This window comes from Caballeronia jiangsuensis, from assembly GCF_046030135.1.
GTDB classification, from domain to species: domain Bacteria; phylum Pseudomonadota; class Gammaproteobacteria; order Burkholderiales; family Burkholderiaceae; genus Caballeronia; species Caballeronia jiangsuensis.
Genome location: NZ_JAQQDB010000048.1, coordinates 1 through 56,297, shown reverse-complemented (window position 1 = coordinate 56,297; position 56,297 = coordinate 1). Strand labels below are relative to the sequence as shown.

Sequence of the window (56,297 nt, the reverse complement as noted above, 5' to 3'; positions counted from 1 at the left end):
GCGATCGATCTCTACGCGCTCGGTAATCAGGATCTCGGCGCGCCGGAATGTCGCGCGTCCGCGTACAGCTACGTGGTGGAGTCGGCGCTGATGCAGTGCTGCGAATTCGGCCCGAAGTTTCCCGACACCACGGTCAAGCTCAACTACGATGTCGGCACGCAGAACCCCGGCGCGTGCGACATCATCAAGCCGTCCGGCCAGCTGCCGGCCGACGAGGTGGTCGAATCGATTCAACTGAGTCTGCTGGACGTTCGCGGATTGCTGCGACCGGTGCCCAAGGATCCGCTCAACCGCTACTGGGATACGCTGCCGTCGAACTACGACAAGGTCTGCCGCGGCAAATGGCGTCATCAGGAGTTGTGTATCCAGCGCGATGCCGAGATGCGTCTGAAGAACCTCATCGGCACGATGGCGCCCGGCTGCGTGCCTGACGCCGCGCTGTTCGGCGATCCTGACGGCGTGCTGGAGCGGCTCATGCGCTGGGCGCTCAACCTGAGCAAGTTCAACCTCTATACGACGCTCGAGGTGCAGCAGCACCAGTTCATGATCAAAACGGTCGATGGCACGAGCATTTCGACACTCGTCGCGGACTACAACGACGCGCATTCGTCGGATCCCCATTTCGATCATATCTGCGACCTGCTCGACAAGCGCGCCGCGACGTGCGATCCGGTCACGATCAAGATTCCGCCGCACTTCGAAACGAGCCTGAATTCGGTCGCCGACGACGTGCCCGACGACGGCTCATCGCGCGACTAGCGCGGCCCGATATCTTGACTCGCGGAGAACATGATGGCACCCGACGATCTGGAAGTACCCGGGAAGGCGCTGCGCGAGCAGACGCTGCAACTGCTCGAAAACCAGGGGCGCACGCGGCTGCACAAGGCGTTGCGCACGAACGCGGCGGCCAATGGCCTCGCGGCGCTCTCGCTCATCCATTTCGATCAACGGCTTCAGAGCATCGAGGAAGACGTTAGGCAGATGCGCGACCGGATCGCGCCGCCGTACCCGCAGGAACAGTCGACTTTTCGGCACGCACCCGACGCGCCCGCGCCCGAGGCTCCGATGAGACGGCTCGACATCGGCGGGGCGCCGCCGGTGAAGGCGCCTGTGAGTTTCGCCGCGATCGCCTGCGCCACCGACCTGGTGCGGCAACTGGAGCCAACCATCGACGAGCTGGCGCTCAAGGGCTCATTCGACGAGCGCTACAGCGAACCCGTTTTCGCGGCGAGTCTCGCGAGCATCTGGCTGCTGTGCGCGCTGCCGGCCGACATGGGCGCCGTCGAATATTCGAGGCATGTCGAGGACGTACAGCGGCTGCGCATCGCGCTCGCGCTCATCGTCGACGACGCAGCGTCGATCCCGATTCCCGAGCCGCTCGCGTTCGGCGACGCGATAACGCAGGAGCATCTGGACGCGCTCGGCACCGCCTGCATGACGCTGCTCGCCCGCTATGCCGCCGCGCGAACCGGCGCACAGGTTGCGCCGGAGATGAGCGAGGCGGACGACGCGGAAGCGGAGCTGGGGGCGCTGGACGCGCTGGAGGGTGCGGACGACACGGAGCCCACGCCCGATGAGCCCGCCCGGCGCATGGCGTCGGCCCGGGCCGCGGCGCCACGGCCTGCCGCGAAGAAAGTCGCGGTGAAGAAGACCGCGGCCAAAAAGGCCGCACACGGATCATCCGGGTCTTAACCGAGGAGCAGGAACATGAGCTTCCAAACGACTGAGACCATCCAGCGGCTTTGGGAAACCTTCTTGCGCGATCAGCTGGCGAGCCTTCCGCCCGACCAGCGCCGCAACTACGAGCAGCAGTTCGAGGAACGCTTCGGCGAACTGCTGCAGAAGGCCGCGAACGGCACGGGCCGCGATGGCTTCCTCGACATGATCGGCTTCGGTGACAAGGGGCCTGTCGAGTTCGACAACGTCTCGTATCCGTACATCCAGCCGGATTTCGACGATGCCGTCGTGCCGAGCCAGCTGCACGCCGCCGCCGAGCTGTACTACATCTATCAGCACGAGCGCATGAAGATTTTCCAGGTCGTCGACGTGCTGCTGCACCTCTTTCGGCTCGGCAAGATGCGCATCCAGCGCGGCCCCGGCGCGCACGGCCTCTATTTGCTGCAGAAGTGGACGCCGCTGCGCTACTCGTTCAACGACCGCATGATCGCGTATCGCCGTGCGTTCAACTACGGCACCGCGCAGGCGCCGGCGGGCGCGGTGGTCAACCGCAATTTCCACCGGCAGCTCGTCGGCTTCATGGTGGCGCTCGGGCAGTACTTCCGCGACCTGCTGATCGGCGAGGTCATCCGCGGCGGGCAACTGATCGAACAAAGACCGTTCGGCAGCGTCGCGACGGTGCAGCGCATCGGTCTCGATCTGCGCTATGCGCTGGACCGTTCGACGTACGGCAATATCTTCGCGCTCGCGATGGAAACCGGCCACTACCTGAAGACCGTGCTGCAGCTGCTCGATGCGCCCGACATCAAGAAGGCTTTCGACGCCAACACGAAGTGGGACGTCGTCGAGATCGTGTCGAACCGGCATCTGGGCGGTGTCGCGGAGCCGTCGCAGCGCGCAAAAATGGCGGAGAGCGGAAGGCGCATCCTGCAGTTCATCGCCGATAACGACTTCAAGACGGCCGTCGATCCGATCCTGTTCCAGAGCGTCGTGCGTCCGATGGGCGCGCATGCGGAAGCGTGGCTCGCCGCGTACCGCATGACACCCGAAGGACGAGGCTTCCCCGGCGTCACGCCCGCGCTGAAGAGCGTGCTCGGCGTGCCGCAGCCGGCGAGCGTCTGAGCGCGGCGTCGGGCCTGACACAGGTTGACATGCCATGCAATCCGACGATCTGTTCGTGCAAGTGCATCGCCGCAAGCTGTGCTGCGTGCTCGACCCCGCGCTGGTGCTCGGCACGCGCCTCGGATTCGAGTTCGCGCTGCGCGTGGCGGCGGTGCTCGAGCCGTGGCTCACGCGCAGCTTCTGGCAGGTCATCGACGCAAGCGAACTGCTGATGCCGCAGCTCGTTGGCGCGGACAGCGCGAACGACCCCCGCGAATTCGACGCCTGGGACGCAAACGACGATCTGACGCGGCCGCTGCCCGCCGCGCTGGAGGCGTGGATCGGATTGCGCGAGCGCACCGATGCGGGCTCGTGGCCGTTTCGTTGGGTCGGCGACAACCTCGCGGAATCGCAATTGCAGGCAAGCGCCGACGCAGGTGTGGTGACGCGCTACGAGACGCTCGCCGAATCGCTCGGCGCGCGCGTCGAGCGATTCGGCGATGCGCCGGGCGGCTGGGACCAGACCGACGCGAGCCTCGATGCGCTCGCGTTGTCGGCCGCGCTGGACAGTGCCGTCGTGCTGATGGCGGCGGCGGGCGGCGCGCCGCCCCGGCCGGTGCAGGCGCTCGCGCGCATCGGACGGCCGGCGCAGCTGCTCGATCCGATGCCCGCATCGCATGCGGCGTCGCTGTTCGGCGCGGAGCGCGAGTTGTTGCGCAGCGCCCTCGCGGCGGCGGGGCTCGCGGGCCTCGTGCAGGACTTGCCGCCGCTCGCCGCGCTGCATGTGAATGTCGCTCGGCCGAACGACGGCGCGGGCGGCAATCCTTGGGATCGCGCTCAGGCGTGGTGGTACTTCCTTTGAGCGTTTGCGGAGCGGGAACATGGATGCGCCACTGACTCTGTTCGTCGACGAGATGCTCTCCGACACGCTCGAGACCCGGCTGCGCGAGCAGGACTTCGATCCTGCGCGCGAAATCAACGAATGCGGGCAGGCGTGGATCGACCGGAGTCAGATCAAGGCCTGCAGGGCGTATGACCAGGCGCGGAAGGACCGCGCTCCCGGCAAGACCCTGGGCCGTCTGCGCGGCCGATGCTGGGAGCGGAAGTTCGTGCGCGACCTGTGCGTGGGGCGCTACGTCGCCGATGCCAGCGGACAATTGGTTCGCCGGCAGGTTCCGGCGGGCACCCGTGCCTTGCCCGGCATCGACGTGCGCAATCAGGTGCGCGTGCAGCGGTACGACCGGCGCAGCTCGGTCGCCGACGTGATTCTGAATCCGCACGGGCGCGCCATCGCCTATGAGTACAAGTCGGTCTATGCCCCGCACTACGTCAACGGAGGTCAGCTCAACCGCGACCTGTTGCGCGAGCTCATAGCGGGCCATGTGAGGCAGGTCCGGCGGCAAATCAGACTTACGCGGGCGCGTGGCGCCGTGAACTATCTGCCGCGCAGCGTGCGTCTCGTCTATCGCCTCGACGGACTCGGCCGGGTGCCGCCTGCCGTGCGCGCGCAGATGCGCGCGTTCATCATCCGCACCGCGGAGGCCGCGAACATTCCCGCACAGATGCTGTCCTTCAGCGGAGACGGACCATGAACCAGTTGCCCGTCCGCCAGGACGGCGTGCGCGGCCCGCGCATCAACGACGGCGAACTCGTCGCGGTATCGGTCGCGGGGCAGATCGCGCATCCGGTGGGCCGCGAGTCTCCGTATCGTATCGGCTACGACGGCGTGCCGCGCGTGCTGCCCGGCACCGGCGGCATTGCGCTGAACAAGCGCATCGGTGATCTGTGCGTGGGACTCGCGGGCGATCATATCGAGCCGGGCGTCGCGCTGCACAACAACAGCCGCGAAGTGATCGGCCCGCGCGATGGACCGAACAACGCGCTTCTGACCTATGCGTGCGTCGGCAATGTCGCGAAGGTGACGAGCGGGCCATGCACCGGCAAGACCGGCATGGTGACAGGCAAGCACGGCGGTGTGAATCACGTGCTGATCGATTTTCCGGCCGATGTGCTGATGACGCTACAGATCGGCGATCGCATGCAGATCGTCTCACATGGGCTCGGCATGCGCCTGACCGATCATCCGCACGTCGACGTGCTCAACTGCTCTCCGCGCCTGCTGCGGCGATGGGGCGTCGTCGAGCAGGATGGCCGGCTGCTCGTGCCCGTCACGCATCTCGTACCGGCGCGAATCATGGGTTCGGGTCTCGGCAAGAACACGGCGTGGCGCGGCGATTACGACATCCAGCTCGCCGATGCCCGGTTGCGCGCGCGTTATCGTCTGGGCAGCCTGCGCTTCGGCGACATGGTCGCGATCATCGATTCCGATACGCGTCGCGGTCCGCTCTATCGGGGCGCGTACGTGACCATCGGCGTCATCGTGCATGGCGACAGCACCGTGGCGGGCCATGGTCCCGGCGTCACCGCACTCTTGACCGGCCCGGCCAGCGCGCTGCGGCCGTTCAGGCAGGCGCAGGCCAATCTGGCGAATATCTTCGGCATCCGCCGCGCGGTGCCGCCGCAAGAGCGCCGCACGTTGTCCGAGCGGGACCGCCGGAAGCGGTGCGTGCTGCGTGATCCGCCACCGCGCCTCGCATTCGACGCAGGGCGCGCATCGATGGACGAATGACACGCCCGGCGCGAGGAACGATCGATGGAGACCAAGACCCGGCCCCACGCGTGCACGAAACGCGGCGATGACTAAGGCAATCGTTGTCAGTTCTAGGTGGCCCGCAGGGTACGCGAGCAGCATGCGATGAGCGACGGCGTGGATACGGTTGGCGCCATCGTGAAAAGTCGTCAGCATCTTGGCCTCTTCAGCATCTTGGCCTCGTCCGCCTCGGTCGGCAGCCAGAAAAACCCTCCAGCGCGGCGCGCACGATCATGCATTCGACCGCGCCGGGCTTTCCCGCCAGGACGAACGTCGCGTCGCGTCGGTTAGTCGAAATCTGTGCTTCAAGGTCGAGTGCTTCCATGGCGAGTTCATCTTGTTGCGCGGTCAAGCGATTTTGGCGTGGCGTCGCACGATTTGGGAAACGTGCCGCTCGATGCGTAGGACACCGTCGTGCTTCCAAGGTCGGTCACCAGTCGATGCGATGCTTCTCGTCGGTTTCCCGATGGCGTCGGTCGTCATCGACATGGAGGTAAAGGCTTGTCGTGGTCAATGATGCGTGTCCAAGGTTGTCGCGCACGAGTCGCAAATCGACCTGCTGATCCGCCATATGGGAGCCCGCGCTGTGCCGCAGCCAGTGAGCGGAGGCCTTTTCCAGCAGGTCAGCGTATGCGGCAGAGGACCGGTCGTGCTCGCGAAGTCTCGCCTCTGCGCCTGCAAGCACAGCTTTGACGATCGCGTGCAGGGCGGCGCTAGACAAAGGCGAACAGGTTTCGGTGCCGTGGTTGGCTGCGGTGGCGCCGATCGGCAAGACGAGCGGCGTGTCTTCATTCGGGAAGGGAAGCGCGCTTAAGCCAAGATGTTGCCGATCCCGGCGGCTCATGCGTCACTTCAGGAACAGTTGAAGTCGCTGCGCACAGCGGCGCGGCCCTCTACGCGACGCGTGCCCAACGCCGAAGCCAGGCCACCGGCCAGGCGAGCGGCCCGCAAGACAGCAGCAGGCAAAACGGTGAGGGCGAAAAGTCGCCCGTAGATAATGACCGGATGGCGCCGGCGAGTGGCACAGTCGCTCATGCAGCGCCGCGAACTCGATATGGTTGTGTGTCGCCTCGAATCGGTGGTGCTGACCGCAGGCTATACGTCACGGAGCTTTATAGCGATGAGATTCTGGTTGTCGCGCCGAACAATCATCCATTGCACCGGCACAGTCACGTCACATGGCGCGACGCGGCCGCCTGGCCGTGGATCATGCCGTCAATGGACTCGCCCATGCGAACTGCTCTCGAAGTCGAATTCGCGACTGCGGGCGTCGCTGCGCCGCACGTGTTGATGGAGTCGACGTCGCATCTGACCGACTGCGCCGTGGCGCGGCGCGTGCCGTGCCTGTTCGTCTCGACTCGCTTGCGGCGCGGCGAAACGGATTTGAACGGCGAACTGCGGCAACTACCGCTGAAGGTGTCGACCGCGGTGCAGCGCATCGGTGCGTTGACGGCTGAGCCTCAAAGTACGGCGGTGTCCATGGTGCTGGCCGCGCTGCAGGCGGCCAGCGGGGATCCGGTGTCCGCACAGGAGAAATGACAGGCTCGTAGCGCAACCCGCCGCGACCATAGTGGATGTCGCCAAGGGGCGCCGGCGGCGAGTTGCCGGTGTCGGCCGTTCTCTGTTGTTCGTCGGCCCGGCGACAAAGTTCATCCAGGCGTTCGCTACGCTCATCTAACGGCTGACGGTTGTACTTCATCCAGAGGCGTTTGGCATACCGAGTTTCGAACGACCGAGGTGGGTCGAGTGCGGGAGCAGGCGCGGTGGTCGCATCCACTGGCGGCGCTCGTACTGCGAACTTCGGCAACCGGCCACTTTCGGTCATTCGCTCGCCGTCTAGAAAAGCGCCAGCCAAGGTGTTGACGCGCGCAAGCAAATGGGCACCGCAGTCGGACAGCGTTTGCTAGCCACGTAGCGTCGCGGCCCCCGGTTTGGCATCGCGATTCTCATCGCCTCGCCGCTCGTCATCATTGCCATGGTGGTTGTCGACGAACGGCGAACCGGTGTCGCTGTCGCCCGAGCGCAACGCGGTCCGCGCTTCTTCGGCCAATTTTTCATAGTGTTTTCGGAAACGACTCAGATCTTTTTCCTCGAGTTCTTCGAGATCGAGCAGCGCGTTATGCGCACCTTCCATTGCGCGGATCGGCTCGTCGAGCTTGATCTGCATCGCGGCCGTGTCACGGTTCTGCGTGTTCTGGATCAGGAAGACCATCAGGAACGTGACGATCGTGGTCCACGTGTCGCTTAGAACTCGATGCGCTCTTTCGTTGAAGAATCAGCGACGCTCGGGGATGCTCCCGTCCGACGAGAGACGCCGTTCCAGCATGTCGATATCGTCGCGCAGCAACTGAATCACTGCGGCGGTGCTCGGCTCCCGCAACTGTCTTTCGTTTTCCATTTGCACAGCGTGCAGGGCCATATCGGCGATCTGCTCCGCGACCTGCTCGAGCGAGCGCGGACCGGAAGGCGAATACCACCACGCACTCCAGTTGCACATACCGATGATCGAGAAGGCCGCCACCTTCGCATCCAGCGCGCGAAACTGCCCTTGCTCGATGCCGAATTCGATTGCGTGCTGAAACTGCTCGAGCACCGCTCGGCGCGCCAGCTCCGCCAGTTCGCGTTGCTTTGGCGGCAGGTTGCCTTCGTTTCTCTCCACGACCCGAAACTGTAGCGGATGCGTGAGGATCAATTGCGCATGACGCAATACCAGATGCCGCAGCATGCCTGCCGGATGCTGCATGTGTTCGGGCACCGCCTCTGACGCCAGTTGTCCCGCCGCACGCGTAACCGTCTCCGTGAGCACTTCGAGAATCGCTTCCTTACTCTTGAAATAGTAGTAGAGCGCGGGCCGGCTCACGCCGATCGCATCGGCGATGTCGTTGAAGCTCGTGCCGTCGAAGCCTCGTTCGATGAAAAGGCGCGTCGCCACTTCAAGGATGTTTTCGCGCAAGGCGTCGCTCTTGGTCTGGGTTCGGGTCATACGGCGTTTTTCGACGAATCTGTCAGAAAGAACATCACGATACCTCATTCGGCCGTCGCGCCGTGAGCCTGCCGCTCTTGATGGCAAAGGCACGCGTGGCAAACCGCGCCGCTCCATGAATTGACGAATACGTAAAAACCATAATCAAAAATCGACGACAACGTAAAATAATTCGACTAAGATGTAAAAAAAGGAGATGACCTCGATGAATCGATCTGAACAAGTACGCGTTGGCGGCGCGACCGCAGGATTTCTCAACACCGACTGGAATCCGCGTGATCTGCCGGCGGGCGCCAGCACGCGCAATGTCGTGCTGCGCACGCAGGACGGTGCCGCGACGAGTGGCTCGCTGTATTCGAGCGGTGCAGCAGATACGGTCGTCTGCATCATGCATCCGCGCGAATTCATGGCCTGCCATTACCTGATCCCGGATATCGTCGGCGCGGGCTACGCAGCGTGGACGCAAGCGCCGCGCTCGGTGGGCAACGACATGTGCCTCGAACATGAGTTCGCACTTTACGACGTCGCGGCCGGCATGCGCTTTCTGCGCGAAGCGGGCTTCAGGCGCGTCGTGCTGCTCGGCAATTCGGGGGGCAGCGGGCTCTACGCGCTCTATGTGCAGCAGTCGAATCTGGAGCCGGTGCAGCGCATCGAACGCACGCCGGGCGGACGGCCAACGAAGCTCGCGTCGCTCGACATGCCGCCCGTGGATGGCGTGATATTCGTCGCCCCGCATCCGGGACAGGGCGCGTTGCTGCAAGGCTGCATCGATCCTTCGGTCACGGACGAGAACGATGCGCTCAGCGTCGACGATGCGCTCGATCCGTTCGCGAGGTCCAACGGGTTCGACGCGCCGCCTCGTCCCTCCCACTACGACGCAGCCTTCGTTACACGCTATCGCGCGGCGCAAATCGCGCGCGTGGAACGGCTCGACGCCATCGCGCGCAATCTGATCGACGAGCGCCTCGACGCCCGCGCGCGCGTCAAGTCCGCCGGGGAGGCAGCCGATGCCCGCTCGCGCCGCGTGGCCGCGCATACGCCGCTGATGACCATCTGGCGCACCGATGCCGATCTGCGCTGCTTCGACCTGTCGCTCGATCCGTCGGATCGCCGCTACGGGTCGCTGTGGGGCGCGGACCCGTTCGCATCGAACTACGGCTCGGTCGGCTTTGCCCGATGCTGCTCGCCAGAAGCGTGGCTGTCGACGTGGTCGGGTGTGTCGTCGAACGCGCTGCTGTCGAAGACAGCGCCCGCGATCACGCAACCCTCGCTCGTCGTCGAATACACCGGCGATCAGGCGTGCTTCCCGAGTGTCGTTGCGGACATCTACGCGAGCCTCGGTTCGTCGGCGAAATCGCATCGCCGGGTACGTGGCGATCACCACGGCCGGGCGCTTGCCGAAGGCGAGGAGGCGGGCCGCTATATCGCCGGGCGCATCGTGCGCGACTGGCTGCGCGAAACCTTTCCCCAATGAGATCCGCTTGATCAGATACGGAGTACCGATATGAAGATGAGCGACATGCCCGCCGAAGATCAGGCCCTGCGCCTGCGCGGCGTAGATCACACGGCGCGTCCGACCTGGAGGCTCAAGGAGACCGTCGAGTTTTATCGCGACGTGCTCGGCCTGCCTTTGATCCATACGATTTCCGCGCGTGGATGGGGGCCCGCCACGCACCCGGATTTCCTGCACTTCTTTTTCGATAGCGGCAACGGCAGCACGATCGCGTTTTTCTACTACCTCGGAAGTCGCGAACCCGACACGCTGGATGGAAGGGCGACGCATCCGCCGCGCCCCGACGATCATGTCTTCGATGCCACGCACACGGCCTGGCTGGTCGACACGCAAGAGGAACTGCAAGCGTGGAAGTCACGGCTCGCGTCACGCGGGGTGGAGGTGTCGGTGGAGACGGCCCACGAGGTGATCGAGTCGATCTACTTTCGCGACCCGAACGGCTATTTCATCGAGATCACGCGCAAGCTGCGCGCTTTGGAGCCGCTCGATTCGCACGACGCCGCCGCGACCCTCGAAGCGGCAATCGAACTGGAGACGCGCGAGCGAGGCCTGACTTGCATCGATGACGTCTGGGCGCGCAAGGCGGCACGCATCGGCGAGCGTCGCGAGACCGACACCGGGCACTTGCAGATCTTCGTGCTGAATGTGCCGGAGTTCGCGTCGCTCATCGAAGCGGCGCGCAAGCTGGCTGGCTGCCGTGTCGAAGAGCGGGGCGATTACACGGAAATCAGCGCCGCCGAGCCGGTCTCGTTCGAGCGCCGCGCCCTGGGGCTGAAGCCCGCCGTCTGGTACGGGCTCTTCACCGGCGGACTGAACGGACGCATCGAGCGCTATGACCGCGATGTCGTGCGCATCGCGCCGCGCGGATGAAACGGTACATGGACATGCAGGAGACAGAACACATGAGAGGCATTTTTCACCCGATCGAAGGCGTGATCTATGGTCCGCGCGAGCTTGCGCAAAGCTATTTCGCATCGGGCGCATGGATCGACACGACCCTCGGCGACGCGCTGCGCGCCACGGCCGCGCGTGTGCCCGAGCGGCCCGCCTACATCTCGGACGAAGCGACCATCACGTTCGCGGAACTCGACGAGCGCAGCGAGCGGCTCGCCGCGGCACTGCTCGAAACCGGCCTGCGCCCCGGGGATCGCGCGATCTTCCAGATGGGCACGACGGTCGACACGGCCGTCGCGCTGATGGGCGCATACAAGGCGGGCATCGTGCCCGTGTGCGCGGTGCCGCAGTATCGTGAAGTCGAAATCGGCCAGCTTGCGGCGCAGTCGGAACCGCGCGGCTACTTCGTGCAGGCGGATTTCTCTGCATTCGATCTCGTCGGCTTCGCGCGGCAGATGTTCGGGCGGATCGCATCGCTGGAACATCTCATCGTTGCGCGCGCCAGGGAGACGGAGGTCGGCGCGCGCCATCGCACGATCGACGCGCTCATCGACGCGATGCCGCTATCCCGCGCGCGCGCCGTGCTCGGCGACATCCGCATCGGCAGCGAGGACGTGCTGAGCTTCCAGCTTTCCGGCGGCACGACCGGCGTGCCGAAGATCATTCCGCGTTTTCATGCCGAGTACATCGGTCACGCGCTTGCCTGGATGCGTCACATCGGCATGAGCGAGGCGAGCCGCATGATCTGGTCGCTGCCGTTGCTGCACAACGCAGGTCAGTTGTATGCGTTCGTCTCGACGGTGGCGGCCGGCACGACGACCGTGCTGATGCCGCGCGTGGACATCGCCCGGATGCTGGAGCTGATCGAAACGCATCGCGTGACACACGGGCTTTCCATCGGCCCCGTCGCGCCGCAGATGATCGCGTATCGGGAGACGGCGCGGCACGATCTGTCGTCGTTGCAACTGTTCGGCACGTTGAGCCGCGCCGATTCGCTAGAAGCGCATCTCGGCGTGCCGTGCTTCAACCTGTACGGCACGACGGAAGGGCTGCTGATGGGTGCGGGACCGGCACATGCCGCTCAGTTGCGGCATTTCACACAAGGCCTGTCGGGTTGCCCGGCGGACGAGATCCGCGTGCTCGTGCCCGGCACGGACGAACCCGCGACGGAGGGCGAGGCAGGCGAGTTGTGCTTTCGCGGACCATCGAGTCTACGCGGCTACTTCCGCGCGCCCGAGGCGACCGCGCAGACGCTGACGCCCGACGGCTTCGTGCGCACCGGCGACATGGTGACGCAAAGGCTGATCGACGGCGTGCGCTGCTTCGCATTCGAAGGGCGGCTGCGCGACAACATCAATCGCGGCGGCGAGAAGATCGGCTGTGAGGAAGTCGAGGCGTACGTGAGCCACCATCCGGCGGTCGCGGATGCGAAGCTTGTCGCCATGCCCGATGCGCTGTACGGCGAGAAGGCCTGCGTCTATCTGATCCTGCGCGCGGGCCATATTGCGCCGACGGTGCGGCAGCTTGCCGATTTCCTCGTCGCTCAGGGGCTTGCCAAGTTCAAGTGTCCCGAACGCATCGAGATCGTCGACGAGTTTCCGGTGACGCGCGTGGGCAAGGTCGACAAGACGGCCCTGCGCCGCGACGTCGCCGCGCGGATGGCGCAAGAGCAGCCCGCACACGCCTCGGATGCCGCTGCGCCGGGCATCGCGAAGGAGGGCGCATGACCGGCACCGAATACGTCGCGCTCACGCGGCCGTTCGTCGTGCGCCGTCGCGTTCGCTGGGGCGAGTGCGATCCGGCGGGCGTCGTCTACACCGCTTCGTTTTCCGATTACGTCATCTCGTTCGCGGAGCTCTTCTACGGCTTTCTACTCGATGGCGCGCCGCAGGCGGTGAAGAACCATCACGGTTTCGGCACACCCACGCGCGCGCTCGAATTCGACTTTCGCCGCTCGCTCAGACCCGACGAGACCTTCGACGCGACGGTGGAAGTCGAATCGATCCGCACTCGCACGTTCACGCTTGTTATCACCGCGCGCATGACCGATGGCGAGATCGCCTTCATTGCGCGCCTCACACCGGTATGCATTCGCCGCGACGCGCGCGAATCGATCGAGATGCCCGTCGTGTTGCGCGACGCGCTGGAACAGTATCGGGCGCGCTGCGCCGAACACCCTGACGCAGGAGAAACCGAATGACGCAGGCAACATCCCGCACGTATCGGATCGGCCAGATCGTGCCGAGCTCGAATACGACGATGGAGACCGAGGTTCCCGCGATGCTGCGCGCGCGCGAAAGCATCTTGCCGGAGCGCTTCACGTTCCACTCGAGCCGCATGCGCATGCATCGCGTGGTCAAGGAAGAGCTGGAGGCGATGAATCGCGAGGGTCTGCGCTGCGCGGCCGAACTCGCCGATGCGCGCGTCGATGTGATGAGCACCGCGTGCCTCGTCGCCATCATGGCGATGGGGCCGGGCTATCACCGGCAGGTCGAGCAGGACCTGCGGCGCATCGCACGCGAGAACCACTGCGAGGCGCCCGTGATGACGTCGGCGGGTGCGCTCGTCGCCGGTCTCAAGACAATGGGCGCGCGCAAGATCGCGCTCATGGCGCCGTACATGAAGCCGCTGACGGCCGCCGTCGTCGCCTATATCGAGGAAGAAGGCATCGAAGTACTAGATGCACTGTCGTTCGAGATTCCAGACAACCTCGAAGTCGGTCGCCGCGATCCGCTGCAACTGCTCGACGATGTCCGACGGCTCCATATCGCGAATGCCGATGCGGTCGTGCTGTCCGCCTGCGTGCAGATGCCGTCGCTCGCCGCGATCCAGATCGCGCAGGACCGGCTCGGCGTGCCGGTCACGTCCACCGCCGTCTGCACGGTGCGGCAGATGCTCGATCATCTCGGCCTCGCGCCGATCGTTCCGGATGCCGGGGCGCTGCTTGGCGAGTCCGCGCGTCATTTCACGGAAATGCTGAGGAAAACATCATGAAGATCGCGGTGATTGGCGGCGGCCCCGCCGGGCTGTATTTCTCGATGCTGATGAAGCAGCGTCATCCCGGCGACGAAATCGTCGTTCACGAACGCAACGAGGCGGGCGCGACTTACGGCTGGGGCGTGGTGTTCTCCGACGTCGCGCTGAGCTTTCTGAAGGAAGCCGACGAAGCGTTCTTTCGCAGGTTCACGGCGCATCACGAGCGCTGCGACTATATGGAGATCGTGCATCGCGGCGTGCCGGTGCGTCTGTCGAATAACCATTTTTCGCGCACATCGCGCATCGATTTGCTGAACGTGTTGCAGCAGGCGTGCCGCGATACGGGCGTGGACGTGCGCTACGGCAGTTGCATGAACGATCCGGCCGCACTGGAAGATTACGACGTCGTCGTCGCCGCGGACGGCGTGAACAGCGAAGTGCGCGCGCGGCTTGCCGAACATTTCCAGCCGAGCTTCGACGAGCGGCGCAACAAGTTCGCGTGGTACGGCACGACGCGTCTGTTTCATCCGGTGTCGCTGATCTTCCGCGACACGCCGCATGGCGTGTTCATCGCGCATGCCTACCAGTACAGCAAGACGCATTCGACTTTTCTCGTCGAGGTCGATCCGCAGACGTGGCGGCGTTGCGGGCTGGATACGGCCACCGAGGATGAGAGTCGCGCGTTCTGCGAGCAAGTCTTCGCGGAGGATCTGCAAGGCGAGGCGCTGTTGACGAACCGCTCGCAATGGTTTCAGGCCAAAGTAGTCAGCAATGGGCGCTGGTCGCACGGCAATGTGGTACTGCTCGGCGACGCACTGCGCAGCGTGCATTTCTCGCTCGGCTCGGGCACGCGCATGGCGATGCAGGACGCCATCGCGCTGTGCGAAGCGCTGTCGGTTCATCGCGATGACGTTCCCGCTGCCTTCGCTGCTTTCGAGGCGAGCCGGAAGGACGCGTCGAATCGCTTTCAGGACGCGGCGCGCAAGAGTCTCGACTGGTACGAGTCCGTCGATACCCGCATGAACCTCGATCCCGTCAGCTTCGCCTACGACTACATGCGACGCACCGGGCGGGTCAGTCACGAAGACCTTCGCGAGCGCGATCCCGCGTTCATCGAGCAGGTGGAAGCCATCGCCGCCGGCAAAGCGCAAACCGCGCACGTCTGAGCATCACGTCAAGGAGACTTCATGGACGCCAACGAATTGCGGCGTGAGCCGGTGAACGTGCGCGACATCATTGACGAGGCGCGCGTGTCGCGCTTCCAGATCATGATCGGACTGCTGTGCTTTCTGATCGTGGCGCTGGATGGATTCGATATCGCCATCATCGGCTTTATCGCGCCGCATGTGCGCAGCGACTGGAACCTGTCGGTGATGGCGCTCGGACCGCTTTTCAGCGCCGGTCTGCTCGGTCTGATGCTGGGCGCCTTCCTGAGCGGGCCGTTGGCGGACCGCATCGGGCGGCGCGGCGTGCTGATCCTGTCGGTCGCGTGGTTTGGCGCGGCGTGCCTTGCATCGGCAGCGGCGCCGGATATCGTGTGGCTCGTGGCGCTGCGCTTCCTGACCGGCTTCGGACTGGGCGGCGCGATGCCGAATGCAATCACGCTCACATCGGAATTCAGTCCGGAGCGGCGGCGCGGTACCTTGCTGACCTTGATGTTCTGCGGCTTCTCGCTGGGCTCCGCGCTGGGCGGCGTGGTCACGGCGTATCTGGTCGCGAAGTTCGGCTGGCGAGGCGTGCTGATCATCGGCGGGCTGCTTCCGTTGATGCTGGTGCCGGTCTTGTGGCTCGCGTTGCCCGAATCGGTTCGCTTCCTCGCGCTCGGCAAGGGAAACGAAATGCATATCGCAGCGATCCTGAAACGCGTGGCGCCCGATCGCGCGGCAGCCGAGCAACGCTACTTCGCATCCGACGAGCGGGCCAGTGCTTCGCCCGTCAGGCGCCTCTTCGATCCCGATTATCGGCGCGGCACGCTGCTATTGTGGCTCGCGTTCTTCATGAGCCTGCTGCTCCTCTACATGCTGATCAACTGGCTCCCGATTCTCGGAGCGCGTTCGGGCCTGTCCCTCAAACAGGCGTCGGTTTTCGCGGGCCTGCTGCAAGGCGGAGGCGTGCTTGGGGCGATCGTACTGGGCGTCATGATCGACCGGTTCGACGCCTACAAGGTCGTGAGCGCGGCTTATCTCATCGGCGCTGCGGCGGTCGCATCGCTCGCGGTTGCGGGCTCGGCCTGGTGGCTTGCCGCGTGCATCTTCCTGACGGGCTTTTGCGTGAGCGGCTCGCAGGTTTGCGCGAATGTCATCGCATCGGGTTTCTATCCGACATCGAGCCGGGCGACGGGCGTGGCCTGGGCGCTCGGCGTCGGGCGGATCGGTGCGATCGCGGGATCGTTTGGTGGCGCGTTGATGCTGTCAGCGGGCTGGTCCAACGCAGCGCTCTATCTCATCCTGGCAGTCCCCGCGACACTGTCCGCCGCGGGTATCTTCTTCGCCGGCGCCCGTCGAGCGCGGATAAGGGCGGCTTCGTCTGGCGCGGACGCTGCACTGGACATGCCCGGTACCGAGATGGGCTCATAGCCGATCCGCCGCTTCGGTCGGCATTGCCGCGGCATTGCCTTTCAGGCGGCGCCGGCCGAGAAGCAGATTCCTGCAGGCAATTTGCGCAAGGTCTTTCCGAAAGACGGGCGCAGGGAACGCACGCGGCACGATGGTTGCGTCATCGTCGTGCAAGCTTCGATCCGGCGGCGACATTGCCGCATTACAGGGAGAAGGTCATGGATGATCAGAAAGAGCAAGACCGCATTCGTCGTCGTGCCTATGAGATATGGGAGCGGGAAGGCTCCCCTGAGGGGCGCGCGGAGGAGTTCTGGGAGCAGGCGATAGCGTCGATCAGCGCAGAGGACGCGCAAGGCGTAACTCCGAGCAATGCCGCCGCGGACGAGCCCGTACAACAGGAAAGGACCAGCGAGTAGATCACTCGTCGTAAGAATCGGACTTCCGCTGCTTACATGGCGCGCAGAGTGCGTCTGCTCGTCTAATGCTCGAGCCTGGTACAACCTCGAACGATCGACTCGTATGCATCCGACTATGACGCCCGCGCGCAAGCCGCTCGACCGGGAACTGGAAATTGCGCTGCGCCGCGTCTTCGGTTTTCCGAATCTGCGAGCAGGCCAGGAAGACGTCATTCGCAGCGTGATGGACGGGCACGATACCTTGGCGGTCATGCCTACCGGCGCGGGCAAGTCGCTCTGTTACCAACTGCCAGCGCTGCAATTCGAAGGCATGACGATCATCGTATCGCCGCTTATATCGCTCATGCGCGATCAGGCAACGAAGTTGACCGAAGCCGGCATTGCAAATGCGGTGCTCAACAGCGCGCTCTCGGCGAGCGAATTGCACGATGCAATGGATGCTCTCTCCAGACACGCCTTGCGCATGCTTTTCGTTACACCGGAACGTCTGGTCGATACGGAGTTTCTCGCGGATCTCAAGGGATTGGATGTGCCCGAGATCGCGCTGGTAGTCGTCGACGAGGCGCACTGCATCTCCCAGTGGGGGCACGATTTTCGTCCCGCGTATGTCGAACTGATTCAGGCGATAAAGTTATTGGGCCGCCCGCCGGTACTCGCACTCACCGCAACGGCGACGCCTGCGGTCATGACCGATATCATGCGCGAGCTTCAGATGCGGCAGGCCAATGTCATTCATACGGGCGTCTATCGCGACAATCTGCGTTTCGCCGTCGAACAAATGACGAACCCCGAGGATAGGCGCAAGCGCGCCGTAGAGTTGGCGTGCAGCGAGAAGGGCAGCGGCATCGTCTATTGTGCGACCGTCGCGGAATGCGAGGCGCTTCATGCGGCCCTGATCGAAGCGGGCGTGGAAGCCGAGCGCTATCACGGCAAGCTCGCGGCAAGCGTGCGATCGGCGTCACAGGATGCTTTCATGGAGGACCGCGCGCGTGTAATGGTCGCAACCAATGCGTTCGGCATGGGCATCGACAAGCCCGATATCCGCTTCGTCATCCATGCGCAGATGCCGGGCAGTCTCGATGCGTACTATCAGGAAGCAGGTCGGAGTGGACGCGACGGCGAGCCGGCCTGCTGCACGTTGCTGTTCGAACTGAAGGACAAGCAGGTGCAGCAGTTTTTTCTGAGCGGCCGCTATCCCAGTGCGCAGACCATCGAACGCGTTGCGCGGACCGTGCGTGAACTCGCGAACGAAACGAGCAGCAAGACGCTGGAGAAGCCGCTCGAGCGCCTGCGTCACGCGTTGCCTGACGTGGGCGCGAACAAGTTGCGCGTTGCGGCAACTTTGCTTCACGATATCGGCATGACGCGCCGCACGCGCCACGGTGGCATGAAGCTGACCGATGAGGACGGCAGCCAGGCCGAGGCGAAACTCGGCGATGCATCGCACGCCTATGCAGCGCGCGCCGAGCGAGACCGGGACGTGCTGGAACGCATGATCAGCTATGCGCAAAGCGCTCAGTGCCGCTGGCGCATTCTGCTCGACTACTTCGCGCACAACACGGACTCCGCATCGGACGTTCGCTACGCCCCGCCAAATGATGAACTCGGCGATAAGACATGTGGTGTATGCGATAACTGCCTGCATCCACCGGAAGTGATGGAGAGCCCACGCGAGCTTGTCGAACACGCCCGAAAGGAAGAAGAGACAAAGCCCAAGCGGACGATGCCGACATTCGAGCGAGGCGAACGGGTCGTCGTGCGTCGCTATGGCGAAGGTATCGTCGAAATGGTCAGCGGCGAAAGCGTGGCTGTGCGTTTTCCTCACGACGAGACGCGCACGTTCATCGCGCGCTATTTGAAACGAAGTCGCACCGCGTCGTCATGAGGCCCGCCTAGGGTATCTCACGTTCGGACTCGCTTGCCGCTGCGGAATGCGCGATCAGAATGATCCCGGACGTGTCCTCGTCCGCACGAAGGGTGAATCGCAGAACTTCTCAAAACTCTTCCATCTGCGGATCGGGGCCGCGTGTCGGGACTGCGGGCGCGGCGAGCCTGATTGCGCGGCCGGTGCGCGCGGACTCGTAGATCGCCTCGATGATGCGCTGATCCTGTAAGCCTTCTTCGCCCGGTGTGTGCGGCACGATGTCATCTTTCACGCACACCGACATGTGATCGATCTCGCGCGCAAACTGATTCTGCGGATCGATCTGCACTTCGGTGGTCGCGCTCTTGCCGTCCAGCAATGTGCCGTGCCGCATGCGCAATCCGTTGTAGCCGAACGCCGGATCCATCTCCACCCAGCCCTGCGCGCCCTGCAGCCTGAAGAAACGCGACTCGTGACTTGCATAGCTCGAGATGCACGTCGCCGTCAGTCCGCTTGGAAATCGCAGGATGAAGTGCACGGACGCCTCCACTTCGACAAAGCGTGGATCGGACTCCGGCCGATACACCGTCGCGATGACTTCCTGCGGCTCCTCGCCGGAAAGAAAGCGCACTGCATTCAGGCAGTAAAGCCCGATATCGGGCAATGCACCGCCGCCCGCCAGCGCTTTGTTCAATCGCCATTGCGACGGATCGCCGACGTTCTGTGAATTGCCCGCGATGAACTCGCGCAGCGGCCCAAGTTGCCTGTCCTTCACCATCTTCGCGATCATGCGATCCATCGGCTCGTATTGGCTGCGATATGCGATCATGAGTTTGCGGTTCGCGCGCTTCATCGCGTCGACCATTGCCTGGCAATCGGCGACGCTGTTCGCCATGGGCTTTTCGCAGAGCACGTGCTTGCCTATCTTCGCGGCGCGCAACGTGAATTCCTTGTGCATGCCGTTGGGTAAGACGATGTAGACGACCTGCACGCGCGGGTTGTCGGCGAGGCGCTCGAAACTCGGATAGTCGTGGACGTCAGCCTCCGGCACGCCGTACTGGTGCGCGACGCGCAGCGCCTTCGTGCGATCGCCCGAAACCAGCGCGGAGACCTTCGAGTATTTGCACTGCGCGAGCGCGGGCAGGATCTGATTGAGCGACAGTCGACCGAGTCCGACGATCGCATAACCGATGCGATCGTCGGGCGGCAGGTTGGCGTCCGGCGTCTCTTCCTTCTGCTCGGTGTTCGGATCCTGAATCAGCGGGAGCTTGACTTGATTGGCGTCGGCGCCCGTCGGACCGGCAGCCCACGCGCTGCCGGCCGAAGCGGCGGTGAGCGCAACCGCGATGCCCGCGCTTCCGCGTAACAAGAACGAGCGCCGCCCGGTTTCTGGCGGAGTGGAAGTCGATTCGGATTCAGCGAGCGTAGGGTCGTTGCGGACAGGCATCGGAGGCTCCAGGGATAGGCGTGATGCGGCAGGGCCGTCCGGTGGAAATCGGCCGTCGCGGTGTTGCGACAGTGTCAGCATTGACCGTGCCGTCGGCTCGTCGACTGCGGGTGAGGCGAGTTTTTTTGGGGAACCGAACTCTTCCGTTTCGTCCTCGACGGCGTGTGCGTGCGCGCTTCGAGTCCGGATCGTCGCTCGGCGCTGCTCGATCGCATGGGGCAATCGCAATGCGGCGGGCTGAAAGCGAAGGAGAGAGCCGCTCGCGTCGCGATCGAGCGAGTACGCGATTGCGCGAGCGACTATCTGCGAGCACTGGCTGCGTGGATGCGCGGCGGCGGACCGCTGCCAACGGCCGAACGTTTTCTCGGGCCGCTGAACGATACGTCCGCGGCTATCCGGTCCGACATCGCGGCCGCTATTTCCGGCATCGACGCAGATTTACGTCAGTTGCAGTCGTTGTCGACGCTGTCGTTCGCACTGGAACAGGTCGGGGGAAATCTGGACAGCATCGCCGGGCACTTTGCCGATCGCGTAAGCCGTTTGGAAGACAACGGCACAGCTCCTGCTCTGCTGATCAGTCACCCACGGCAAACAACATGACCAAGAACAGCGAAGCGAACAAGCGGATGCCCGCGCCCGATGACCGACAGGCGCTTCTCAACGAACTGCGCCGTTGCAAGATGGCGCGCTCGCCGCACGCATACGTCAGGGGCAATACAGAACGATTTTACGAGTGGGTGATCGAGGCGAACGGAGACTCGCTGCCTCACGGCCCGGCGATCTGGATTTGCGGCGACTGCCACACCGGCAATCTCGGGCCGATCGCCAATGCGAAAGGCAAAGTGGAGATCCAGATTCGCGACCTCGATCAGACGGTGATCGGCAATCCCGTGCATGACGTCGTCCGCCTGGGATTGTCGCTGGCGACGGCTGCGCGCGGGTCCTCATTGTCCGGCCTGAACGTCGTGCGAATGATCGAGGCGTTGGCTGCCGGATATGAATCGGCGTTCGCAGGTGAGGTCATTGACATCAAACGTCCTGAACCCGTTCACGTAACGATGAAGGAAGCCGTGCGCCGGTCGTGGCAGCATCTCGCGCGTGAGCGCATCGACGATCTGCATCCCGCGATTCCCCTGGGAAAGCGATTCTGGCCTCTTGCCAGAGACGAGCGAAAGGCGATCGAAGCGCTTTTCGCCGACGAAGACATTGCGAGTCTGCCGACCAGCCTGAAGGGTCGCAAAGACTCGGGCGAGGTTGTCGTGCTGGACGCGGCGTATTGGGTGAAGGGTTGCAGTTCCCTCGGCCGTCTGCGCTATGCGGTCCTGCTCGATGTCGATGGTGGCGTCGTGGAAGGCGACGACCTGTGTCTGATGGACATCAAGGAAGGCGTGAAGCCCGCGGCGCCCCGTTATGACGATGTGGCGATGCCGCGCGACAACGCGTTGCGTGTCCTTGAAGGTGCCCGAAACCTCTCGCCGTATCTCGGTGAGCGAATGCGCGCAGCGCGCCTGCTCGATCGCGGCGTCGTTATCCGCGAGTTGTTGCCGCAGGACATGAAGCTCGAGATCGAGGAACTCGGCAAGGATGACGCGATGCACGTCGCGCACTATCTCGCGGCTGTCGTAGGTAAGGCGCATGCGCGGCAGATGGACGACGCAACGAAGCGGGAGTGGCGAGCGGAACTCGGTCGCAATCGATCGAAGACCATCGACGCGCCGCTATGGCTTTGGAACAGCATCGTCCAATTGGTGAGCAACCATGAAGCGGGGTACCTCGAGCATTGTCGGCGTTACGCGACCGGAACTTGACTGTACGATCTAATCCGATTGCTCGATGCGGTCGCGCTCGCTGTGCGTGCTCGGAGGCATGCCTGGCTTTTCTGGTTGGGCAACAGACTCGCGATCTTCGCGCGACATGGAAGACGACCAAATGACCGTAGGGCGTTCGCTGCGTTCGATAAGCGTGATGCGCGCAAAAGGCTTCATGCCGCTCTGGACCGCCGGAGCGGTGTCGACCTCGATGATGTGGCTCGAAATGCTGGCCGCCGCGCTGTTCACCTTCAAGGCGACGAACTCCGCCGTGGACGTTGCGGTGGTCTCTGCCTGCCGAAGTCTGCCGCTTCTTCTAAGCGGAGCGATCATGGGCGTGGTCGCCGAGGCAGTGGACCGGAAGAAGATCGTGCTTTTCGGATTGCTACTGGCGAGCGCTTCGTCGACGACGGTCGCGGTCTTGTCGTTCCTCGGCGCGCTGTCTACGTGGCAACTTTGCGCTGCCGCGTTCGTGAGCGGTGTCGTCTATGCCACCGAGATGCCTGCACGACGGCGCATGATCGCCGAGACGGCAGGTACCGCGAAGGCGTCTCGCGCGGTCGCCATCGACAGCATGACCAACTATGCGACGCGATGCATCGGTCCGTTGCTGGGAGGCTGGATCTACGGAGCGCTCGGCGTCGCTACATCGTACTTTCTTTCTGCGGCGGCTTCTCTTTGCGCCGCCGCGCTCATTTACCGACTCGATACCGTGCAAGTGTCGACCGGGCGGCTTTCCTTGTCCCGGATTTGCGGAGATCTCATCGAAGCAGGGCGTTATGCGCGCGACAGCAGAACGATCATGGCGCTTCTTACCGTGACGGTTATCACGAACTTGTGCGGTTACAGCTACAACGTTCTGCTGACGCCTCTCGGAAGAGAGACCTTCAACCTGTCGGCCTTGATGATTGGCGTGCTGTCCTCTGCGGAACCGGCGGGTTCCTTTGTCGCCGGCGCGGTGATAGGAAGCGCTCGGATGCGCCGGCACTCTCTTCGCTGGTTGCTGTCGGGATCGATCCTCCTCTTTCTGGCGATAGCGGTTGCCGGATTCGCGAGCTCATACCAATGCCCGGTTGCCTTGTTGCTGCTTGTGCTCTTCATCGGCGGACTCGGGAGCGCCGCGTACAACATTCATCAGACGACCATCGTGATCGAGTCCGTGCCCGGTGCCATGCGCAGCCGTGTCTTCGGCCTCGTGACTGTGGGAATCGGATGTTGGCCAATCGGAACGCTGCTGGCCGGCGCACTTGCAGCGGCGATCGGACCGACCGGAGCGCTGATGCTGTTGGGCTTGACTGGCATCGCTGGTAACGGCCTATTGGCACTCCGTGCAGCGCAGGCTGGATGGCTTCGGTAGCTCGGCTTTCGGCGACGCAAGCGCTTGCGCGACGCTCTTTATCCTCGAATCGAGAGCCGGGCGCCGCGCGATTCGCTCATCGGTGTGCAAGCATGTACTGACGCTTCGGCACGAACGCACGAACGCGACGCGGCTAAAGACCTCGGACTTTGACGACTCCGATGCGGTACGGCGCTACGAAGGTGGGCCAATCCACATGCTGCGCCAGCGGCAGACCTTCAATAACTACCACCTTCGCTCGTGCCCTGTGAAAGAGAGCAATGCACGGCGCCGGGAAATTGTTTCGAGAAGGGTAGAGCAGGCCGTCGAAGATCGGTCCTTCCTTCGGTATCAGTCAACCCGTGGGTCCGCCCGGAGATACGCTGCATGTAACGTCGGCTGGCAAGTAGCGTCTCGACGTAGGCGCCGCGCTGCTGCGGATGCAATTCGTCGACAGGACGCGATAAAAAAACGGCGGCACCATCAAGTGCCGCCTATTCATAAGAGCGCCGAGCGCCGTCGGATGACTTACCGCACCTTGCCCGCCTTCCACGCCGACAGCAGTTGCTCATACTTCACTGTTTCGCCCTTCGGCTTTTCGTTGGCGAGCGCCTTCCACGGCGCGTGTTGGTCCGACAGCCACTTGGACGGATCGCTTTGCGCATTCAGCTCCGGCGCGCAAACCTTCATGCCGGCCCGCTGCAAACGGGACAACACCTGGTCCATTTCCTTCGCGAGGTTATCCATTGCAGCCTGAGGCGTCTTTTCGCCGGCGACGGCGGTGCCGACGTTCTTCCACCAGAGTTGCGCCATCTTCGGATAGTCGGGCACGTTGTTGCCGGTCGGCGTCCACGCGACGCGCGCCGGGCTGCGATAGAACTCGATCAAGCCGCCGTACTTGTCCGCGTTTTTCGTGAAGTAGTCGCTATGAATGTCAGAATCGCGAATGAACGTGAGGCCGACAATCGACTTCTTGAGCGACACGCTCTTCGACGTCACGAACTGCGCGTACAGCCACGCGGCGGCGCGCTGATTCGGCGGCGTCGACTTGAAGAACGTCCACGAGCCGACGTCCTGATAGCCGTTTTGCATGCCGTCCTTCCAGTAAGCGCCGTGCGGGGAGGGCGCCATGCGCCACTTCGGCGTGCCGTCCGCATTCGTGACGTTGCCAGGCTTGAGCATCGACGCCGTGAACGCGGTGTACCAGAACACCTGTTGCGCGATCCGGCCTTGCGCGGGCACAGGGCCCGCTTCGCTGAAGGTCATGCCCGACGCTTCTGGCGGCGCGTATTTCTTCAGCCAGTTGATGTATTTGGTCGTCGCATAGACTGCTGCCGGGCTGTTAGTGCCACCGCCGCGCGACACCGACGCGCCTACCGCATGACAGCCGTCAGGCGTCACGCGAATGCCCCATTCGTCGACGGGCATGCCATTCGGAATGCCCTTGTCGGCTTCGCCCGCCATGGAAAGCCATGCGTCCGTGAAGCGCCAGCCGAGCGACGGGTCTTTCTTGCCGTAATCCATATGACCGTAGACTTTTTCTCCGTCGATGGTTTTCACGTCGTTCGTAAAGAACTCGGCGATGTCTTCATACGCGGACCAGTTGACCGGCACGCCGAGATCGTAGCCATATTTCGCCTTGAACTTGTCCTGCAAGTCCTTGCGTGCGAACCAGTCCGCGCGGAACCAGTAAAGGTTCGCGAACTGCTGATCGGGAAGCTGATAAAGCTTTTTGTCCGGCGCGGTCGTAAAACTCGTGCCGATAAAGTCTTTCAGGTCAAGACCGGGGTTCGTATATTCCTTGCCTTCGCCTGTCATGTAATCGGAGAGCGGAACGATCACGCCATAGCGATAGTGCGTGCCGATCAGGTCCGAGTCCGAGATCCAGCCGTCGTAAATGCTTTGCCCGGATTGCATCGAGGTCTGCAATTTCTCGACGACGTCCCCTTCCTGAATGATGTCGTGCTTCACCTGAATGCCGGTGATTTCACTGAACGCGGTGGCAAGCGTTTTGGATTCGTAGGTATGCGTATCGATCGTTTCCGATACTACGTGAACCTCCTTGACGCCTTGCGATTTGAGTTTCGCCGCGGTGTCGATGAACCATTTCATCTCGTCCATCTGTTGCTGCTTCGAAAGCGTGCTTGGTTGAAACTCGCTATCCACCCATTTCTGCGCCTCAGGCGTGCCCGCCAGAGCCTGGTTCGCGAAGGCACCAGACACGATGCTTGCCACTGCCAGCGCGACGATCCGTCTCCTCTGATGCATGGTCTTCTCCTGTGTCTTCCGTGCCCCTTCGATCTTGCCGGCACCCGCTGGGGGCATCAGCGGAACCGGAAGTTGTCAGTCTTCATTGCATGTGTCGGCTTTCTAGCCCTTCCACATGATCGCGAGCAACACCAGCACCGAGGCTGTGAAGCCCGGCCAGGAACTCGAGCCCTCGGCGCTGATTGCGAGCCACGCGAGATTCACAAACGCGGCAGTCAGCAGGCCGATGAACAGGCGATCACCGCGAGTCGTCGCGATAGGCAGAAAGCCCTTGCGTTCATGAGTCGGCGAGCGCAGTTCCCATACCGTCATGCCACCCAGCATAACGACGATGCAACCGAAGAAGATCGCCACCTCGGGCGTCCAGTACATCCACGTGAACATCACACTCTCCCCATCGCGAAACCCTTGGCGATGTAGTTGCGCACGAAGTAGATCACCAGCGCGCCGGGAACGATGGTCAGCACGCCCGCCGCCGACAGAACGCCCCAGTCCATGCCGGCCGCCGACACGGTGCGCGTCATCACGGCCGCGATAGGTTTCGCGTTGACCGACGTCAGCGTGCGCGCGAGCAGCAGTTCGACCCAGCTGAACATGAAGCAGAAAAAAGCCGTGACGCCGACGCCCGATTTGATGAGCGGCAGGAAGATCTTCACGAAGAAAGCGGGAAACGTGTAGCCGTCTATGTACGCGGTTTCGTCGATTTCGCGCGAGACGCCCGACATGAAGCCTTCGAGAATCCACACGGCAAGCGGCACGTTGAACAGCATGTGCGCAAGTGCGACGGCAATGTACGTGTCGGTCAGGCCGACGCTCGAATAGAGCTGGAAAAACGGCAGCAAGAATACGGCGGGCGGCGTCATGCGGTTGGTGAGGAGCCAGAAGAACATGTGCTTGTCGCCGAGAAATCGATAACGTGAGAACGCGTACGCGGCAGGCAGCGCGACCAGCACCGACATCACCGTGTTCATCAGCACGTAGATGATCGAATTGATGTAGCCCCAGTACCACGAAGGATCCGTGAAGATCACCTTGTAGTTTTCGAACGTGACGTGCTGCGGCAGCGTGGCGAACGTCGACATGGTCTCCTCGTTTGTGCGCAGGGAGATCGAGAACATCCAGTAAAGCGGAATCAGCGCGAACAGCATATAGACCACGAGCATCAACGTCCGCATCCAGCGGCGCTTATCCTGCATGGTCGTCTCCTTGCGCGGCGGGGCCACCTTTGCCCACGCGGCTCATCCAGTTATAGAGAATGAAGCACAGCAGCAGAATGATCAGGAAATAGATCAGCGAGAAAGCCGCGGCCGGGCCAAGATCGAACTGGCCGACCGCTTTTTGTGTCAGATACTGACTGAGGAAGGTTGTGGAATCGCCGGGACCGCCGCCTGTCAGCACGAACGGCTCGGTATAGATCATGAAGCTGTCCATGAAGCGCAGCAGCACGGCGATCATCAGCACGCCGCGCATCTTCGGCAATTCGATGTAGCGGAATACCGCAAAACGGCTTGCGCCATCTATTTCCGCAGCCTGATAGAAGGCGTCCGGAATCGCGCGCAAGCCCGCATAGCAGAGCAGCGCGACGAGCGGGGTCCAGTGCCAGATGTCCATCACCAGCACGGTGAGCCATGCGGCCGTGGGACTCGCCGTGTAGTTGTAGTCGAAGCCAAGACTATTGAGCCAGTAACCGAGCAGTCCGATGTCCGGGCGCCCGAAGATCTGCCAGATCGTGCCCACCACGTTCCATGGAATCAGCAACGGCATGGCAAGCACGACGAGCGTGGCCGATGCGCGCCATCCCGAAGCCGGCATCGAAAGTGCGAGGCCCACGCCCAATGGAATCTCAAACAGCAGAACGCACGCGGAGAAAATGACCTGTCTGCCGAGCGCTTCGCGCAAATCCGGATCGGTCATGATGTTGCGAAACCACTCCGTACCGACGAACACATGCTGCGTCGGGCCGATGATGTCCTGCACCGAATAGTTGACCACCGTCATTAGCGGCAGGATCGCGGAGAACGCGACGCAGATGAACACAGGAATGACCAGCAACCACGCTTTCTGATTGACGGGCTTGTTCATCGCGCGGCCCCATCGGAGATGCGTGTCTCGATTCTTTCGTCGTTGCAGAAGAACACGGTTTCAGGCGCGATGAGATGCAGCCAGGCAGGTCCGTCGACAATCCGCACATGCGGCTCGAGCCTCGCATTGAACACATTGCCGTCGCATTGCGCGGTAACCAGTTGATAGTTGCCGAGCTGCTGCGCGCGCAGCACCCGCGCGTTGACCGCGCCGGCTCCTCCTTCCTGCGAAAGGCGGACGAATTCCGGGCGAATCCCCAGTTTAAGCGCGCCGTTTGCCTGCTGATGCGCGGCACGTAGCGTCGCAAGCGTGCCGGCGTCGAGCGGCAAGCGCTGCGAGCCGATTTTTGCGCCGTCGGCATCGAGCTCGATCGGACAGAGATTCATGCCCGGACTGCCGATGAAGTAGCCCACAAAAGCGTGATCGGGCCGCAGAAAAAGCGCATCGGCTCCGCCCTTCTGAACGACGCGGCCATTTGTCATGACCACGACTTCATCGGCGAAAGTCAGCGCCTCTACCTGATCGTGCGTCACGTAGATAAGCGTGAGCTTGAGTTGCTGGTGGATCTTCTTCAACTGCCGGCGCAGGATCCACTTCATCGCGGGATCGATCACGGTCAACGGTTCGTCAAAGAGAATCGCCGCGACGTCCTTTCGCACGAGGCCGCGCCCGAGCGAGATTTTCTGCTTGGCGTCGGCGGCCAGATTGCTCGCCTTGTTCGGCAGGTCGTGCGTCATATCGAGAATATCCGCGACTTCGTGCACGCGCTTCGTGACTTCGGCAGCTGACATCTTGCGATTGCGCAGCGGAAACGCGAGGTTATCGAACACGGTCATCGTGTCGTAGACCACGGGGAACTGGAACACCTGGGCGATGTTGCGCTGGCGCGCGCCGAGCGCCGTCACGTCGCGTCCGTCGAACAGCACCTTGCCCTCCGACGGCCTGACGAGCCCCGACACGATGTTCAGCAGCGTGGTCTTGCCGCAACCCGATGGCCCGAGCAACGCATAAGCGCCGCCGGAATCCCAGACCATGCTCATGGGTTGAAGCGCGTAGTCGTCGAGCGTCGCGGGGCTCGGTCTGTACGCGTGCGCAAGGTTCTGGAACTCAATGCACGCCATAAGCCGCCTCCGGGCTGGACACCAGTTGAGTGTCCGCGCCGAACACAAACAGTTCGTCAGGGTCGATGAAAACGTCGAGCTGCGTGCCGAGCTCGATCTGATGCACGCCCTGCAACTGCGCTACCAGGTCGACCGCGCCGGTCAGCGTGCGCAAGTGCAGGTACGTTTCCGAGCCGCTCAGTTCAGCGAGTTCGAGCCGGCACGGAACCGCGATCGCATGAGAGGCCTTCGCCTGAAGACGCAGGTGTCCCGGCCGGATGCCGATGCGGCATGCGCCGTTCGCAGCGGGACCGTGCCGGACGGGAACCTCCACGCCGATCGGCAGACGCGCGCGGCCGTTGCCGCAGTCGCTCGTCAGCATGTTCATCGGCGGGTCGTTGAAGACGGCCGCGGCCGCGATGTTGACCGGCGCGTTATAGACATCGAGAGTCGGACCGAACTGCAGAATCCGGCCTTTGTCGACGATTGCCGTATAGCCGCCGAGCAGTAGCGCTTCGAGAGGCTCCGTGGTCGCGTAGACGACGGTCGTCTTGCCGTCAGCGAAAAGCGTAGCCAGTTCCATGCGCAATTCCTCGCGCAATTTGTAATCGAGATTCACGAGCGGTTCGTCGAGCAGCACCAGCGACGTGCGCTTCACGAGCGCACGCGCGAGCGCGCAGCGCTGCTGCTGGCCGCCCGACAGTTCACCTGGCCGCCGCTCCAGCAAATGGTCGATATGCAGTTTGGCTGCAACCTCCTGCACGCGCCGGCGGATTTCGGCAGGGTCGGCTTTTTGCAGGCGTAAAGGCGAGGCGATGTTCTCGGAAACCGTCATCGCCGGGTAGTTGATGAACTGCTGATAGACCATCGCGAGATTGCGCTGACGCACGCTGACGCCTGTCACGTCCTGGCCGTCGACGAGCACTCGGCCGCCGTTCGGCCTGTCCAGACCCGCCATCACGCGCATCAGCGTGGTTTTGCCGGCCTGGGTGGGTCCGAGAAGCACATTGATGGCGCCTGGGACGAGGCGCAAATCCACGCCGTAAAGATACGGTTGCCCGCCAGAAACGACACTGACTCGCTCCAATTCCAGGACCAAATCGCTCTCCTTTGCGGCGTGCGCGACGCCAGCCGCAGAAGCCGGCGCTTTAAGGTGGCGTCAATTGGATTGCACTTGGATTACATGCAGCAGCCAAAATGTCCCTTTTGTTGGTTTGCGTTTAAATCGGGGTAAACCTTACGACAGGATGAAATAGAGAGCATCCTCGGGGGGGTGGGGGGAAATCGCGACAAGATTGGTTGAGATCCAGCGTTGACTTGATTGCCGACACGCGACGGCGACGATCATGCAAAGGGCGTCTGACCTGCTACCTGCGGCGCACGCGGACTGGGAAAAAACGGGCAGAACAGGGGTTGATGCAATCCAGGAAGGCTAAAAAGGATGGCAGCACCGAGTTTTGTTAATACGATTTTCTGTATCGCAACGATACTCGGCGGGCTGAAAGTCGCTGTCAGCCGGCGTTTAAAAAGACCGATTCTCGACCCAGTCCTACATCCAAAACCTCCTCCACGACCTGCTTGCTAGATCGATCTAACAGGCATACAGTAACGTCACGTCAGCACAGCGAACACCGCGCATAACCAAGGGAGACGAGGTGATTCTTTCCACCGAGCATCAGCAAGTCGCGGACATGGCGCGGCGCTTCTCCAACGAAGTCATCCGGCCCGAAGCAGAGCGGCTGGACCGCGAAGAGTGCTTTCCGGCCGAGATATACCGGCAGATGGGCGAGACCGGCCTCTTCGGCATCACCGTGCCCGAGTCGATGGGCGGCGCGGGGCTCGACTGCCTCGCGTATTCAATCGTCATGGAAGAGCTGAGCCGCGGCTATTCGTCGGTGGCGGATCAGTGCGGGCTGGTCGAACTGCTCGGCACGCTGCTCGGCAAGCACGGTACGCCCGCGCAGATCGACCGCTGGCTCGGCTCGCTGGTGCGCGCGGAATCGAAGGGCGCGTACTGCATCACCGAGGCCGGGGCGGGGAGCGATGTATCCGGCGTGAAGACCACGGCCGTGCGCGATGGCGACGGCTGGTCGCTCAGCGGCTCGAAACTGTGGATACACAACGCGCCCGTCGCGGACGTGGCCCTCGTGCTTGCACGCACCGACCCCGACGCGGGCAAACGCGGCATGAGCATCTTCATCGTGGATTGCGCGTCGAAGGGCGTATCGCGCGGGCCGAAAGAGCACAAGCTCGGGCAGCGCGCATCGCAGGTAGGGGAACTGCATTTCGACGATGTGAAACTTCCCGCCGACGCACTGCTCGGCACTGAAGGGCGCGGCTTTCACATGATGATGAGCGTGCTCGAAAAAGGACGCGTGGGCATCGGCGCGCTGGCCGTGGGCATCATGCAGGCGGCGCTGGAGGCGGGTGTCGAACAGGCTAAGATGCGCAAGCAGTTCGGCCAGCCGATCGCCGAGTTTCAGGCCATCCAGTTCATTCTCGCCGACATGGCCAAGGACACCGAAGCAGCGCGCCTGCTCGTGCGCTCCGCGGCATCGAAAATGGATTCGGGCGTCGAGGCGACCGTCGCCGCGTCGATGGCGAAATGCTTCGCCGGGGACGCCGCCGTGCAGCACACGAGCAACGCCATCCAGATTTTCGGCGGCAGCGGCTACATTCGCGGCTATGAAGTCGAACGTCTCTATCGCGACGCCAAGATCACGCAAATCTACGAAGGCACGAACCAGATTCAGCGGATCATCATCGCGCGTCAATTGCTGAAGGCATGACCATGAGCAGAACCGCAATCGTCACCGGCGCCTCGCGCGGCATCGGGCGCGCCGTCGCGCTCTCGCTCGCCGCCGAAGGCTTCGATATCGCCGCCATCGCCTTGAACGACGCCGACCGGCTGCGCGCGCTGGAAGCCGAAGTCGAAGCGCTCGGGCGCCGTTGCGCGAGCTTCGATCTCGATATCGGCGATATCGACGCGCACGCGGGCGTGCTCGCCGCGATCAACGAGCGCCTCGGCGACATCGACTGCCTGGTGAACAACGCGGGTGTGTCCGTGCTAAGCCGCGGCGATCTGCTCGACGTGAACGCGCAAAGCTACGACCGCTGCTTCGACATCAACACGCGCGGCACGTTCTTTCTGACGCAGGCCGTCGCCAGGTCGATGACAGCGCAAGCGCCGGCCGCCGAAGGCGCGCGCAGCATCGTGTTCGTGACATCGTCGAATGCGGTGGTGGCGAGTGTCGAACGCGGCGAATACTGCATGTCCAAAAGCGCCTCGTCGATGGCCGCGCGTCTGTTCGCGTTGCGGCTGGCGTCGCATGGCATCGGCGTATTCGAGGTGCAGCCCGGACTGATCCTCACGGAGATGACCGCGCCGTCGAAGGGCAAGTACGATGCGCTGATCGCCGAAGGCATGACCGCCACGCCGCGCTGGGGCCAGCCCGAAGACGTGGCGCGCGTGATCCGCACCATGGCGGCGGGACTGCTGCCGTACACGGTGGCGCAGGAAGTGCGCGTCGACGGTGGGCTGATGATCCAGCGCTTCTGAGGAACACCATGCGCGACTTGAACGGACGCGGCGATCTCTGCTGCATCAATACCGGCACGCTGGGTTACCGCGAGCCGATCGAGATGACGGCCGCGCGCATCGCCGGGCAAGCTTTCGGCTGGATCACGCCGTGGCGTCAGGAAATCGACGAGACCAAGCCGCAGGCCGCAGCCAGCGCCATTCGCGCCGCGGGCCTCAAGGTCAACGCGTATTGCCGCACCGCGTATTTCGCGGCGAACGACGCGGCGGGGCGTCGCGCGGCGATCGATTCCAACCGCCGCGCACTGGAAACCGCCGCCGTGCTCGGCGCGCCGGTGCTGGTCGCGGTGGTGGGCGGTCTGCCGCCCGGTTCGCGCGATATCGACGATGCACGCGCGCAAATTCTCGACGGCCTCGCCGCGTTGCAGCCGACCATGCAGGAGACGGGCGTGCGCATCGCGCTGGAGCCGCTGCATCCCGTCTATGCCGCCGACCGCAGCCTGCTCAACACGCTCGATCAGGCGCTCGACTGGTGCGACACGCTCGATCCGTCGCGCGAGGGACATTTCGGCGTAGCCATCGACGCTTATCACGTGTGGTGGGACCCGGCGCTGATGCCGGCCATCGGGCGGGCGGCGGGGCGCATACTCGCGCTGCACGTCTGCGACTGGCTCGTCGAAACGCGCGATCCGCTTCAGGATCGCGGCATGATGGGCGATGGCGTGATCGACCTTCGCCGTCTGCGTGCGGCGGTCGAGCGCGCCGGTTTCGACGGTCCCGTCGAAGTGGAGATCTTCTCGCGGCTCGACTGGTGGGCGCGCCCCGCCGACGAGACCTTACGCATCTGCCGCGAGCGCCTGTTCGCGTGCTGCTGATGCTGCTCAGTTCTACGAGCGCTCGCGCGGCTTGAGCCGGAGTCCGAACGGCGCATCGGTGAAGAGCGCGGCGTCCATTGTGCGGAGATCGGGCGCGACCTTCAGCGCGATCTCGGCCTGGTCGAGAATGTCGCGTCGCAGGTCCACGCCGGGCGCGATTTCACACACGGTCAGACCGTCGTCCCTCGACTCGATGACGCAGCGCTCCGTCACGTACGTCACGCGCTGCCCGCGCTCGCGTCCGATACGGCCGCTGAAGGTGATCTGTTCGGTGGCTTGCACGAACTTGCGCGTGCGGCCTTCCGCGAGAATCGAAAGCGTGCCGCCGCCCACATCGAGTTTCGCGCCGGCCGTGAAGAAGCCCGAAAACACGATGCGTTTCGCATGCGCGGTGATATCGACGAAGCCGCCGCAACCGGCAGTCAGATACGGCTTCGATGCGAGCCGCGACACGTTCACGCTGCCGTCGCCATCGACCTGAAGAAAGGACAGCAGCGCGATATCGAATCCGCCGCCCTGAAAATACGTGAACTGATTCGGCGACGCCACGATGGCATCCGCGTTCGACGCGCAACCGAACGCGAATCCGAGCAAGGGCACGCCGCCGACCGCGCCCTGTTCGATCGCCCACGTCACCTCGCCATGCAGTCCTTCTTCCAGCAGAATGCGCGGCACATTCGCCGAAATGCCGAAGCCGAGATTGGCCGCGTAGCCGTGTGCGAGTTCCATCACGGCGCGGCGGGCGATGACCTTTTCCGGGCCCCAGGGCGTGCTGTCGAACGCACTCATCGGCAACGAGACTTCGCCGCTGATGGCGGGATCGTACGGCGTTTGCGTGGTCTGCCACTGATCCGCATCGACGACGATGTAATCGACCAGATTGCACGGCACGCGCACGTCCTGCGGCCGCAGCGTGCCGGACCTCGCCACGCGCTTGACCTGCGCGATCACGATGCCGCCGCTGTTGCGCGCGGCCAGTGCCTGATCGATGCCGCCCAGAAGCGCGCCTTCGTGCTCGTATGAGAGATTGCCGGCTTCGTCGGCGGTGGTCGCGCGAATGATCGCCACGCGCGGCGCGATGGCCGGGAAATACAGCCAGTCGCCGCCATCGAACGAGACCTTGCGCACGATCGGCTTCGCGCGCGCGGCGGCGTTCATCGCGCAGCCTTGCAGTTCGGGATCGACGAACGTGCCCATGCCGACCTTCGTCAGCACGCCGGGGCGGCGCGCGGCGGCGTCACGGTGCATGTCGAAGAGGATGCCGCTCGGAACGTTGTACGCCTCGATCTCGTTGTCGACGATCATGCGCCACACGTTGGGCATCGGCAGCGACGACGGCCCGCTCGGATACGATCCGGCCAGCGTGCGCGCGAGCAGCCCGCGCCGCGCGAGATGATCGATGCCCTTTACGCCGTACATGTCGCCCGCCGCGATCGGATTCAGCGTCGTGATGCCGCGCGGCCGTCCCTCGCGCTCGAAGCGCGCGCCGATGGCCGCGAGCACCTTGTCGGGACAACCCAGGCCGCTGGACGAACTGATGCTGACGATATCGCCGTCGTGAAGCAGTTGCGCGGCTGCGTCTGCGGAAATGACCTTGCTCATGGCGATGTCCGTCCTAGCGGTGAAGATCGAACAACGCCGCGCCGCGCTTCATCGCATGACGCGCGATGATGCCGCGATGAATCTCCGACGTCCCGTCGAAGATGCGATAGACGCGCGCATCGCGGTAGTAACGTTCGATGGCCAGCTCCTTGCAGAAGCCCATGCCGCCGAACACCTGCACCGCGCGGTCCACCACGCGGCCGAGCGTTTCCGACGCCTGCACCTTGACCATCGAGATCCACGCGCGCGCGTCCTGCCCGGCGTCCATCATCGCGGCGGTGTTGAGCAGCATGAGACGCGCCGCGCTGATCTCCATGACGCTGTCGGCGATGAGTTGCTGGATCATCTGAAAGTCGCCGATGCGCGTGCCGAACTGCCGCCGCTCGCCCGCATACCCGATCATCATCTCCAGGACATGCGTAGCCTTGCCGATGCCGCGCGCGCCGATCAGCGCGAGACGCACGCGGCCGAGCATGTTCATCGCCAGTCTGAAACCTTCGCCCTGGTTTCCGATGAGCGCCATCGGTTCCAGCGGGACATCGTCGAAGAAGAGTTCGTGATGCGGCGTGCCGCGCAGGCCCATCATCTGCTGATCTTTGCCGAGCGTGAAGCCGGGCAGGTTCTTGTCCACCGCGAACAACGAAATTTCCTTTTCGCCGGTGCGCGCCGAGACGAGGAAGAAGTCGCTCCATTGCGCATCGCTGATGAAGTGCTTGCTGCCGTTGAGCACCCAGCCGGACGCCGTCTTGCGCGCAGTGGTTCTGATGCCCTGTGCATCCGAACCAGCGCCCGTTTCGGTGATCGCGAGCCCGCACGTGCGCTCGCCCTCGACCGATGGCCTGAGCCAGCAGTCGATCTGTTCGCCTTCGCAGGCGAGCAGCGCGTCGTAGACGTTGCCGAACGCGCGCCGCACGAGAATGTCCGAGCTATGGCCGAACTGCTCCTCGCAGAGCATCGAATCGACGGTATTCAGGCCGCCGCCGCCCAGTTCGGCGGGCATGTTGACCGCGTACAGCCCGAGCGTGCGGGCGCGCTTTTGCAAACCCCGCGCGATGTCGCACGGCAGCGCGCCTTCGTCTTCCACCTGTTGTTCGAGCGGCTGCAACTCGGCGCGCACGAAGCGCCGCGCCGTCTCGACCATCATCTTCTGCGTGTCGCCGAGCGTGAAATCCATCGATATCTCCGGTCAGCCTTCGCTGGAAGCCGCCGCGTGCGACGCCTGCTCCGCGCGCTCGCGCAGCGACGGATGCAGCGCCACTTCGAACGGCATGCGCTCGAGCACGTCGCGCACGAGGTCCACGCCCGGCGCGACTTCGATCAGCCGCAAGCCCTCGGCGGCGAGTTCGAACACGGCGCGCTCGGTGATGTAGATCACCTGCTGGCCGTCGGCGCGCGCCCGCCTGCCGCTGAACGTGATGTGGCGCACCTGTGGCACGAGCTTCGGCACCGCGCCGTGGCGGCGGATATGCACCTGTCCGTCCGCGAGTTCCACGTCCAGTCCCTTCGCTTCGAACGTGCCGCAAAACACGACCTTGCGCGTGCGCTGCGTGATATCCACGAAGCCGCCCGGCCCGACGATGTTCTCGCCGAGCCACGACACGTTGACGTTGCCTTGCGCATCCAGTTCGCCCATGCCGAGAAAGGCGATGTCGATGCCGCCGCCGCTGAAGAAATCGAACTGGTCGTTGGACTTGAGGATTGCGCTCGCATGGCGCGTCGCGCCGAACAAATCGCCGCCGAGAAGCTCGCCGTTGTGGGAGCCCTGCTCGATGACCGTCCAGCTGATATCGACGCCCGCTGCGTGCGCCACGGCCGGAATGCCGTCGGGCAGGCCGTACCCGAAGTTGACGCACGCGCCCGGCACCAGCTCTTGCGCGGCGCGCTTCGCGATGATGTAGCGGATGCCTTGCGGCAAGGCGGGCGGCGTGCGCATGTCCGGCGCGGGCAGCTCGCCGCTGATGGCGGGATCGTAGGCTGCGCCGGTCGTCTGCTTCTGTTCGGCGTGGACGCAGATGTCATCGACGAGCACGCCCGGCACCGTCACCGCGCGCGCGGGCGTGATCGGCGCCGCCGATACGTCGCGGACCTGCGCGAACACGCGGCCGCCGCCATTGTGCGCGGCAAGCGCGGCGGCGAACGCATCGATGTCGGCGGGTTCCTCGCGTGACGTGAGATTGCCCTGCATGTCCGCAGTCGTGCCGCGCACGATCGCGAAATCGATCTCAAACGGCTTGTACCAGAGCAGTTCCTTGCCGCCGAGCGTGATGACTTCGACGAGATCGTCGCGTGCGCGGGCGTTGACGCGGCCGCCGCTGTGACGCGGATCGGCGAACGTGTCCAGACCGATGTGCGTCACCAGTCCATGCCGCCCCGCGCCCGCTTCGCGGATCAGCGTCTGAATGACGCCCGCGGGCATGGTGTACGCTTCGACGCGCTCTTCACGGGCGAGCTTCTGCATCGGCTTGGACCAGGTCCAGTGGCCGCCGACGACGCGCTTCACCATGCCTTCGTGCGCGAAGCGGCTTACGCCGCTAAAGAGCCCGTCGCCGATGCCGAGTCCGTGAATCAGCGTGAGATCGCGCGGATGCCCGGTCGTGAGAAAGCGCCGCTCGATGGCCGACGTGATGTGATCGGGTTCGACCAGACCGCCGCCCGAGCCGCTCAATACGACGACCGCGCCATCGAAGATCGCGGCGGCCATGACGTCCGGATCAGTCAGGTTTGCACGTTTCATTTCATTGTTCCTCGTGGCCCGTCCGCGCGCCCGCGCGGACCATCAGCACGTTGATGCCGTCCTGGATCAGCACGCCGTCCTGGTTGCGCACTTCCACCTGCAGACGCACGATGCCGCGATCGCCGCGCCGCGTCGGCCGCTTGTCGAGCACGGCGATGCGCCCCTGAATCCTGTCGCCGATCAGCACCGGCTTGTGAAAGCGATACGTCCATTCGAGCGTCGCGACGGCGGCCAGACGCGTGGCCGCGCGATTTTTCAGGCCATCGACCATCGCGAGGCACAAGAGGCCATGCGCGACGCGCCCCGAAAAGCCGACGCCGCGCGCGAATTCGTCGTCCATGTGGACATCGAAGAAATCGCCCGAAATGCCTGCGAACTGGACCACGTGGCTTTCCGTCACCACGATGCCCGAAGTCGCGAAGGCGAGACCCGGTTCGATCTCCTCGTAAAGCAGGGAATGGCTCATGTCGTTGTCCTTGTCGGCTATCCTGCGTCCCAGTCAGTCGAATTCCGGCGCATGCGGCACCCGATCCCGATTGACGATGCGGTGATTCGTCGCGTTCAGCGCGTCGATGCGTTCCATGTCGATGCTCGACAGCGTGAAGTCCATCACGTCGAAATTGGCCTCGATGTTCTTGCGCTGCGTGGACATGGTGTTGATCGGCACGCCTTTCTGGAGAATCCAGCGCAGCACGACCTGCGCGGCGCTCTTGCCGTATTGCGCGCCGATCTCGCCGAACAGCGGATACTTGAAGACTTCGCCGCGCGCGACCGAGCAATACGAGGACAGCGGAATGCCGGTTTCGGTCGCGGCGCGCAGCAAGATGCGCTGGTCCAGCAGCGGATGAAACTCGACCTGATTCGTGACGAGCGGCAGCGCCGTCGCGGCGCGGGCGGCGCGCATCATCGCGGCGGTGAAGTTGCTCACGCCGATATGCCGCGTCAGTCCCGCGCGCTGCGCCTGCTCGAGCCTTCGCACCGAAGGCCCGACATCGCCATCGGCGGGCGGCCAGTGCAGCAGGAGCATGTCGACCTGTTCGACCTTCAGCTTGTCGAGGCTTTCGCGCAGCGTCGGCATGAAGCGTTCGTCGGAATCGTTGGCGGGCGCGATTTTCGTGGTGATGCACAACTCGTCGCGCGGCACGCCGATCGCACGCAGCGCCGAGCCGACGCCGATTTCGTTGTCGTAGAGCTGCGCGGTGTCGATCGCGCGATAACCCGTTTCGATGGCGGCGGCGAGGGCGTCGTGCAGTTGCCGGCCCTGTAGCGGCCACGTGCCGAACGAGCGTTGATGCGTGCGCTGGAAGAGAACGTTCATGGTTTAGAAGACAGCGGTGGTTTTAGCGAAGAAGGCGTCGATGCCGCGTTGCGCGTCGGCGCTGTTGCGCACGTCGAGCGCGGCTTGCGGATAGGCGATGCGCGCGTCCTTGGCATCATCGAGAATCAGCGCCTTGGCGGAGGCGGCAGCGCGCGGCGACACCTCGCACAGCCGCGCGGTCCAGTCGGCGAGGTGTGCGCCGGCGTCTTGCGGCGCGCAGACGGCATTGAGGACGCCCCATTGCAGCGCGGTCGGTGCATCGATCTCGCGCGACAGCAGCACGGCTTCGAGCGCACGCGCGCGCCCCGCGATGCGCTGCAGGCGGTCGCCGCCTTCCCAGCCGGGAATCGCGCCGATGGCCACTTCCGGAAAGCGCAGCCGCGCGGCGCTCGTGGCGAGCCGCAGATCGCAGCACAGCGCAAGCTCCAGCCCGCCGCCGAAGCACAATCCTTCGATCAGCGCGACGCTCGGGCAGCGCAGTCGCTCGAAGCGCCGGAACGTTCCGTTGCCTTCGCCGACCCATTTGCGCGCGAACACCTCCGGCTCCAGCGCGGACCATTCGCGGATGTCCGCGCCCGAACTGAACGCGCCGCCTTCGGTGCCGCGCAGCACGACGGCACGAATGCGTTCGTCTTCTTCGATGTGCGCAATCTGCTCGTCGAGCGCGGCGAGTATTGCGAAATCGAGCGCGTTCGCCTTGCGCGGATTGCTCAGCTCCAACGTGAGCACGGCGCCGTCGCGGCGCGCGATAAGTTGTCCCATCGAATGTCTCCTCAGTCCTGGGACACGCCGTAGACGGCGAGAAAGCGCTTCATGCGCGCGACCGCGAGTTCCGGTTGGCGCAGCAGGCCGGCGGCCTCGGCGAGTTTGAAGAGATCGACGAAATAGGGCAGAGGGCGCATGGCCTGATGGCCCGCGAGCATCGTCATATGCGATTGATGGCCGTTCAGGAACGCGAGAAAGACAATGCCCGTCTTGTAGAAGCGCGTCGGCGCGCGAAAGATGTGGCGCGACAGCGGCACCGTGGGCGCGAGAATGGCGTGGAAGCGTTCGCGACGTCCCGCCGCGAGTTCGGCGAGCGCGGCCGAAGCGGCGGGCGCGATGCCATCGAAGATGCCGAGCAGCGCGTGCGAATAGCCTGCTTCGTCGCCGGCGATCAGTTCCGGGTAGTTGAAGTCGTCGCCCGTGTACATCTTCACGCCGGCGGGCAGCAGGCGGCGCATGTCGATCTCGCGCTGCTTGTCGAGCAGCGAGACCTTGATGCCGTCCACCTTCGCGGCGGATTCGCGCATGACTTCGAGCGCCACGTCGCGGGCGGCGGTGAGATCGTCCGTGCCCCAGTAGCCGGCGAGCGCGGGATCGAACATGTCGCCGAGCCAGTGCAGGATCACCGGCTGCTCCACCTGCGCCAGCACCCGGCGATACACCGTCGCGTAGTCCTCCGGCGTTCGCGCGATGCGGGCCAGCGCGCGGCTCGCCATCAGGATCAGCCGGCCGCCGGCCGTCTGGATGGCATCGACCTGTTGCAGATACGCGCTGATGACGGCATCGAGCGAATCGACGGATGCGGGATCGAGATGGTCCGTGCCGCAGCCGTTGAAGATCGGCACGCGGGCGTCGGCGAGTTCCGCGCGCGTGCGGCGAATCAGTTGCAGCGCTTCCTGCCAGCTCAGGCCCATGCCGCGCTGCGCGGTGTCCATCGCTTCGGCGATGCCGAGTCCAAGCCCCGCGAGATAGCGGCGATATTCGAGCGTCTTGTCCCAGTCGATCCGGCCGCCGTCGCAAGGATCGGCGTTCGCGAACGGATCGGCCACCACGTGCGCCGCCGACAGCGCGATGCGGTTGAAGGGCGCGGCATTGGGCACATCGGGGAGCGGCGTGCCGGCGAGCGTATAGCGTTCCAGCGCACCGGAAGAGGTAGGCAGTTCGAGGCTGTTCATGTCGCGTGACTCGCGCTTGAGTTGAAAAAGGACGGAAACCTCACAGACGGGGGATGGACAACGCGCCGTCGATATTCAGCACGCTTCCCGTGGCGAAACCCATGCGCCCGGACGCGAGCGCCGCCACCGCCGAGGCGACGTCCTGCGGCGTGCCCCAGCGCTGCATCGGCACGATGCCGCCGGCGATGCGTTCGTCGTACTGCGCGGCGACGGATTCGGTCATCGGCGTGCGGATGATGCCGGGCCGCACCTCGAATACGCCGATGCCGAGCGCCGCGAGGCGCAGCGCGAAAAGCCGCGTGAGCATGCCGAGACCCGCCTTCGACATGCAGTATTCGCCGCGCTCGATGGACGCCAGCTCCGCGCTCACCGACGACACCGTGACGATGGCGCGCGCATGCTCGTTGCCGCTCGACGCCATGTGCCGCGCCACCGCCTGAGTGAGAAAAAACGTTCCCCGCATGTTGATGTCCACCACCCGGTCATAGGACGATTCGCCGAGTTCGAGCAGGTCGCCGCGCCGGTCGGCGGACACGCCCGCGTTGTTGACGAGACAAGCGAGCGGCCCGCACGACGCGACGATGCGCCCGACGAGCGCCGGATGCGCGGCGCTGTCGGCGAGATCGTGCCGCCAGAAGCCCGCGCGGCCGCCGTGCGATTCGACGGCGGCGCAGGTGTCGTTCGCGCCGGTTTCGTCGATATCGACCAGCGCGAGGTCGAAGCCGCAGCGCGCCAGTTCCACCGCGATGGCCGCCCCGATGCCGCGCCGCGCGCCGGTCACGAGTGCGAGCGGCCGCGCCCGTTCGGGCGCTAGTACAGGAGACGAGGCAGCCATTCGGAGAATGCCGGCACGAAGGCGAGCAGCAGGATGGTGACGAACATGACGGCCATGAAGGGCAGCATCGGCCGGACCAGATTAACCATGCGGATATTGGCGACGCCGGTGACGATGAAGCAGGCCGTGCCGATCGGCGGCGTCACCAGCGAAATGCCGACGATGGCGATGGCGAGAATCGCGAAGTGAATGTCGCTGAAGCCCGCGTCCTGCGCGATGGGCAGAAACAGCGGAATCAGCAGGATGAGCGCGGGAATGCCGTCGAGCAGCGCGCCCAGCAGCCAGAACACCACGACGATGAACACCGTGAACACGATCTTGTGGCTGGTCAGTTGCGAGGCGAATTCCGCGACCTGTTCGCCCACCGAGTTGTAGGCCAGCATGTAGCCGAGAATCTGTGCGACGCCCACGAGCGACAGCACGATCGCGCTCGTGCGGCCCGCCTTGATCAGGATGCCGAGCCACGCGCGGCTGGGAATCGAGCGTTGCAGGAGCGTGATGATCGTCACGTAGGCGACCGCCGCCGCCGCCGATTCGGTCGCCGTGAAAAAGCCCATGAAAATGCCGCCGAGAATGATGATCGGCGCACCCAGCGCGGGAATGGCGAGCACGAACGCGCGGCCCAGTTCCGGCACGCTGAAGTGGACCGGCGCGACCGGCGGCTCCAGGCGCGCCCGGTACATGATGATGAGCATCTTCGTCACGCCGACCAGAATGGCGGGCAGCGTGGCCGCGAGAAAGAGCTTGGTGACCGACATGTTCGCCACCGTCGCGAGCACGATGATGGTGATCGACGGCGGAATCAGGATGCCCGTGCCCGCCGCCGCCGCGATGATCGCAGACGACCATTCCTTGCGGTAGCCGGCCTTTTCCATCGACGGGAGCATGGCGGAGCTGATCGCGGCGGCGTCGGCGTTCACCGAGCCGCTCAGGCCCGAGAACACCATCGTCGATGCCACTGCGCTCACGCCCAGTCCGCCCGGCACGCGGCCGACCAGCAGGTTCATGAAGTTGACGAGCCGGCCCGCCGAGCCGGAGTGGAACAGGATTTCGCCGGCGAGGATGAAAAGCGGCACGGCGAGCAGCGTGAACGAGTCCACGCCGTGATACATCGCCTGCGCGATATTGGTGAGCGGTAGGCCCTGCATCAAGCCGTCGATGGTGCCGACCGCGCCCAGCGACGCGATGATCGGCGCGCCGGCGAGCACGAACAGCGCGAGCAGTCCGATGGTCAGAATCATTGCGTCCTCGTTTCGGTATGTCCGTGGCCGCGATGCGCGCCGTTGTCGAGATCGACGTTCGCCGCGACGTCCCACGCATGCGCCGCGAGATGCACAAGCCCGAGCGCGCTGCCGGCCGGAATGGCGGCGAACGAGATCCACTGCGCAATGCCGCTCGGCGTGAGCTGATTGAAGCCGAGTTCCGTGAACTGCCAGCCGCCCCACGCGAGCGCGACGAGCAGAAAACCCATCAGCAGCATCTGCACGAGCGAGGCAAACGTGAGCCAGCGGCCGCTCAGCTTGTCCTCGAACAGTTCGAAGGCGACGTGCACCTTGTCGCGCACGCCCACCGCGATGCCGATGAACGTCATCCAGATCATCAGCGTGACGCTGATCTCGATGTTCCACGAAAGCGAAACGTGAAAGACGAAGCGGGACAGAATGCCCGCGAGCACGACGCAGAAGATCGCGAAAACCAGCACGGCGATCAGCAGATCTTCGGCGCTCGCGAGCACGCGAAACGCGCGGGTCTGATTGATGCCGTCGCGGTGCGCAGGCGAAAGCGGTTGAGGTTTCATGTCGGAGAACCTGTGGCTGAAGGTCAGAGATCCGGCAGATACGTCGCCAGTTCGGCGAAGTTCGAGCGGTACTTCGTGTAGATCGGCTTGACCGCCGTGCGGAACGCGGGAATGTTCGCGTCGTTGAAGGCCGCGCCGTTCTTCTTCGCTTCGGCGAGATACTTCGCGTCCGAAGCCATCCACAGTTCGCGCTCGTGCTGTTGCGCTTCGACGCCCGCCTGCTTCACGGCGTCGCGCTGTTTCGGGTCGAGCGCATCGAACCATTTCTTGCTGGCGAGCATCGGGTCGATGGAGAAGAAGTGATTCGTGTACGAGTAGTACTTGGCCACCTCGCTGTGATGCTGCTGCACGAAGAACGTGACGGAGTTCTCCGCGCCATCGACCACGCCTTGCTGCAGCGCGGAGTAGATCTGCGTGGTGTCGAGCGGCGTAGCCTGAGCGCCAAGCTGGTTGAAGGTGGCGATCATGATCTGATTACCCTGCGTGCGTACTTTCAGGCCCTTGAGATCGTCCGGTTCGTGAACGGCGCGCGTGCGGTTATAGACGCTGCGCTGGCCTGAATCGAACCAGCCCAGCAGCACGAAGCCGAGCTTGTCCAGAATGCCCGCGTACGCCTGGCCGAGCGCACCGTCCTGCGCCGCGTACAGCGACTTGCGATCGGGAAAGGCGAAGGGCATCGCGAACAGTCCGAGACGCTTGTCGTAGCCTTCCAGATCCGCGACGTTCGTGACCGTGATTTCGAGCGTGCCGTTGCGCAACTGCTCGTTCATGCGCGTGTGCGAGCCGAGGACGCCGTCGGGAAACACGCGCGCGTCGAAGCCGGTCGATTCCTTCAGCTTCTTCGCCATCACGTTCTCGGTGATGACTTCGGGATTGTGGCGATCCACGACATCGCCGATACGGATGGTCTGTCCGTCCGCCAGCGCGAGGCGCGGCATATAGCCCGCGGCGGCGGACGCGGCGGCGAGGATCAGCAGCTTGCGGCGGGAGAGCAGGTAGTCACGCATGAATCGGATTCCTATGGTTTTCATGTCCGTATCGCACTGCCGTATCGCACTACGACGAAAGTGCACGGAGGAGCGGCTGGAACTGACCGGAAGGCTGCCGCATGAACACGTCGTTGACGTGTGTTAGATCGATCTACTATGGGCGTAGATTAGGGGCTGCGCAGACGTGACGCAAGCGGATTTTGCCTAAGGGAAACCCGAACCGGGCGGCTCGGGAAAGTTCGGACGATGAGAAAGCGAGCCTGTTTTCAGGGCTTGCCGCGCGCGCCGCAGGTTCCGCGCACGATGAGCACCGGCTCCGACACGATGCGCGTCGGCGTGCGCGATGGCTCCGTCATGCGCTTGAGCAGCAGGTCGGCGGCGGTCTGGCCGATCTCGTCCTGCAAGACCTGTACCGTGGTGAGCGGCGGCTCCCACAGCGCGGCTTCGGGGACATCGTCGAAGCCGACGACACCGAAGTCCGCGCCCGGTTCGATGCCGTGCGCACGCAGGCCGAGCATCACGCCGAACGCGACGATATCGTTGCCGCACACGACCGCCGTCGGCGGATTCTTCAGGCGCAGAAGTTCGGTGATGATGCGCTTGCCGTCGGAGCGCGTGAGCGGCGACGGCACGATCAGCCGTTCGTCGAGCTTGATCTTCGCGGCGCGCAGGGCTTCGCGATAACCTTCGGCGCGGTCGCTGCCGGTGGAGGCGCGCATCACGCCGCCGATCATCGCGATACGGCGATGCCCGAGGCCGATCAGATGCGAGGTCGCGAGCGCCATGCCGCGCCGGTTGTCCACGCCCACGTAATCGGCCTGCAGGCCCGCCACATAGCGCGAGGCGAACACGCACGGAATGCCCCACGCGAGCACCTGACGCATCTGCGACGCCGTGGTGGACTCAGTCGGACAAACGATGAGACCATCGATGTTGTGCTGGCGCACCGTATCGAGAAAGCGGCTTTGCCGTTCGAGCGATTCGTCGGTGTTGCCGAGCAGCGTGATGAAACCTTGCGTGCTCAGGCTCGCCTCGATGGCGCGCACGAGCATCGTGAAATAAGGATTGGCGAGATCGTTGACGACCACGCCGACCGTGTGCGTCTGGTTGCTGCGCATGCCCGCTGCGTGGCGGTTGTAGACATAGCCTTTGCGCTTGAAGGCTTCGAGCACGCGCTCGCGCGTAGCCTCGGAAATGCGCGGGCTGTTGCGCAGAACGAGCGAGACCGTGGCGCGAGACAGGCCGAGATCGTTGGCGATGTCCAGCAGCGTGACGGGAGAACCTGGTTTGCCTCGGGACATTGGAACGGTCGATGAGTCGTATGCCCGGAGTGTATCCGAAACGGCCGGACGTTCCGCTGCCGGCGTCTTGCGTCACATCGGTGCGATGCCGAAGAACTCCGCGACGAGTTCCGCCTGATTCTCCAGCAGATGCCGGCCGAGATGGATGCGATGTCCGCGCTCTTCCGCCCGACAGAGCAGCGGCGTGCGCTCCGGCTTCATGATGATGTCGGCGACCAGCACATCGCGGCCGAGCCTGTCGATGGCGAACGGCAGCGGGTCGCCCGGCGCCATGCCGCACGGCGTGGCGTTCACCACCATATCGACGTCCTCGGGTTCGGCGCCGCCCGCGACGACGCGCACGTCCGGATACGCCCGCGCGATCTGCGCAACGAGCGCGTCCTGCTTCGCGCGATCCACATCGGTCAGTTGCAGCGAGCGCACGCCCGCGCGGGCGAGCGCATGCGCGAGCGCCTTTCCCGCGCCGCCCGCGCCCGCCTGAAACACCGCCATGCCGCGCGGCTCGTGGCCCTGTTTGCGCAGTCCGCGCGTGAAGCCTTCGCCGTCGTACATGTCACCTTCCCATTCGCCGTTTTCGGCGCGGCGCATGCAGTTGATCGCGCCCACTTGCTGCGCGGCGGGCAGCAGCCGGTCGACGAGTTCCGTCATCGCGATCTTGTGCGGCACGGTGACGACGATGCCGTCCAGATTGCCGACGGCCTTGAGTCCCGCGATCGCCGTCGCGAGCGAAGCCGCGGGAATCCGCATCGGCACGAGCACGGCATTGACGCCCATGCGCTGAAAGATGTCGTTGAACACGAGCGGCGAGCGCGCCTGCGCGATGGGATCGCCGACGATGGCGAAAAGGCGCGTATCGCCGGAGACGGCGGCATTGAGCGTGTGGGTCATGTTGGCGAGCCGGGCTTGACCGGCATGGGTCGACGATTCGCCGACGACGCGATGAGCGCATCGATCAGCAGGTGAACGGTGAGCGCGCTGCGCAGCGACGCGACCGGCTCGGCGCCGCGCGTGGCGGCATCGATGAAATTGGCCATGACCGCCCGATGCGCATGGTGCGAGAAGGCCATCGGATTCGCACCCGAACCGAGGGACGCCGTTTCGCCTTCCTCGATCACGGAGCCGTCCATGTAATGCACGACGAGCCTGCCGCCGCTGAGCGTAGCGCTGCCGTTCGCACCGCTGATCTCGATGCGTTCGTCGAAGCCGGGATACGCCGCCGTGCTCGCATGCAGCGACGCGACGCAGCCGCTGCCATAGCGCATGACGCCCGCGACCGTGTCCTCGCATTCCATGCGATGCGCGCGGCTGGTGATCGCGTAGGCGAACACTTCGTCGGGACAGCCGATGAGCCACAGGAACAGATCGAGCGTATGAATGGCCTGCGTCATCAGCACGCCGCCGCCGTCGCGGGCGAGCGTGCCGCGCCCGGGTTCGTCGTAATAGGATTGCGGACGCCACCACGGCACCGCGACGCTCGCGCTGTGGATGTCGCCGAGGGCGCGCGCATCGAGCAACTGGCGCAGCTTGCGTGAGGCATCGCGCGTGCGATGCTGCAACACCGTCGCCGCGACGATGCCGTGCCGCTCGCATGTGTCGGCCAGCTCGCGGGCGCGCGCGGTCGTGACATCGATCGGCTTTTCGATCAGCAGATGCTTGCCCGCCGCTGCGATCCTCGCGCCGAGCTCCAGATGCGTGTTCGGTGGCGTGAGCAGCAGCACGGCGTTCACGCGTGGATCGGCCAGCGCGGTGTCCAGATCGAGCGTGACGCGGGCGTGCGGCAGAGCATGCGCGAAGGCGCGCGCGCGGTCTTCGGAACGCGCGACGACATGGCGCACGGTCACCCGCTCCCGCAAGTCCAGAAGGCCCGCGAGATGCGGCGCGGATGCCATGCCCGCGCCCACGACGGCGATGCTGAAGGCGTTATCGCTCATGAATTTTCTCCGTACCGCGACAATAAGGTAGATCGATCTAATTGTCCAGCGCGCGGCACGTCCGCGATGCGCAAAAACGCTGGATTACTTCGTGTATTTCGCGAGCACGACGCGTGAGAACGAGTTCATGAATTGCTCGACGCGCTCGAAGCCCCCCGCGTCCTGGGCGAACACCGACAGGCTGTCGATCAGATGCGTGAGCAGGAAGATCAGGTCTTCCTTGGGCGTGTCGCGTTTGAGCTCGCCGCTGCGGCTCGCGTGCGCGACCGCGAACTCCACCGCGCCGTGGATTTCGGTGGTGAAGCCCGCGAGCGCGGCGCGCGCTTCGTCGGTGAGGACGTCGCTTTCGAGGCGCAGCCGGCCGATCAGGCTCCACGGCTTGCGCGTCTTGCCGGTGGGGTTGTACTTGCGAAAGCGATTGCGGTTGAAGGCGATTTCCGCCTGCACCTTTTCCTGCAAGGACATGGTTTCGTCGAGCCAGATATTCTTCTGACCTTCCGTTGCGCCGGCCACGTAATCCTTCACCACTTCCTCGACGAGACTGTTCTTGTTGCCGAAGTGATAGTGGATGTTGGTCGTCGTGATGCCGAGTTCCTTCGCGATCACGCCGAACGTCGTCTTGTGATAACCGTGCGCGATCAGAAGCCGCTTGGCCACGTCCTTGATGCTGTCGTACATGGAGGACCGCTGCCGGGTCGCTGGAGCCGTCTTGTCGGTTTTCGCGGGCTTCTCGGTCTGACTCAAGGTTTTCCCTCGGTGAGGATCGGTGTGGTGACTAAGCCTCATACGGGGCGAAGCAACGGCTGATTTTACACGACCCCTATCGGTCGGCCGCTTTCCTGCGTGTGCTTCGAGCGTCTTCCCATCCGCTGTGTCGCCTCGCATTTTTACCTCCTCGAAATTCCCGTTGCGCAACGTTTGAGATTGATGTTAATGTCCGCTCAAGCTACTTACTAGTAAGTAAGTATAAGGGAAAACACGAAAGGGACATGACTGCCACGGCAGTCGGTAAAAGGAGGCGCGATGCAGGAACAGATACTGATGCGCAAGCACGGTGCGGTGGCGGAGATCGTCATCAACCGGCCGGAGAAGATGAACGCGATCACGCCCGAGATGACGCAGACGCTCGTCGGCATCCGGCAGGACATCGAGCGCGACGAGACGGTTCGCGTGGTGCTGCTGCGCGGCGAAGGCGAACGCGCGTTCAGCGCGGGCAGCGATCTGCATTCGCTCAAGACCTACCGGAGCGCGTGGGAATTCCGCGCGCGCACCGATTACGCGATGGTCGTGCGCGATTTCACGAAGCCCGTGGTCGCCGCACTGAAGGGCTGGGTGCTCGGAGGCGGACTGGAAATGATGCTCGGCGCCGATATCCGCGTGGCCGGCCGGAGCGCGAAGTTCGGCGCGCCAGAAGTGCTGCGCGGCTGGGTGGGCGGCGGCGGCGCCTCGCAGATGCTGCCGCGTCTGGTCGGCTACGGACAGGCGATGCGCCTCCTGCTGACCGGCGACACCATCGATGCGGACGAGGCACGCAGTATCGGCCTGGTCGAGATGGTGGTGGACGACGAGGCCGTCGTCGATCACGCCATGTCGCTGTGCCGCAAGATGGCCGAGTTCAGCCCGATCGCCACGCAGTCGGTGAAGGCAGCGGTGCGCGCGGCGCTCTCCATGAGCGTGGACCAAGGCATCCGCTACGAGAACGAGCTCACCTCGCTCTGCTTCGCATCGGGCAATTACGAGGAGGGCGCCAGCGCGTTCGGCAATCGCGGCCGGAGCTGATTCACGAGATCGACACGATCGACACGATCAGCAGCGAAACCGTCAACGGATGCCGTGACCTTCAGGCGCGCGGCGTCGCACACGAGATCAGACAAGAAAAGCAGGAGACAGCGCCATGCAACCAGCACTCGCGCGGGCAGACCGCAGGAACATCCGGCGCGCCGTATTCGCGTCCACGCTCGGAACCATCATCGAATGGTACGACTATGGGCTTTATGCGGCGGCATCGGGCCTCATCATCAACAAGCTGTTCTTTCCGCATTTGTCGTCGCTGGCGGGCACGCTCGCCGCGTTCGCGACGTTCGCGGTGGGCTTCATCATCCGGCCGCTGGGCGGCATCGTCATTTCCCACATCGGCGATAAGTACGGCCGCAAGCCCGCGCTCGTCTTCTGCGTGACGATCATGGGCGCGGCGACCGTCGGCCTCGGGTTGTTGCCGACCTGGCAGCAGGCGGGCATCCTCGCGCCAATTCTGCTCGTGCTCTTGCGCATGATGCAGGGCTTCGGCGCGGGCGCTGAACTCGCGGGCGCGATCACGCTGATCGCCGAATACACGCCGCCGAGCCGCCGCGCATTCTTCACGTCGATTCCGAACGCCGCGACCAACTTCGGCGTGATGATCGCCATCGCCACCTTCCTGATGATTTCGTACGTGCCCGAGGACATTCTCTTCTCGTGGGTGTGGCGCGTGCCGTTCCTGTTGTCGCTCGCGCTGTTCGGGGTCGCCATCTACATTCGTTCGAAACTCGACGAAACGCCCGAGTACGTCGCCGCGATGGAGAAGGCGAGCGAGCAGGCCAAGGCCGGGAAAGTGCCCGTGGCCGAGCTGTTCCGCAACAGCCGGCGCGAACTGCTGTGCGGCTTCTTCGCGATGGGCGGCCATCAGGCGCTGTCGTACGTGCTCAACACCTTCGCGCTGAGCTACATGACGAACACCGTGGGCATGGCGAAGGCGGACAGTTTAGTCGTGCTTATCATCGCGCTCGGCTTTTCGCTGTTCTGCGCGCCCGTCGGCGGCATGCTCGCGGACAAGTACGGCAGCGGCAACGTATTCGCCGCCGGCGCGATGATCGCGCTCGCACTCGTGTGGCCGCTCTTCCAGGCGATCGATTCGAAGGACGTCGTGCTCGCCACCATCGCGATGAGCGCAGTCTACGGCATCAGCTGGGGCTGCACGTGCGGCGCGCAGGGCGCGTTCCTCTCCAACCTGTTTCCGACCCAGTACCGCTTTTCCGGCATCGCCATGTGCCGCGAGTTTTCGGGCGCGTTCATCGGCGGGCCGACGCCTTTCATCGCGACGGCGCTGGTCGCCTATGCCGACGGCAAGCCGACCTACGTGATGCTGTACCTCGCCGCGTTCTGCCTGTTCACGCTGATCGCCGCGCTGCTCGGCAAGCATCTTTCGCGTCACCGCGACGACGAGCAGGTATTCGCGGAATCGCGCTCGGCGGCATAGCAGCGGCACGCATCGACAGACACAGAAAACACCGGAGCAGAGAACATGCAAATTTTGACCGCCGACCAGGCTGCATCCCTCCTGAAGGACGGCGACACGTTGATGATCGGGGGATCGGGAAGCGGACACGCCGTGCCCGAATCGCTCATCGAGGCGCTCGAGCGCCGCTTTCTCGCGCAGGGCGAGCCGCGCCGGATCACGTCCGTGCATCCGGTCGGTCTCGGCGATCGCGGCGAGCGAGGCGCATCGCGGCTCGCGCATGCGGGACTGCTCAAGCGCGTCGTGTGCGGCACGCTGGTCGATTCGCCGGCGCTCGCGCAGATGGCGCTCAACAAGGAAGTCGAAGCGTGGACGCTGCCGCAGGGTGCGCTGTCGCAACTCACGCGCGAAATGGCGGCGGGAAGGCCGGGACTCGTCAGCCACGTCGGCCTGCATACCTTCGTCGATCCGCGCAACGGCGGCGGCCTGCAAGGTGCGCCGAGCGACGACGAGCTCGTGAGCCTGATCGAGATCGAAGGGCGCGAGTGGCTGTTCTACAAGCCTTTCGAAGTCGATGTCGCGTTTCTGCGCGGCACGACCGCCGACGAAGACGGCAACGTATCGATGGAGCACGAAGCCGTGTTCGCCGACATGCTTTCGATGGCGCAGGCGACCCGGCGCAACGGCGGCCTCGTGATCGTGCAGGTCAAGCGGCTCGCGCGGCGCGGCACGCTGCCCGCCAAGACGGTGAAGATTCCCGGCATGCTGGTGGATGCGGTGGTCGTCGAACCGGATCAGCCGGTGACCTACCAGACCGCCTACGATCCCGCCTTCACCGGCGAACTGCGCATCCCGCTCGGCGGCTTTCCGCGCCTGCCGCTCGACGAACGCAAGATCATCGCGCGGCGTCTCGCGATGGAACTGCGCGTCGGCGCGGTGTGCAACGTGGGTTCCGGCGTGTGCACGGGCATCGGGCTCGTCGCGGCGGAAGAGGACGTGCTGCATCACATCGTGCTGACCAACGAGCAAGGGCTGATCGGCGGCGCACCTGCCGCGGGTCTGGACGCGGGCGCGGCGCGCAACTACAGCGCCATCGTGGACATGCCCTATCAGTTCGATTTCTACGATGGCGGCGGCATCGACATCGCGTTTCTTTCCGCCGTGGAAATCGACGCGCGGGGCAGCGTGAACATCAGCCGCTTCGCGAACAAGCTGATCGGTGTGGGAGGGTTCATCAACATCAGCCAGAATGCGCGCAAGATGGTGTTCGGCGGCACGTTCACGGCGGGCAGCCTGCAAGTGTCGTGCGAAGGCGGGCAGTTGCAGATCCTCAAGGAAGGCGCGCACCGCAAGTTCGTGTCGAAGCTTCAGCAGGTGTCGTACAGCGGGCCGTACGCGCAGGAACGCAACCAGACGACGCTCTTCGTCACCGAGCGCGCGGTGTTTCGCGCCATCGAGGGTGCGCTGGAACTGATCGAGATCGCGCCGGGCATCGATCTCGAACGCGACGTGCTTGCGCGCATGGCGTTCAGGCCGGTCATCTCGCCCGATCTCAAGCTTATGGACGAACGCCTGTTCCGCCCCGAGCCGATGGGCCTCGCTGCCGCGATGGACGCACAGTCGTGGCCGCGTCATGCGCGCCTCGCCGGTTTCGCGGAGGGACAGCGGTGACGCCACCAGCCACGCGCAAGCGTCGCATCGGCGGGGCGACGCGCTTGTTCGGCATCGTCGGCAATCCGGTGACGCAGGTGAAAACGCCGCAATTGATGAACGCGCTGTTCGAAGCGGGCGGCATCGATGCGGTCTGCCTGCCGTTCGATGTCCCCGTGAATGTGTTCGAGCCGGCCGTCGCCGGGCTTCAGGCGCTCGGCAACGTCGACGGGCTCGTCGTCACGGTGCCGCACAAGGTGCGCGCCATGTCGATGGTCGATGAAGTCTCCGACACCGCCCGCCGCGTCGGCGCGATCAATGTCATGCGCGAGCGTCCCGACGGAAGCTGGTTCGGCGACATGTTCGACGGCACCGGCCTCGTGCTGGGCCTGAAGCGCATCGGTTTCGAGGTGCGCGGCAAGCATGTGAAGCAGCTCGGCGCGGGCGGCGCGGGCGCGGCGGTGGCGCATGCGCTGGCGGAAGCGGGCGCGGCGAGCATCGCGCTTGCCGATCCGCAGCGCGAGTTGCCCGAGCAACTGGCGACGCGGCTGAACCGGTTCTATCCGGGCTGCCCGGCGAGCGTCGATATCGATCCGGCGAATCTCGCGGGCATCGATCTGCTCGTCAACTGCTCGCCGGTCGGCATGCGGCCGGGTGACGGCATGCCGGCGGCGTTCGGCGCGTTCTCGCCGGCGCTTCACGTGGTCGACATCATCATGACGCCCGCCGAGACCCCGCTGCTCGAACATGCGCGGCAGTGCGGCTGCCGCGCGACCAACGGCCGGCCGATGATCGAAGGACAACTCGCGGCGTTCGCGACGTTCTTCGGCATCGAAATGCCCGCCTCGTTTTCATGTTTCACCGACGAGCACGCCTGAGCGCGCCACCACCATCATGCAAATCGTTCTTCCGGCCGCTTCCGGCCAGTTCGACACCTACACGCTCAAGGGCGACCCGATCGGCGGTGCGCCGGCGGGCGCGACGTTCAACCGCATCGCGTATTCGGCGGCGCATGTCGTCGCTGATCCGCATCGCAGCGGCGAATTGAATCAGCCTGCCGCGCTCGACTGGCCGCGCACCATCGAATACCGGCGCTATCTGATCGGGCAGGGCCTCGGCGTTGCCGAAGCGATGGATACCGCGCAGCGCGGCATGGGTCTATCGTGGGAAATCGCGCTTGAACTCGTGCAACGTACGATGGCCGAAACGCGCGACATGCCTAACGCGCTGATCGCGTCGGGCTGCGGCACCGACCATCTTCCCGCGCATGCGGCGACGTCGTGCGATGACGTGATTCGCGCCTATGCGATGCAGCTCGACGCCATTCAGCGCACCGGCAGCCGCGTGATCCTGATGGCGAGCCGCGCGCTCGCACGCGTGGCGCGGCATCGCGACGACTATCTGCGGGTCTACCGCGAAGTGCTTGCGATGTGCGAACAGCCCGTGATTCTGCACTGGCTCGGCGACATGTTCGATCCCGAGCTCAAGGGCTATTGGGGCAGCGACGACCTCGACGAAGCCGCCGATGCCTGCCTCGCAGTGATCGCGGAGAACGCGCAGAAAATCGACGGCATCAAGATTTCGCTGCTCGACGATGCGCGCGAGATCGCGTTCCGCCGCCGTCTGCCCGAAGGCGTCAAGATGTATACGGGCGACGACTTCAACTATCCGTCGCTCATCAAGGGCGACGAAGCGGGCTTTTCGCACGCGCTGCTCGGCATTTTCGATGCGATCGCGCCCGCCGCGTCGCAGGCGCTCGCCGCGCTCGCCAGCGGCGATATCGGGCGATACGAGCGCGTGCTCGAACCCACGGTCGCGCTCTCGCGGCACATCTTTCGCGCGCCGACGCAGTACTACAAGACGGGCGTCGTCTTTCTCGCGTACCTGAACGGATTCCAGCCGCACTTCTTCATGCCGGGCGGCCATCATGGCGCGCGTCCGCCGCTCTACCTCGCGGATGTGTTCCGTCTCGCCGATGCCGCCAACCTCCTGCGCGATCCGGAGCTCGCGGTGCATCGCATGCGGCTCGTCATGCAGACTTTCGGCCTGTGAACGATGCAAGGGAGCGCGAGATGGATTCACTAAAACGATGCGCCATCAATACCGCGACGCTCGGACATCGCGAATCGCTCGATGTCACGCTGGAGCGCATCGCGCGCGCGGGCTTCGGCGGCGTCGCGCCGTGGCGGCACGAGGTCGAGGCAATCGGCGCGCGAGCGGTCGCGCGCCGGCTTCGCGCGCTGCAACTCACGGTCACCGGCTATTGCCGCTCGACGTATCTGACCGGCGCGACGCCAGCGGACCGGCGCGCGAGCATCGACGGCAATCTCGCGGCGCTGCACGATGCCGCCGAACTCGACGCGCGCTGTTTCGTGCTCGTCGTGGGCGGCGTGAACGCGAACGGGCGCGATCTGGCGGGCGCGCGTGCTCAGGTCGACGAGGGCATCGCGCGTTTGCTCGAAGAGGCGCGCAAGCTGAAGGTGCCGCTTGCCATCGAGCCTTTGCATCCGATGTACGCGGCGGACCGTTCCGTCGTCAATACGATCGGGCAAGCGCTCGCGATGTGCGAACGCATCGCGCCGGACGATCCGTCGATGCTGGGCATCGCCATCGACGTGTATCACTGCTGGTGGGACCCGCTGCTGTCGGCGTCGATCGCGGCGGCGGGCCGCGCGCGGCGGATTCTCGCGTATCACGTGTGCGACTGGCACGCCGACACGAAGGACATGCTGATGGATCGCGGCATGATGGGCGACGGCGTCATCGATCTGGCGGGCTTTCGGCGCGAGATGGAAGATGCGGGCTACGCCGGCATGATGGAAGTCGAAATCTTTTCGCGCGACCGATGGTGGAAGGTCGCGCCGGACGAAGTGCTGGCCGTATGCGCGCAGCGCCTGCAATCGGTTTGCTGACGACAACAGAGACGACAGAGACAAGAGACAGAACATGACCCAGGCAATCAACGAAGACGCGCGCACGGGACGTCTGCTTCCGGCGGGCAAATACGACCTCAACGACATCGAGCCCGGCGATCACTACGTCACCTCGGGGATGACGATAACGGAGTCGCACGTCGTCAACTACGCGGGCGTCTCGGGCGATCTGTACGACCTGCATATGGACGATGTCGCCGCGCAGGAGGCGGGCTTTCCAGGACGTATCGCGCATGGATTGCTCGGACTCGCGCTGGCCGACGGCCTCAAGACGCGCAGCGACGTCCGCTTCAGCGCACTCGCGACGTTGAGCTGGAACTGGGCGTTTCGCGCGCCGCTGATGATCGGCGATCGAATTCAGGTGCGTATCGAAGTCGTCGAGAAGCGCGTTACCAAACGAACCGACCGCGGCATCGCGACGTTGAAGCTGACCGTGCTGAATCAGCACGGAGCGGTGCTTCAGGACGGGCAAACGCTGTTGCTGATGGCGAATCGGGATTAGCGTATCGGTCGACGCATTCCGCACGGCGAGTTCGTGTTTTCGCCGTTCGCTCGATCAGAACCGATCCGCACGAAACGGACGCGGGTCCACGAGCGGATGCTCGCCGGTCTTCATCTAGGCGATGATGCGTCCGGTGATCGGGGCCGAGCGTGAGCCCGTGGTGCGCGTGACCGAATGCGAACCACAAATTTGCATGGCGCGGCGCCGGGCCGACCACGGGCATTATGTCAGGCGTGCATGGTCGGCGCCCGAGCCAAGGCTCGGCGTCGAGGCGCCCGCCGAGCGGGAACGGCCGTGTAGAAGGCCGTCGTGGAACTGGACAAATCGCTCGCCGTCAGGCTGCTGCTGCGTTCGGCGCGCGTTCACTGCACGTTGGAAAAAGTCAACGGCGCGAGTGGTGGAGTTCTCGGCAATTCGAAACGGTGTCGGGATAACCTAACGAGTTTACATAAACCTAATTATCGAAT

General features: G+C 64.3%; 53 protein-coding genes and 3 pseudogenes (1 of these 56 running past the window's edge). 29 read left to right on the top strand and 27 right to left on the bottom strand.

Annotated features, from left to right (window positions below; genetic code table 11):
- The 6 genes in view from PQR08_RS33225 to PQR08_RS33200 are tightly spaced (at most 34 nt apart) and all read left to right on the top strand, a layout consistent with a single transcriptional unit that may run on beyond the window.
- Positions 1-759, top strand: the 3' portion of a protein-coding gene (locus PQR08_RS33225; protein WP_250484987.1) for a hypothetical protein. Its footprint begins 1,287 nt before the window's first position; only the last 759 of its 2,046 coding nucleotides appear in the window; its start codon lies beyond the left edge, outside the window; the stop codon is at positions 757-759.
- A 30-nt stretch (positions 760-789) separates the two neighbouring features.
- Positions 790-1,692: a hypothetical protein gene (locus tag PQR08_RS33220; RefSeq protein WP_250484988.1), complete on the top strand. Its 903-nt coding sequence runs from the start codon at positions 790-792 to the stop codon at positions 1,690-1,692.
- A 15-nt stretch (positions 1,693-1,707) separates the two neighbouring features.
- Positions 1,708-2,799, top strand: coding sequence for a hypothetical protein (locus PQR08_RS33215; RefSeq protein ID WP_238287816.1), 1,092 nt, complete (start codon positions 1,708-1,710; stop codon positions 2,797-2,799).
- A 34-nt stretch (positions 2,800-2,833) separates the two neighbouring features.
- Entirely contained in the window at positions 2,834-3,640 is an 807-nt protein-coding gene (locus tag PQR08_RS33210; protein ID WP_408163748.1) for a hypothetical protein, read from the top strand.
- Between the two features lie 19 nt (positions 3,641-3,659).
- Positions 3,660-4,370 carry a hypothetical protein gene (locus PQR08_RS33205; RefSeq protein WP_238287819.1) on the top strand — a complete coding sequence of 237 codons (711 nt, stop codon included), beginning with the start codon at positions 3,660-3,662 and terminating at the stop codon, positions 4,368-4,370.
- A complete protein-coding gene (locus PQR08_RS33200) occupies positions 4,367-5,407 on the top strand; it encodes a DUF4438 domain-containing protein (protein ID WP_250484990.1) in 1,041 nt (346 codons plus the stop codon). The genes PQR08_RS33205 and PQR08_RS33200 overlap by 4 nt, the downstream gene beginning before the upstream one ends.
- A 451-nt stretch (positions 5,408-5,858) precedes the next feature.
- On the opposite strand, the pseudogene PQR08_RS33195 reads toward PQR08_RS33200, so the two are convergent.
- Positions 5,859-6,263: pseudogene (locus tag PQR08_RS33195) on the bottom strand (tyrosine-type recombinase/integrase); the annotation flags it as partial.
- 170 nt (positions 6,264-6,433) lie between these two features.
- Between PQR08_RS33195 and PQR08_RS33190 the strand changes: the two are divergent.
- On the top strand, positions 6,434-6,967 hold the full coding sequence (locus tag PQR08_RS33190) for a LysR substrate-binding domain-containing protein (protein ID WP_250484991.1): 534 nt from the start codon (positions 6,434-6,436) through the stop codon (positions 6,965-6,967).
- A 364-nt stretch (positions 6,968-7,331) separates the two neighbouring features.
- On the opposite strand, the pseudogene PQR08_RS33185 reads toward PQR08_RS33190, so the two are convergent.
- Both PQR08_RS33185 and PQR08_RS33180 read right to left on the bottom strand, forming a co-directional pair.
- Positions 7,332-7,673: pseudogene (locus PQR08_RS33185) on the bottom strand (low affinity iron permease family protein); the annotation flags it as partial.
- Positions 7,674-7,703: 30 nt separating this feature from the next.
- Complete coding sequence (locus PQR08_RS33180) at positions 7,704-8,411, bottom strand: TetR/AcrR family transcriptional regulator (RefSeq protein WP_250484992.1); 708 nt, start codon at positions 8,409-8,411, stop codon at positions 7,704-7,706.
- 205 nt (positions 8,412-8,616) lie between these two features.
- On the opposite strand from PQR08_RS33180, the gene PQR08_RS33175 reads away from it, so the two are divergent.
- Genes PQR08_RS33175 through PQR08_RS33145 form a run of 7 tightly spaced genes read left to right on the top strand, consistent with a single transcriptional unit; the run spans position 8,617 to position 16,370 of the window.
- Complete coding sequence (locus PQR08_RS33175; RefSeq protein WP_250484993.1) at positions 8,617-9,885, top strand: alpha/beta fold hydrolase; 1,269 nt, start codon at positions 8,617-8,619, stop codon at positions 9,883-9,885.
- Positions 9,886-9,921: 36 nt separating this feature from the next.
- Complete coding sequence (locus tag PQR08_RS33170) at positions 9,922-10,794, top strand: VOC family protein (RefSeq protein WP_250484997.1); 873 nt, start codon at positions 9,922-9,924, stop codon at positions 10,792-10,794.
- Positions 10,795-10,826: 32 nt separating this feature from the next.
- The gene (locus tag PQR08_RS33165) at positions 10,827-12,545 is read left to right on the top strand and encodes an AMP-binding protein (RefSeq protein ID WP_250484994.1); all 1,719 of its coding nucleotides are present in this window, start codon (positions 10,827-10,829) and stop codon (positions 12,543-12,545) included.
- Positions 12,542-13,018 carry an acyl-CoA thioesterase gene (locus tag PQR08_RS33160; RefSeq protein ID WP_238295642.1) on the top strand — a complete coding sequence of 159 codons (477 nt, stop codon included), beginning with the start codon at positions 12,542-12,544 and terminating at the stop codon, positions 13,016-13,018. Before PQR08_RS33165 ends, PQR08_RS33160 begins: the two co-directional genes overlap by 4 nt.
- On the top strand, positions 13,015-13,812 hold the full coding sequence (locus PQR08_RS33155; RefSeq protein WP_250484995.1) for a maleate cis-trans isomerase family protein: 798 nt from the start codon (positions 13,015-13,017) through the stop codon (positions 13,810-13,812). Before PQR08_RS33160 ends, PQR08_RS33155 begins: the two co-directional genes overlap by 4 nt.
- Positions 13,809-14,960, top strand: a complete 1,152-nt coding sequence (locus PQR08_RS33150; RefSeq protein WP_250484996.1) for an FAD-dependent monooxygenase — start codon at positions 13,809-13,811, stop codon at positions 14,958-14,960. The genes PQR08_RS33155 and PQR08_RS33150 overlap by 4 nt, the downstream gene beginning before the upstream one ends.
- 21 nt (positions 14,961-14,981) lie before the next feature.
- Positions 14,982-16,370 carry an MFS transporter gene (locus tag PQR08_RS33145; RefSeq protein ID WP_238213135.1) on the top strand — a complete coding sequence of 463 codons (1,389 nt, stop codon included), beginning with the start codon at positions 14,982-14,984 and terminating at the stop codon, positions 16,368-16,370.
- On the opposite strand, the gene PQR08_RS33140 is transcribed toward PQR08_RS33145, so the two are convergent.
- The gene (locus tag PQR08_RS33140; RefSeq protein ID WP_238213137.1) at positions 16,365-16,523 is read right to left on the bottom strand and encodes a hypothetical protein; all 159 of its coding nucleotides are present in this window, start codon (positions 16,521-16,523) and stop codon (positions 16,365-16,367) included. The genes PQR08_RS33145 and PQR08_RS33140 overlap by 6 nt on opposite strands.
- Before the next feature lie 44 nt (positions 16,524-16,567).
- Here PQR08_RS33140 and PQR08_RS33135 point away from each other — a divergent pair, with 44 nt between their 5' ends.
- Both PQR08_RS33135 and PQR08_RS33130 read left to right on the top strand, forming a co-directional pair.
- Positions 16,568-16,765 carry a DUF2934 domain-containing protein gene (locus PQR08_RS33135; protein WP_238213139.1) on the top strand — a complete coding sequence of 66 codons (198 nt, stop codon included), beginning with the start codon at positions 16,568-16,570 and terminating at the stop codon, positions 16,763-16,765.
- A 103-nt stretch (positions 16,766-16,868) separates the two neighbouring features.
- Positions 16,869-18,650, top strand: coding sequence for a RecQ family ATP-dependent DNA helicase (locus tag PQR08_RS33130; RefSeq protein ID WP_408163742.1), 1,782 nt, complete (start codon positions 16,869-16,871; stop codon positions 18,648-18,650).
- 109 nt (positions 18,651-18,759) lie between these two features.
- Here the strand turns inward: PQR08_RS33130 and PQR08_RS33125 are convergent, their stop codons facing one another.
- Positions 18,760-20,076: a Gfo/Idh/MocA family protein gene (locus PQR08_RS33125; RefSeq protein WP_250484387.1), complete on the bottom strand. Its 1,317-nt coding sequence runs from the start codon at positions 20,074-20,076 to the stop codon at positions 18,760-18,762.
- A 168-nt stretch (positions 20,077-20,244) separates the two neighbouring features.
- Here PQR08_RS33125 and PQR08_RS33120 point away from each other — a divergent pair, with 168 nt between their 5' ends.
- The 3 genes from PQR08_RS33120 (at position 20,245) to PQR08_RS33110 (ending at position 23,241) form a co-directional block, all read left to right on the top strand.
- Positions 20,245-20,676, top strand: coding sequence for a hypothetical protein (locus tag PQR08_RS33120; RefSeq protein ID WP_250484388.1), 432 nt, complete (start codon positions 20,245-20,247; stop codon positions 20,674-20,676).
- Complete coding sequence (locus tag PQR08_RS33115; protein ID WP_250484389.1) at positions 20,673-21,884, top strand: DUF2252 family protein; 1,212 nt, start codon at positions 20,673-20,675, stop codon at positions 21,882-21,884. Before PQR08_RS33120 ends, PQR08_RS33115 begins: the two co-directional genes overlap by 4 nt.
- Before the next feature lie 106 nt (positions 21,885-21,990).
- Entirely contained in the window at positions 21,991-23,241 is a 1,251-nt protein-coding gene (locus tag PQR08_RS33110) for an MFS transporter (RefSeq protein WP_250484390.1), read from the top strand.
- A gap of 507 nt (positions 23,242-23,748) precedes the next feature.
- Here PQR08_RS33110 and PQR08_RS33100 read toward each other — a convergent pair.
- From PQR08_RS33100 to PQR08_RS33075, 6 genes are all read right to left on the bottom strand, one after another.
- Positions 23,749-25,488, bottom strand: coding sequence for an ABC transporter substrate-binding protein (locus PQR08_RS33100; RefSeq protein WP_187603336.1), 1,740 nt, complete (start codon positions 25,486-25,488; stop codon positions 23,749-23,751).
- Between the two features lie 102 nt (positions 25,489-25,590).
- Positions 25,591-25,872 carry a DUF2160 domain-containing protein gene (locus PQR08_RS33095; protein WP_250484391.1) on the bottom strand — a complete coding sequence of 94 codons (282 nt, stop codon included), beginning with the start codon at positions 25,870-25,872 and terminating at the stop codon, positions 25,591-25,593.
- Positions 25,872-26,684, bottom strand: a complete 813-nt coding sequence (locus PQR08_RS33090) for a carbohydrate ABC transporter permease (RefSeq protein WP_061173924.1) — start codon at positions 26,682-26,684, stop codon at positions 25,872-25,874. Before PQR08_RS33090 ends, PQR08_RS33095 begins: the two co-directional genes overlap by 1 nt.
- Positions 26,674-27,570 carry a carbohydrate ABC transporter permease gene (locus PQR08_RS33085; RefSeq protein WP_238213146.1) on the bottom strand — a complete coding sequence of 299 codons (897 nt, stop codon included), beginning with the start codon at positions 27,568-27,570 and terminating at the stop codon, positions 26,674-26,676. Before PQR08_RS33085 ends, PQR08_RS33090 begins: the two co-directional genes overlap by 11 nt.
- Positions 27,567-28,691, bottom strand: coding sequence for an ABC transporter ATP-binding protein (locus PQR08_RS33080; protein WP_250484392.1), 1,125 nt, complete (start codon positions 28,689-28,691; stop codon positions 27,567-27,569). The genes PQR08_RS33085 and PQR08_RS33080 overlap by 4 nt, the downstream gene beginning before the upstream one ends.
- Entirely contained in the window at positions 28,678-29,769 is a 1,092-nt protein-coding gene (locus PQR08_RS33075; RefSeq protein WP_250484393.1) for an ABC transporter ATP-binding protein, read from the bottom strand. The genes PQR08_RS33080 and PQR08_RS33075 overlap by 14 nt, the downstream gene beginning before the upstream one ends.
- A gap of 556 nt (positions 29,770-30,325) precedes the next feature.
- Between PQR08_RS33075 and PQR08_RS33070 the strand changes: the two genes are divergently transcribed.
- From PQR08_RS33070 to PQR08_RS33060, 3 genes are read left to right on the top strand one after another with little or no spacing between them, the layout of a single operon-like run.
- Positions 30,326-31,459: an acyl-CoA dehydrogenase family protein gene (locus tag PQR08_RS33070; protein WP_238295631.1), complete on the top strand. Its 1,134-nt coding sequence runs from the start codon at positions 30,326-30,328 to the stop codon at positions 31,457-31,459.
- A 2-nt stretch (positions 31,460-31,461) separates the two neighbouring features.
- Positions 31,462-32,229 carry a 3-ketoacyl-ACP reductase gene (locus tag PQR08_RS33065; RefSeq protein WP_250484394.1) on the top strand — a complete coding sequence of 256 codons (768 nt, stop codon included), beginning with the start codon at positions 31,462-31,464 and terminating at the stop codon, positions 32,227-32,229.
- A gap of 8 nt (positions 32,230-32,237) precedes the next feature.
- The gene (locus tag PQR08_RS33060) at positions 32,238-33,083 is read left to right on the top strand and encodes a sugar phosphate isomerase/epimerase family protein (protein ID WP_250484395.1); all 846 of its coding nucleotides are present in this window, start codon (positions 32,238-32,240) and stop codon (positions 33,081-33,083) included.
- Positions 33,084-33,095: 12 nt separating this feature from the next.
- Here PQR08_RS33060 and PQR08_RS33055 read toward each other — a convergent pair whose 3' ends face one another.
- The 15 genes from PQR08_RS33055 to PQR08_RS32985 form a co-directional block, all read right to left on the bottom strand.
- A complete protein-coding gene (locus PQR08_RS33055) occupies positions 33,096-34,685 on the bottom strand; it encodes an acyl CoA:acetate/3-ketoacid CoA transferase (RefSeq protein WP_250484396.1) in 1,590 nt (529 codons plus the stop codon).
- A gap of 13 nt (positions 34,686-34,698) precedes the next feature.
- Positions 34,699-35,859 (bottom strand): acyl-CoA dehydrogenase family protein, encoded by a 1,161-nt coding sequence (locus PQR08_RS33050; protein WP_250484397.1) that lies wholly within the window; start codon positions 35,857-35,859, stop codon positions 34,699-34,701.
- Between the two features lie 12 nt (positions 35,860-35,871).
- Positions 35,872-37,419, bottom strand: a complete 1,548-nt coding sequence (locus tag PQR08_RS33045) for a CoA-transferase (protein WP_250484398.1) — start codon at positions 37,417-37,419, stop codon at positions 35,872-35,874.
- Between the two features lies 1 nt (position 37,420).
- Positions 37,421-37,885, bottom strand: a complete 465-nt coding sequence (locus tag PQR08_RS33040; protein WP_238213157.1) for a MaoC family dehydratase — start codon at positions 37,883-37,885, stop codon at positions 37,421-37,423.
- A gap of 33 nt (positions 37,886-37,918) precedes the next feature.
- Positions 37,919-38,737, bottom strand: coding sequence for an aldo/keto reductase (locus tag PQR08_RS33035; protein WP_238295625.1), 819 nt, complete (start codon positions 38,735-38,737; stop codon positions 37,919-37,921).
- 3 nt (positions 38,738-38,740) lie between these two features.
- Entirely contained in the window at positions 38,741-39,499 is a 759-nt protein-coding gene (locus PQR08_RS33030) for an enoyl-CoA hydratase/isomerase family protein (protein WP_250484399.1), read from the bottom strand.
- Positions 39,500-39,510: 11 nt separating this feature from the next.
- A complete protein-coding gene (locus PQR08_RS33025) occupies positions 39,511-40,677 on the bottom strand; it encodes a dihydrodipicolinate synthase family protein (RefSeq protein WP_250484400.1) in 1,167 nt (388 codons plus the stop codon).
- A gap of 40 nt (positions 40,678-40,717) precedes the next feature.
- The gene (locus PQR08_RS33020; RefSeq protein WP_187603351.1) at positions 40,718-41,512 is read right to left on the bottom strand and encodes a 3-ketoacyl-ACP reductase; all 795 of its coding nucleotides are present in this window, start codon (positions 41,510-41,512) and stop codon (positions 40,718-40,720) included.
- Positions 41,488-42,753, bottom strand: coding sequence for a TRAP transporter large permease (locus PQR08_RS33015; RefSeq protein ID WP_187603352.1), 1,266 nt, complete (start codon positions 42,751-42,753; stop codon positions 41,488-41,490). The genes PQR08_RS33020 and PQR08_RS33015 overlap by 25 nt, the downstream gene beginning before the upstream one ends.
- Complete coding sequence (locus PQR08_RS33010; protein WP_250484401.1) at positions 42,750-43,310, bottom strand: TRAP transporter small permease; 561 nt, start codon at positions 43,308-43,310, stop codon at positions 42,750-42,752. Before PQR08_RS33010 ends, PQR08_RS33015 begins: the two co-directional genes overlap by 4 nt.
- A gap of 23 nt (positions 43,311-43,333) precedes the next feature.
- Entirely contained in the window at positions 43,334-44,317 is a 984-nt protein-coding gene (locus PQR08_RS33005; RefSeq protein ID WP_187603354.1) for a TRAP transporter substrate-binding protein, read from the bottom strand.
- Positions 44,318-44,565: 248 nt separating this feature from the next.
- Positions 44,566-45,600, bottom strand: coding sequence for a LacI family DNA-binding transcriptional regulator (locus PQR08_RS33000; RefSeq protein ID WP_238213171.1), 1,035 nt, complete (start codon positions 45,598-45,600; stop codon positions 44,566-44,568).
- A 72-nt stretch (positions 45,601-45,672) separates the two neighbouring features.
- Positions 45,673-46,488 (bottom strand): shikimate dehydrogenase family protein, encoded by an 816-nt coding sequence (locus PQR08_RS32995; RefSeq protein WP_250484402.1) that lies wholly within the window; start codon positions 46,486-46,488, stop codon positions 45,673-45,675.
- Positions 46,485-47,531: a Gfo/Idh/MocA family protein gene (locus PQR08_RS32990; RefSeq protein ID WP_250484403.1), complete on the bottom strand. Its 1,047-nt coding sequence runs from the start codon at positions 47,529-47,531 to the stop codon at positions 46,485-46,487. Before PQR08_RS32990 ends, PQR08_RS32995 begins: the two co-directional genes overlap by 4 nt.
- An 84-nt stretch (positions 47,532-47,615) precedes the next feature.
- Positions 47,616-48,275, bottom strand: coding sequence for a TetR/AcrR family transcriptional regulator (locus PQR08_RS32985; protein WP_408163732.1), 660 nt, complete (start codon positions 48,273-48,275; stop codon positions 47,616-47,618).
- A 279-nt stretch (positions 48,276-48,554) separates the two neighbouring features.
- Here PQR08_RS32985 and PQR08_RS32980 point away from each other — a divergent pair, with 279 nt between their 5' ends.
- The 7 genes from PQR08_RS32980 to PQR08_RS32950 all read left to right on the top strand — a co-directional run bounded on the left by PQR08_RS32980 (position 48,555) and on the right by PQR08_RS32950 (position 55,830).
- Complete coding sequence (locus tag PQR08_RS32980; RefSeq protein ID WP_250484404.1) at positions 48,555-49,310, top strand: enoyl-CoA hydratase/isomerase family protein; 756 nt, start codon at positions 48,555-48,557, stop codon at positions 49,308-49,310.
- Positions 49,311-49,425: 115 nt separating this feature from the next.
- The gene (locus tag PQR08_RS32975) at positions 49,426-50,766 is read left to right on the top strand and encodes an MFS transporter (protein ID WP_187603360.1); all 1,341 of its coding nucleotides are present in this window, start codon (positions 49,426-49,428) and stop codon (positions 50,764-50,766) included.
- 45 nt (positions 50,767-50,811) lie between these two features.
- Complete coding sequence (locus PQR08_RS32970) at positions 50,812-52,416, top strand: acyl CoA:acetate/3-ketoacid CoA transferase (protein ID WP_250484405.1); 1,605 nt, start codon at positions 50,812-50,814, stop codon at positions 52,414-52,416.
- Complete coding sequence (locus PQR08_RS32965; protein ID WP_250484406.1) at positions 52,413-53,273, top strand: shikimate dehydrogenase family protein; 861 nt, start codon at positions 52,413-52,415, stop codon at positions 53,271-53,273. Before PQR08_RS32970 ends, PQR08_RS32965 begins: the two co-directional genes overlap by 4 nt.
- A gap of 16 nt (positions 53,274-53,289) precedes the next feature.
- Positions 53,290-54,447, top strand: coding sequence for a dihydrodipicolinate synthase family protein (locus tag PQR08_RS32960; RefSeq protein ID WP_250484407.1), 1,158 nt, complete (start codon positions 53,290-53,292; stop codon positions 54,445-54,447).
- Positions 54,448-54,467: 20 nt separating this feature from the next.
- Positions 54,468-55,307 (top strand): sugar phosphate isomerase/epimerase family protein, encoded by an 840-nt coding sequence (locus PQR08_RS32955; RefSeq protein WP_250484408.1) that lies wholly within the window; start codon positions 54,468-54,470, stop codon positions 55,305-55,307.
- Between the two features lie 34 nt (positions 55,308-55,341).
- Positions 55,342-55,830, top strand: coding sequence for a MaoC family dehydratase (locus PQR08_RS32950; RefSeq protein WP_250484409.1), 489 nt, complete (start codon positions 55,342-55,344; stop codon positions 55,828-55,830).
- 114 nt (positions 55,831-55,944) lie between these two features.
- Here the strand turns inward: PQR08_RS32950 and PQR08_RS32945 are convergent.
- Positions 55,945-56,119 (bottom strand): annotated as a pseudogene (locus PQR08_RS32945) (FAD-dependent oxidoreductase); the annotation flags it as partial.
- Positions 56,120-56,297 lie beyond the last annotated feature (178 nt).

What these genes read in the sequence shown, in the direction of transcription:
- PQR08_RS33220 (WP_250484988.1), top strand. Translation starts at nt 790, where the DNA reads ATGATGGCACCCGACGATCTGGAAGTACCCGGGAAGGCGCTGCGCGAG.
- PQR08_RS33215 (WP_238287816.1), top strand. Translation starts at nt 1,708, where the DNA reads ATGAGCTTCCAAACGACTGAGACCATCCAGCGGCTTTGGGAAACCTTC.
- PQR08_RS33210 (WP_408163748.1), top strand. Translation starts at nt 2,834, where the DNA reads ATGCAATCCGACGATCTGTTCGTGCAAGTGCATCGCCGCAAGCTGTGC.
- PQR08_RS33205 (WP_238287819.1), top strand. Translation starts at nt 3,660, where the DNA reads ATGGATGCGCCACTGACTCTGTTCGTCGACGAGATGCTCTCCGACACG.
- PQR08_RS33200 (WP_250484990.1), top strand. Translation starts at nt 4,367, where the DNA reads ATGAACCAGTTGCCCGTCCGCCAGGACGGCGTGCGCGGCCCGCGCATC.
- PQR08_RS33190 (WP_250484991.1), top strand. Translation starts at nt 6,434, where the DNA reads ATGGCGCCGGCGAGTGGCACAGTCGCTCATGCAGCGCCGCGAACTCGA.
- PQR08_RS33180 (WP_250484992.1), bottom strand. Translation starts at nt 8,411, where the DNA reads ATGACCCGAACCCAGACCAAGAGCGACGCCTTGCGCGAAAACATCCTT.
- PQR08_RS33175 (WP_250484993.1), top strand. Translation starts at nt 8,617, where the DNA reads ATGAATCGATCTGAACAAGTACGCGTTGGCGGCGCGACCGCAGGATTT.
- PQR08_RS33170 (WP_250484997.1), top strand. Translation starts at nt 9,922, where the DNA reads ATGAGCGACATGCCCGCCGAAGATCAGGCCCTGCGCCTGCGCGGCGTA.
- PQR08_RS33165 (WP_250484994.1), top strand. Translation starts at nt 10,827, where the DNA reads ATGAGAGGCATTTTTCACCCGATCGAAGGCGTGATCTATGGTCCGCGC.
- PQR08_RS33160 (WP_238295642.1), top strand. Translation starts at nt 12,542, where the DNA reads ATGACCGGCACCGAATACGTCGCGCTCACGCGGCCGTTCGTCGTGCGC.
- PQR08_RS33155 (WP_250484995.1), top strand. Translation starts at nt 13,015, where the DNA reads ATGACGCAGGCAACATCCCGCACGTATCGGATCGGCCAGATCGTGCCG.
- PQR08_RS33150 (WP_250484996.1), top strand. Translation starts at nt 13,809, where the DNA reads ATGAAGATCGCGGTGATTGGCGGCGGCCCCGCCGGGCTGTATTTCTCG.
- PQR08_RS33145 (WP_238213135.1), top strand. Translation starts at nt 14,982, where the DNA reads ATGGACGCCAACGAATTGCGGCGTGAGCCGGTGAACGTGCGCGACATC.
- PQR08_RS33135 (WP_238213139.1), top strand. Translation starts at nt 16,568, where the DNA reads ATGGATGATCAGAAAGAGCAAGACCGCATTCGTCGTCGTGCCTATGAG.
- PQR08_RS33130 (WP_408163742.1), top strand. Translation starts at nt 16,869, where the DNA reads ATGCATCCGACTATGACGCCCGCGCGCAAGCCGCTCGACCGGGAACTG.
- PQR08_RS33125 (WP_250484387.1), bottom strand. Translation starts at nt 20,076, where the DNA reads ATGCCTGTCCGCAACGACCCTACGCTCGCTGAATCCGAATCGACTTCC.
- PQR08_RS33115 (WP_250484389.1), top strand. Translation starts at nt 20,673, where the DNA reads ATGACCAAGAACAGCGAAGCGAACAAGCGGATGCCCGCGCCCGATGAC.
- PQR08_RS33110 (WP_250484390.1), top strand. Translation starts at nt 21,991, where the DNA reads ATGGAAGACGACCAAATGACCGTAGGGCGTTCGCTGCGTTCGATAAGC.
- PQR08_RS33100 (WP_187603336.1), bottom strand. Translation starts at nt 25,488, where the DNA reads ATGCATCAGAGGAGACGGATCGTCGCGCTGGCAGTGGCAAGCATCGTG.
- PQR08_RS33095 (WP_250484391.1), bottom strand. Translation starts at nt 25,872, where the DNA reads ATGTTCACGTGGATGTACTGGACGCCCGAGGTGGCGATCTTCTTCGGT.
- PQR08_RS33090 (WP_061173924.1), bottom strand. Translation starts at nt 26,684, where the DNA reads ATGCAGGATAAGCGCCGCTGGATGCGGACGTTGATGCTCGTGGTCTAT.
- PQR08_RS33085 (WP_238213146.1), bottom strand. Translation starts at nt 27,570, where the DNA reads ATGAACAAGCCCGTCAATCAGAAAGCGTGGTTGCTGGTCATTCCTGTG.
- PQR08_RS33080 (WP_250484392.1), bottom strand. Translation starts at nt 28,691, where the DNA reads ATGGCGTGCATTGAGTTCCAGAACCTTGCGCACGCGTACAGACCGAGC.
- PQR08_RS33065 (WP_250484394.1), top strand. Translation starts at nt 31,462, where the DNA reads ATGAGCAGAACCGCAATCGTCACCGGCGCCTCGCGCGGCATCGGGCGC.
- PQR08_RS33060 (WP_250484395.1), top strand. Translation starts at nt 32,238, where the DNA reads ATGCGCGACTTGAACGGACGCGGCGATCTCTGCTGCATCAATACCGGC.
- PQR08_RS33055 (WP_250484396.1), bottom strand. Translation starts at nt 34,685, where the DNA reads ATGAGCAAGGTCATTTCCGCAGACGCAGCCGCGCAACTGCTTCACGAC.
- PQR08_RS33050 (WP_250484397.1), bottom strand. Translation starts at nt 35,859, where the DNA reads ATGGATTTCACGCTCGGCGACACGCAGAAGATGATGGTCGAGACGGCG.
- PQR08_RS33045 (WP_250484398.1), bottom strand. Translation starts at nt 37,419, where the DNA reads ATGAAACGTGCAAACCTGACTGATCCGGACGTCATGGCCGCCGCGATC.
- PQR08_RS33040 (WP_238213157.1), bottom strand. Translation starts at nt 37,885, where the DNA reads ATGAGCCATTCCCTGCTTTACGAGGAGATCGAACCGGGTCTCGCCTTC.
- PQR08_RS33035 (WP_238295625.1), bottom strand. Translation starts at nt 38,737, where the DNA reads ATGAACGTTCTCTTCCAGCGCACGCATCAACGCTCGTTCGGCACGTGG.
- PQR08_RS33030 (WP_250484399.1), bottom strand. Translation starts at nt 39,499, where the DNA reads ATGGGACAACTTATCGCGCGCCGCGACGGCGCCGTGCTCACGTTGGAG.
- PQR08_RS33025 (WP_250484400.1), bottom strand. Translation starts at nt 40,677, where the DNA reads ATGAACAGCCTCGAACTGCCTACCTCTTCCGGTGCGCTGGAACGCTAT.
- PQR08_RS33020 (WP_187603351.1), bottom strand. Translation starts at nt 41,512, where the DNA reads ATGGCTGCCTCGTCTCCTGTACTAGCGCCCGAACGGGCGCGGCCGCTC.
- PQR08_RS33015 (WP_187603352.1), bottom strand. Translation starts at nt 42,753, where the DNA reads ATGATTCTGACCATCGGACTGCTCGCGCTGTTCGTGCTCGCCGGCGCG.
- PQR08_RS33010 (WP_250484401.1), bottom strand. Translation starts at nt 43,310, where the DNA reads ATGAAACCTCAACCGCTTTCGCCTGCGCACCGCGACGGCATCAATCAG.
- PQR08_RS33005 (WP_187603354.1), bottom strand. Translation starts at nt 44,317, where the DNA reads ATGCGTGACTACCTGCTCTCCCGCCGCAAGCTGCTGATCCTCGCCGCC.
- PQR08_RS33000 (WP_238213171.1), bottom strand. Translation starts at nt 45,600, where the DNA reads ATGTCCCGAGGCAAACCAGGTTCTCCCGTCACGCTGCTGGACATCGCC.
- PQR08_RS32995 (WP_250484402.1), bottom strand. Translation starts at nt 46,488, where the DNA reads ATGACCCACACGCTCAATGCCGCCGTCTCCGGCGATACGCGCCTTTTC.
- PQR08_RS32990 (WP_250484403.1), bottom strand. Translation starts at nt 47,531, where the DNA reads ATGAGCGATAACGCCTTCAGCATCGCCGTCGTGGGCGCGGGCATGGCA.
- PQR08_RS32980 (WP_250484404.1), top strand. Translation starts at nt 48,555, where the DNA reads ATGCAGGAACAGATACTGATGCGCAAGCACGGTGCGGTGGCGGAGATC.
- PQR08_RS32975 (WP_187603360.1), top strand. Translation starts at nt 49,426, where the DNA reads ATGCAACCAGCACTCGCGCGGGCAGACCGCAGGAACATCCGGCGCGCC.
- PQR08_RS32970 (WP_250484405.1), top strand. Translation starts at nt 50,812, where the DNA reads ATGCAAATTTTGACCGCCGACCAGGCTGCATCCCTCCTGAAGGACGGC.
- PQR08_RS32960 (WP_250484407.1), top strand. Translation starts at nt 53,290, where the DNA reads ATGCAAATCGTTCTTCCGGCCGCTTCCGGCCAGTTCGACACCTACACG.
- PQR08_RS32955 (WP_250484408.1), top strand. Translation starts at nt 54,468, where the DNA reads ATGGATTCACTAAAACGATGCGCCATCAATACCGCGACGCTCGGACAT.
- PQR08_RS32950 (WP_250484409.1), top strand. Translation starts at nt 55,342, where the DNA reads ATGACCCAGGCAATCAACGAAGACGCGCGCACGGGACGTCTGCTTCCG.